This is a genomic window from Achromobacter sp. E1 (genome assembly GCF_037039475.1).
GTDB classification, from domain to species: domain Bacteria; phylum Pseudomonadota; class Gammaproteobacteria; order Burkholderiales; family Burkholderiaceae_B; genus Achromobacter; species Achromobacter mucicolens.
In genome coordinates, this window is the sequence record NZ_CP146253.1 from 1,199,934 (window position 1) to 1,256,094 (window position 56,161).

53 protein-coding genes and 2 tRNA genes (2 of these 55 only partly in view) are annotated in these 56,161 nt (G+C 66.7%); 30 read left to right on the forward strand and 25 right to left on the reverse strand.

What is annotated here, in order from left to right:
• From V6V88_RS05475 to V6V88_RS05490, 4 genes are all read left to right on the forward strand, one after another.
• Window positions 1-158: the 3' end of a LysR family transcriptional regulator gene (locus V6V88_RS05475; protein ID WP_062840442.1), read on the forward strand. It extends 757 nt beyond the left edge of the window; only the last 158 of its 915 coding nucleotides appear in the window; the start codon falls outside the window, past its left edge; the stop codon is at window positions 156-158.
• A 173-nt stretch (window positions 159-331) separates the two neighbouring features.
• Complete coding sequence (locus V6V88_RS05480) at window positions 332-1,540, forward strand: CaiB/BaiF CoA-transferase family protein (RefSeq protein WP_338618246.1); 1,209 nt, start codon at window positions 332-334, stop codon at window positions 1,538-1,540.
• 75 nt (window positions 1,541-1,615) lie between these two features.
• Window positions 1,616-2,575, forward strand: a complete 960-nt coding sequence (locus V6V88_RS05485) for a tripartite tricarboxylate transporter substrate binding protein (RefSeq protein ID WP_338618248.1) — start codon at window positions 1,616-1,618, stop codon at window positions 2,573-2,575.
• Window positions 2,576-2,591: 16 nt separating this feature from the next.
• Complete coding sequence (locus V6V88_RS05490) at window positions 2,592-3,509, forward strand: hydroxymethylglutaryl-CoA lyase (protein WP_338618250.1); 918 nt, start codon at window positions 2,592-2,594, stop codon at window positions 3,507-3,509.
• Window position 3,510: 1 nt separating this feature from the next.
• On the opposite strand, the gene V6V88_RS05495 is transcribed toward V6V88_RS05490, so the two are convergent.
• A complete protein-coding gene (locus tag V6V88_RS05495) occupies window positions 3,511-3,948 on the reverse strand; it encodes a universal stress protein (RefSeq protein WP_062840446.1) in 438 nt (145 codons plus the stop codon).
• 63 nt (window positions 3,949-4,011) lie between these two features.
• Window positions 4,012-4,099: transfer RNA gene (locus tag V6V88_RS05500), tRNA-Ser, on the reverse strand.
• Window positions 4,100-4,222: 123 nt separating this feature from the next.
• Here V6V88_RS05500 and V6V88_RS05505 point away from each other — a divergent pair.
• The 14 genes from V6V88_RS05505 to V6V88_RS05570 all read left to right on the forward strand — a co-directional run bounded on the left by V6V88_RS05505 (window position 4,223) and on the right by V6V88_RS05570 (window position 18,361).
• Window positions 4,223-5,200, forward strand: a complete 978-nt coding sequence (locus tag V6V88_RS05505) for an NAD(P)H-quinone oxidoreductase (RefSeq protein WP_338618251.1) — start codon at window positions 4,223-4,225, stop codon at window positions 5,198-5,200.
• Window positions 5,201-5,352: 152 nt separating this feature from the next.
• Window positions 5,353-6,099, forward strand: a complete 747-nt coding sequence (tpiA, locus tag V6V88_RS05510) for a triose-phosphate isomerase (RefSeq protein WP_338618252.1) — start codon at window positions 5,353-5,355, stop codon at window positions 6,097-6,099.
• A gap of 21 nt (window positions 6,100-6,120) precedes the next feature.
• Entirely contained in the window at window positions 6,121-6,603 is a 483-nt protein-coding gene (gene secG / locus V6V88_RS05515) for a preprotein translocase subunit SecG (protein WP_062840449.1), read from the forward strand.
• Window positions 6,604-6,680: 77 nt separating this feature from the next.
• Window positions 6,681-7,622, forward strand: a complete 942-nt coding sequence (locus V6V88_RS05520) for a LysR substrate-binding domain-containing protein (RefSeq protein ID WP_338618254.1) — start codon at window positions 6,681-6,683, stop codon at window positions 7,620-7,622.
• 82 nt (window positions 7,623-7,704) lie between these two features.
• Window positions 7,705-9,090, forward strand: coding sequence for a VOC family protein (locus tag V6V88_RS05525; protein ID WP_338618256.1), 1,386 nt, complete (start codon window positions 7,705-7,707; stop codon window positions 9,088-9,090).
• On the forward strand, window positions 9,087-10,280 hold the full coding sequence (locus V6V88_RS05530; RefSeq protein ID WP_338618257.1) for an alpha-hydroxy acid oxidase: 1,194 nt from the start codon (window positions 9,087-9,089) through the stop codon (window positions 10,278-10,280). Before V6V88_RS05525 ends, V6V88_RS05530 begins: the two co-directional genes overlap by 4 nt.
• Window positions 10,281-10,364: 84 nt before the next feature.
• Window positions 10,365-11,354, forward strand: coding sequence for a tripartite tricarboxylate transporter substrate binding protein (locus tag V6V88_RS05535; protein ID WP_063954148.1), 990 nt, complete (start codon window positions 10,365-10,367; stop codon window positions 11,352-11,354).
• Window positions 11,355-11,494: 140 nt separating this feature from the next.
• Window positions 11,495-11,579 (forward strand) — tRNA-Leu (locus tag V6V88_RS05540).
• Window positions 11,580-12,056: 477 nt separating this feature from the next.
• The gene (locus V6V88_RS05545) at window positions 12,057-13,466 is read left to right on the forward strand and encodes a hypothetical protein (RefSeq protein ID WP_223574469.1); all 1,410 of its coding nucleotides are present in this window, start codon (window positions 12,057-12,059) and stop codon (window positions 13,464-13,466) included.
• A 1-nt stretch (window position 13,467) separates the two neighbouring features.
• The gene (locus V6V88_RS05550) at window positions 13,468-13,911 is read left to right on the forward strand and encodes a hypothetical protein (RefSeq protein ID WP_155721872.1); all 444 of its coding nucleotides are present in this window, start codon (window positions 13,468-13,470) and stop codon (window positions 13,909-13,911) included.
• Window positions 13,912-13,924: 13 nt separating this feature from the next.
• Complete coding sequence (locus V6V88_RS05555) at window positions 13,925-14,545, forward strand: hypothetical protein (protein ID WP_056321546.1); 621 nt, start codon at window positions 13,925-13,927, stop codon at window positions 14,543-14,545.
• An 11-nt stretch (window positions 14,546-14,556) separates the two neighbouring features.
• Window positions 14,557-16,032 (forward strand): DUF6844 domain-containing protein, encoded by a 1,476-nt coding sequence (locus tag V6V88_RS05560; protein WP_223574471.1) that lies wholly within the window; start codon window positions 14,557-14,559, stop codon window positions 16,030-16,032.
• A gap of 31 nt (window positions 16,033-16,063) precedes the next feature.
• The gene (locus V6V88_RS05565) at window positions 16,064-17,323 is read left to right on the forward strand and encodes a hypothetical protein (protein WP_223574473.1); all 1,260 of its coding nucleotides are present in this window, start codon (window positions 16,064-16,066) and stop codon (window positions 17,321-17,323) included.
• A 294-nt stretch (window positions 17,324-17,617) separates the two neighbouring features.
• Entirely contained in the window at window positions 17,618-18,361 is a 744-nt protein-coding gene (locus V6V88_RS05570; RefSeq protein WP_223574475.1) for a YrbL family protein, read from the forward strand.
• A gap of 36 nt (window positions 18,362-18,397) precedes the next feature.
• Here the strand turns inward: V6V88_RS05570 and V6V88_RS05575 are convergent, their stop codons facing one another.
• From V6V88_RS05575 to V6V88_RS05630, 12 genes are all read right to left on the reverse strand, one after another.
• Window positions 18,398-19,027, reverse strand: coding sequence for an XRE family transcriptional regulator (locus V6V88_RS05575; protein WP_056321556.1), 630 nt, complete (start codon window positions 19,025-19,027; stop codon window positions 18,398-18,400).
• Window positions 19,028-19,113: 86 nt separating this feature from the next.
• Window positions 19,114-20,040, reverse strand: coding sequence for an N-carbamoyl-D-amino-acid hydrolase (locus V6V88_RS05580; protein WP_056321559.1), 927 nt, complete (start codon window positions 20,038-20,040; stop codon window positions 19,114-19,116).
• The gene (locus tag V6V88_RS05585) at window positions 20,037-21,509 is read right to left on the reverse strand and encodes a D-aminoacylase (RefSeq protein ID WP_223574479.1); all 1,473 of its coding nucleotides are present in this window, start codon (window positions 21,507-21,509) and stop codon (window positions 20,037-20,039) included. Before V6V88_RS05585 ends, V6V88_RS05580 begins: the two co-directional genes overlap by 4 nt.
• 36 nt (window positions 21,510-21,545) lie before the next feature.
• Window positions 21,546-22,544: a dipeptide ABC transporter ATP-binding protein gene (locus tag V6V88_RS05590; protein WP_338618271.1), complete on the reverse strand. Its 999-nt coding sequence runs from the start codon at window positions 22,542-22,544 to the stop codon at window positions 21,546-21,548.
• 17 nt (window positions 22,545-22,561) lie between these two features.
• A complete protein-coding gene (locus tag V6V88_RS05595; RefSeq protein WP_338618274.1) occupies window positions 22,562-23,569 on the reverse strand; it encodes an ABC transporter ATP-binding protein in 1,008 nt (335 codons plus the stop codon).
• Between the two features lie 8 nt (window positions 23,570-23,577).
• Window positions 23,578-24,453: an ABC transporter permease gene (locus tag V6V88_RS05600; protein ID WP_175235196.1), complete on the reverse strand. Its 876-nt coding sequence runs from the start codon at window positions 24,451-24,453 to the stop codon at window positions 23,578-23,580.
• A 13-nt stretch (window positions 24,454-24,466) separates the two neighbouring features.
• Window positions 24,467-25,402 carry an ABC transporter permease gene (locus tag V6V88_RS05605; RefSeq protein ID WP_056321574.1) on the reverse strand — a complete coding sequence of 312 codons (936 nt, stop codon included), beginning with the start codon at window positions 25,400-25,402 and terminating at the stop codon, window positions 24,467-24,469.
• Window positions 25,403-25,454: 52 nt separating this feature from the next.
• The gene (locus tag V6V88_RS05610; protein ID WP_223574484.1) at window positions 25,455-27,026 is read right to left on the reverse strand and encodes an ABC transporter substrate-binding protein; all 1,572 of its coding nucleotides are present in this window, start codon (window positions 27,024-27,026) and stop codon (window positions 25,455-25,457) included.
• A 70-nt stretch (window positions 27,027-27,096) separates the two neighbouring features.
• Window positions 27,097-28,542 carry a M81 family metallopeptidase gene (locus V6V88_RS05615; protein WP_223574486.1) on the reverse strand — a complete coding sequence of 482 codons (1,446 nt, stop codon included), beginning with the start codon at window positions 28,540-28,542 and terminating at the stop codon, window positions 27,097-27,099.
• A gap of 118 nt (window positions 28,543-28,660) precedes the next feature.
• Complete coding sequence (locus tag V6V88_RS05620; protein WP_062840462.1) at window positions 28,661-29,056, reverse strand: RidA family protein; 396 nt, start codon at window positions 29,054-29,056, stop codon at window positions 28,661-28,663.
• A gap of 32 nt (window positions 29,057-29,088) precedes the next feature.
• Window positions 29,089-30,225: an FAD-dependent oxidoreductase gene (locus V6V88_RS05625; RefSeq protein ID WP_338618278.1), complete on the reverse strand. Its 1,137-nt coding sequence runs from the start codon at window positions 30,223-30,225 to the stop codon at window positions 29,089-29,091.
• 148 nt (window positions 30,226-30,373) lie between these two features.
• Window positions 30,374-30,865, reverse strand: a complete 492-nt coding sequence (locus V6V88_RS05630) for a MarR family transcriptional regulator (protein ID WP_056321583.1) — start codon at window positions 30,863-30,865, stop codon at window positions 30,374-30,376.
• Window positions 30,866-30,998: 133 nt separating this feature from the next.
• On the opposite strand from V6V88_RS05630, the gene V6V88_RS05635 reads away from it, so the two are divergent.
• The 9 genes from V6V88_RS05635 to V6V88_RS05675 all read left to right on the forward strand — a co-directional run bounded on the left by V6V88_RS05635 (window position 30,999) and on the right by V6V88_RS05675 (window position 40,193).
• A complete protein-coding gene (locus V6V88_RS05635; RefSeq protein ID WP_223574488.1) occupies window positions 30,999-32,264 on the forward strand; it encodes a flavin-dependent oxidoreductase in 1,266 nt (421 codons plus the stop codon).
• Window positions 32,261-32,746: a DUF3237 domain-containing protein gene (locus V6V88_RS05640; RefSeq protein ID WP_223574491.1), complete on the forward strand. Its 486-nt coding sequence runs from the start codon at window positions 32,261-32,263 to the stop codon at window positions 32,744-32,746. The genes V6V88_RS05635 and V6V88_RS05640 overlap by 4 nt, the downstream gene beginning before the upstream one ends.
• Before the next feature lie 43 nt (window positions 32,747-32,789).
• A complete protein-coding gene (locus tag V6V88_RS05645; protein ID WP_152383633.1) occupies window positions 32,790-33,755 on the forward strand; it encodes a tripartite tricarboxylate transporter substrate binding protein in 966 nt (321 codons plus the stop codon).
• Between the two features lie 155 nt (window positions 33,756-33,910).
• Window positions 33,911-34,510, forward strand: coding sequence for a nitroreductase family protein (locus V6V88_RS05650; RefSeq protein ID WP_056322712.1), 600 nt, complete (start codon window positions 33,911-33,913; stop codon window positions 34,508-34,510).
• 143 nt (window positions 34,511-34,653) lie between these two features.
• Window positions 34,654-35,082 (forward strand): VOC family protein, encoded by a 429-nt coding sequence (locus V6V88_RS05655; RefSeq protein WP_056321595.1) that lies wholly within the window; start codon window positions 34,654-34,656, stop codon window positions 35,080-35,082.
• Between the two features lie 13 nt (window positions 35,083-35,095).
• On the forward strand, window positions 35,096-36,022 hold the full coding sequence (locus tag V6V88_RS05660; RefSeq protein WP_223574494.1) for a LysR substrate-binding domain-containing protein: 927 nt from the start codon (window positions 35,096-35,098) through the stop codon (window positions 36,020-36,022).
• A gap of 136 nt (window positions 36,023-36,158) precedes the next feature.
• The gene (locus V6V88_RS05665) at window positions 36,159-38,240 is read left to right on the forward strand and encodes a DUF4387 family protein (protein ID WP_223574496.1); all 2,082 of its coding nucleotides are present in this window, start codon (window positions 36,159-36,161) and stop codon (window positions 38,238-38,240) included.
• 127 nt (window positions 38,241-38,367) lie between these two features.
• Window positions 38,368-39,195 carry a lysozyme inhibitor LprI family protein gene (locus V6V88_RS05670; protein ID WP_223574498.1) on the forward strand — a complete coding sequence of 276 codons (828 nt, stop codon included), beginning with the start codon at window positions 38,368-38,370 and terminating at the stop codon, window positions 39,193-39,195.
• 263 nt (window positions 39,196-39,458) lie between these two features.
• A complete protein-coding gene (locus V6V88_RS05675; RefSeq protein ID WP_223574500.1) occupies window positions 39,459-40,193 on the forward strand; it encodes an META and DUF4377 domain-containing protein in 735 nt (244 codons plus the stop codon).
• A 14-nt stretch (window positions 40,194-40,207) separates the two neighbouring features.
• On the opposite strand, the gene V6V88_RS05680 is transcribed toward V6V88_RS05675, so the two are convergent.
• From V6V88_RS05680 to V6V88_RS05705, 6 genes are all read right to left on the reverse strand, one after another.
• Window positions 40,208-40,651 (reverse strand): hypothetical protein, encoded by a 444-nt coding sequence (locus V6V88_RS05680; protein WP_338618289.1) that lies wholly within the window; start codon window positions 40,649-40,651, stop codon window positions 40,208-40,210.
• A 192-nt stretch (window positions 40,652-40,843) separates the two neighbouring features.
• Window positions 40,844-43,306: a penicillin acylase family protein gene (locus tag V6V88_RS05685; protein WP_223574502.1), complete on the reverse strand. Its 2,463-nt coding sequence runs from the start codon at window positions 43,304-43,306 to the stop codon at window positions 40,844-40,846.
• Window positions 43,307-43,592: 286 nt separating this feature from the next.
• Window positions 43,593-43,922 (reverse strand): DUF4148 domain-containing protein, encoded by a 330-nt coding sequence (locus V6V88_RS05690; protein ID WP_062840473.1) that lies wholly within the window; start codon window positions 43,920-43,922, stop codon window positions 43,593-43,595.
• Between the two features lie 204 nt (window positions 43,923-44,126).
• Complete coding sequence (locus V6V88_RS05695; RefSeq protein ID WP_180098989.1) at window positions 44,127-45,212, reverse strand: LuxR C-terminal-related transcriptional regulator; 1,086 nt, start codon at window positions 45,210-45,212, stop codon at window positions 44,127-44,129.
• 285 nt (window positions 45,213-45,497) lie between these two features.
• Window positions 45,498-47,186, reverse strand: coding sequence for a DUF6138 family protein (locus tag V6V88_RS05700; RefSeq protein ID WP_338618296.1), 1,689 nt, complete (start codon window positions 47,184-47,186; stop codon window positions 45,498-45,500).
• A 62-nt stretch (window positions 47,187-47,248) separates the two neighbouring features.
• Window positions 47,249-48,208 (reverse strand): AraC family transcriptional regulator, encoded by a 960-nt coding sequence (locus V6V88_RS05705; protein ID WP_338618298.1) that lies wholly within the window; start codon window positions 48,206-48,208, stop codon window positions 47,249-47,251.
• A 176-nt stretch (window positions 48,209-48,384) separates the two neighbouring features.
• On the opposite strand from V6V88_RS05705, the gene V6V88_RS05710 reads away from it, so the two are divergent.
• Window positions 48,385-49,119: an SDR family oxidoreductase gene (locus tag V6V88_RS05710; RefSeq protein ID WP_338619551.1), complete on the forward strand. Its 735-nt coding sequence runs from the start codon at window positions 48,385-48,387 to the stop codon at window positions 49,117-49,119.
• A 33-nt stretch (window positions 49,120-49,152) separates the two neighbouring features.
• On the opposite strand, the gene V6V88_RS05715 is transcribed toward V6V88_RS05710, so the two are convergent.
• From V6V88_RS05715 to V6V88_RS05725, 3 genes are read right to left on the reverse strand one after another with little or no spacing between them, the layout of a single operon-like run.
• Window positions 49,153-50,223: an ABC transporter substrate-binding protein gene (locus tag V6V88_RS05715; RefSeq protein ID WP_338618300.1), complete on the reverse strand. Its 1,071-nt coding sequence runs from the start codon at window positions 50,221-50,223 to the stop codon at window positions 49,153-49,155.
• Window positions 50,216-51,637: a sensor histidine kinase N-terminal domain-containing protein gene (locus V6V88_RS05720; protein WP_338618305.1), complete on the reverse strand. Its 1,422-nt coding sequence runs from the start codon at window positions 51,635-51,637 to the stop codon at window positions 50,216-50,218. Before V6V88_RS05720 ends, V6V88_RS05715 begins: the two co-directional genes overlap by 8 nt.
• 15 nt (window positions 51,638-51,652) lie before the next feature.
• Window positions 51,653-52,357 carry a response regulator transcription factor gene (locus V6V88_RS05725; protein ID WP_056321624.1) on the reverse strand — a complete coding sequence of 235 codons (705 nt, stop codon included), beginning with the start codon at window positions 52,355-52,357 and terminating at the stop codon, window positions 51,653-51,655.
• Between the two features lie 119 nt (window positions 52,358-52,476).
• On the opposite strand from V6V88_RS05725, the gene V6V88_RS05730 reads away from it, so the two are divergent.
• Entirely contained in the window at window positions 52,477-53,817 is a 1,341-nt protein-coding gene (locus tag V6V88_RS05730) for a CitMHS family transporter (protein ID WP_223574512.1), read from the forward strand.
• Window positions 53,818-53,857: 40 nt separating this feature from the next.
• Window positions 53,858-54,598 carry an SDR family oxidoreductase gene (locus V6V88_RS05735; protein ID WP_056321629.1) on the forward strand — a complete coding sequence of 247 codons (741 nt, stop codon included), beginning with the start codon at window positions 53,858-53,860 and terminating at the stop codon, window positions 54,596-54,598.
• A gap of 27 nt (window positions 54,599-54,625) precedes the next feature.
• On the opposite strand, the gene V6V88_RS05740 is transcribed toward V6V88_RS05735, so the two are convergent.
• Window positions 54,626-55,594 carry a tripartite tricarboxylate transporter substrate binding protein gene (locus V6V88_RS05740; protein WP_062840481.1) on the reverse strand — a complete coding sequence of 323 codons (969 nt, stop codon included), beginning with the start codon at window positions 55,592-55,594 and terminating at the stop codon, window positions 54,626-54,628.
• Window positions 55,595-55,635: 41 nt separating this feature from the next.
• A protein-coding gene (locus tag V6V88_RS05745) for an arylsulfatase (protein ID WP_223574514.1) crosses the window boundary here: on the reverse strand, window positions 55,636-56,161 show its end. The gene runs 806 nt beyond the window's last position; the window shows 526 of its 1,332 coding nt (coding positions 807-1,332); its start codon lies beyond the right edge, outside the window; it ends in the stop codon at window positions 55,636-55,638.

Sequence of the window (56,161 nt, forward strand, 5' to 3'; positions counted from 1 at the left end):
ATTACCTGAAGGCGCGGCTGGCGCACCTGGACATCCGATTTATTCCGCTGGAGGGGCCCTGGTCCAGCACGCCGCTGTGCGTCGCGGTGCGGGATCCGGACGCCTTGTCGCCGGCCGCACGCGCGCTGCTGGCGCATCTGGGCGTGCTGGGCAGCTGATGGGCGTCTCAGGGGTAACCCGGACGTTCCCAAACGAGAATGCCCCCGTGCTGAAAGACCGCTACCCGCCCTGGCCGCCAGCCCGCGATCATGCAGGCAGGCGGGCGGCGGCGGGCGAGTGTCCCTGGCCGCCGCCGCGCTTCCATCGAACAGGCTGGCAAGAGGAACCCGAGATGACAGCAGCACCGGCTTCACCCTTCATGGACAGCACCGAACTGCCCCTGCGCGGCATCAAGGTCCTGGAACTGTCCCACATGATCATGGGGCCGGCCGCCGGCCTGTCGCTGGCGGACCTGGGCGCCGACGTCATCAAGGTGGAACCTATCGATGGCGACCGCACGCGCCGCCTGAAGGGATCCGGCAGCGGCTACTTTCCCGTCTTCAACCGCAACAAGCAGAGCCTGGCGATCGACTTGAAGTCGCCGGAGGGGCAGGAGGTCGTGCGCAAGCTGGCGTTTCAGACCGACATGATCGTGGAGAACTTCCGCGACGGCAGCCTGGCGCAGTACGGCCTGGATTATGAATCGCTGTCGGCCGAGAACCCGGGGCTGATCTACGTGTCGCTCAAGGGCTTTCTGTCCGGTCCCTACAAGCACCGCACGGCGCTGGACGAGGTGGTGCAGATGATGGGCGGGCTGGCTTACATCAACGGCGGCGCGGACACGCCGCAGCGGGTGGCGGCGTCGGTCAACGACATCCTGGGCGGCACGTTCGGGGTGGTGGGCGCGCTGGCGGCGCTGCACGACCGCCACGCGACGGGCCGCGGACGCCATGTCCGGTCCGGGCTCTTTGAAAACAATCTTCTGCTCGTTGCGCAGTTCATCGCGCAGTTCCAGCTGACGGGCACGGCGCCCAAACCCATGGGCGCGGAGCGCAAGCCGCCATGGGGCGTGTACGACGTCTTCGAGACGGCGGATGGCCGCGTGTTCGTGGCGGTGGTGGGCGATGCGCAATGGCGCAACTTCGCGCAGAAATTCCTGCCGCCCGAGTGGGCCGCGGACCCGCGCCTGGCCACCGCCGTCGATCGCGAAGCCGCGCGGTCGTGGCTGGTGCCTGGCGTGGGCGAGATCCTGAAGACGTGGAAGACCGACGAGCTGTGCGCCGCGCTGGAAGAGGCCAACCTGTCGTATGGCCCGATCCGCCAGCCGCACGATTTGCTCGACGATGCGCACTTGAACGCTGGCGGCGCGCTCTTGAAAACGCGGCTGCCGGACGGCGGCGAAATCTCGGCCGCCGCGCTGCCCATCGAGTTCGACGGCCGCAAGGCGGGCAAGCGGTTCGATCCGCCCGCGCAGGGCGCGCAGACTCATGCGATTCTGCAGGGCCTGGGGCTGGACGCCGCGCGCATCGACGCGTTGCGCGCTTCGGGAGTGATTGCATGAACGATGGGCAGTAGCGCCCGATCCCTGTCGAGGCGGCGCCAGACCGCCAAGACATCCATCAAAGAGGAGACAACCATGATCCGCAAACTCGTTGCGCTAGCCGCATTGGCCGTGGCATTTGCTGCAAACGCGCAGGACTATCCCAGCAAGCCCATCCGCATCATCATCCCGTCCACGCCAGGCGGCGGCACCGACTACATCGGCCGCCTGATGAGCACCAAGCTGCACGAGCTGAACGGCTGGGCGGTGGTGCCCGAGAACAAGCCTGGCGCAGGCACGGCGCTGGGCCTTGCGGAGGCCGCGCGGTCGCCAGCGCAGGGCTATGACCTGGTGATCGGCCAGTCCGACAACGTCACGCTGATTCCGCTGCTGATGAAAGTGGCCTACGACCCCGTCAAGGACCTGACGCCCGTGGCGCTGGTGGCCACCACGCCGATGGTGCTGCTGGTGGCCGAGGGATCGCCCTACAAGACGCTGCCCGAGGTGATCGAGGCGGCCAGGAAGGAACCGAACAAGATCTCGTATGGCACGTCGGGCACGGGCGGCGGCGTGCACATCGCCATGGAGATGCTGCAGCACGCAGCCGGCTTCAAGATGCAGCACGTGCCCTACAAAGGGTCCGCCCCGGCGTTGGCCGACCTGATGGGCGGCCATTTACAGTTCGCGGGTTCGTCGATTTCCTCGGCGGCCACGCTGATCAAGTCCGGCAAGGTGCGCGCGCTGGCGGTGACTTCGCCCAAGCGCAATCCCGCCTTGCCCGACGTGCCGACCGTGGCCGAGCTGGGCTACAAGGACTTCAGCGTGGTGACCTACTACGGCGTGCTTGCCCCGGCCAAGACGCCCGACGCCATCGTGGCTCGCTTGAACACCGACTTCAACAAGCTGCTTGCCCGGCAGGACGTGAAGGACGCGCTGGCGGCACAGGGACTGGAGACCGATCCGGTGTCCAGCGCGCAGTTTGCGGCGCTGATCCAGTCGGACATCGGCAAGGCGCGGCAAACCATCAAGAGCGCCGGCATCGTCATTCAGCAATAGGATCACGGGAACGCATATGAACCAGGAAGTCAGGCTTTGCGAGGTCGGGCCGCGCGACGGGTTGCAGATGGCCAATGGCATGATGGCGGGCGCCGACAAGCTGCGCTGGATCCAGCAACTGGCAGATGCCGGCCTGCGAGAGATCGAGGTGGGCAGCTTCGTGTCGCCGCGCCTCGTGCCGCAGATGGCGGACACCGGCGACATCCTGCCCGAGGCCCTGAAGATCGACGGACTGACCGTGTGCGCGCTGGCCTGCAATCTGAAGGGCGCGATCGCGGCATATGAGGCGGGCGCGCATGTGCTGGCGTTTCCGGTGTCGGTCAGCGACACGCATAGCCGCGCCAACGTCGGCAAGGGCACCGACGCGCAGGTCGACATGCTGGCCGCCATCGTCGACTGGGTTCGCGCACAGGCGCGGCCCATGCGCATCGACGCGGCCGTTGCCACGGCGTTCGGTTGTTCGATGGAAGGAGAGGTGCCCGTGCGGCGCGTGGCGGACGTGGCGCAAGCCGTGGCGCGGGCCGGCGCCGACGAAATCGCCCTGGCCGATACCGTGGGCTATGCCCACCCGGGACGGGTGCGCGAGGCGGTGCGGGCCACGCAGGACGCGGTGGGGGCGCGGCTGACCAAGCTGCATCTGCACGACACGATGGGGTTGGGCCTGGCCAACGCGCTGGCGGGGTTGGACGAGGGCATCCGCGCCTTCGATTCCTGCCTGGGCGGCCTGGGCGGATGCCCGTTCGCGCCGGGGGCGTCGGGCAACATCGTCACGGAAGATCTGGTGTTCATGCTGGAAAGCATGGGCTTTCGGACCGGTGTCGACCTGTCCCGCCTGCTGGCGGCGCGCCCGCTCTTGGCCGATTCACTGCCGCAGGAAAGACTGCGCAGCGGCTTGGCCGCCGCCGGCATTCCCAAGACCTACGCGGCCGTGTAGCTCAGCGATACACCAGAACCGGAAGCGTGCTGTGCGCCAGCACCTTCTGCGTCTGGCTGCCCAGCAGCAGAGCAGCCATGCCGCCGCGGCCATGCGAGGACATGGCGATCAGGTCGCAATTGCGCGTCATGGCCACGTCCACGATCACCTGGTACGGCGACTCGCTTTCGCGCATTTCCGTGACGCAGGCCACCCCCGCGGTGCTGGCCTTGCCGGCGGCTTCGGACAAGTAGGAACTGGCCAGTTCGCGCGCCTGGTTTTCGTAGACGCCCCGCATGCCTTCGAGCTGCACGGTTTCCATGGAAGGCATCTGGAAAGGGCTGTACACGGTCAGGACCGTGACGCTGGCGCCCAACTCGCGGGCAAGCGCAAGCGCCTGCTCCAGGCCGGAATTGGCCAGGCTGGATCCGTCGATGGGGATGAGTATGTGCTTGTACATGGCAACCTCCAGGGGGAATCTCCCGTCCATGGTACGCCCGAAGGGGACAGTTGCCGTTGATTCTGGCGGAAGCGGTGAGATTCGAACTCACGAACGGTTGCCCGTTGCCGGTTTTCAAGACCGGTGCAATCGACCACTCTGCCACGCTTCCGGGGGGCTTGCCTGGGTGGTCACCCAGATATCGCGGCCGCCAGGCAAACATTCTGCCCGATCGAAGCCACGATATGCCGCAAAGGGCGCAATAATAATCCATTTGCTGCAAAGGAGGCACGCGATGCACGCTGTTGAAATCACCCGCCCCGGCGGCCCCGAGGTCCTCGTCCCCGTGGAACGTCCCACGCCCGAGGCCGGCGCCGGCGAAGTTCTGATCAAAGTGACCGCTGCGGGCATCAACCGCCCCGACGTGTTCCAGCGCAAGGGCAACTATGCCCCGCCGCGTGGCGCGTCCGATCTGCCGGGTCTGGAAGTGGCCGGCGAGATCGTTGGCGGCGACGTGGCTGGCAGCGGTTTTGCCGTGGGCGACAAGGTCTGCGCCCTGGTGGCCGGCGGCGGCTATGCCGAATACTGCGTTGCGCCCGTGGCGCAGTGCCTGCCGATTCCCAAGGGCTTGTCCGACATCGAGGCTGCGGGCCTGCCCGAGACGTATTTCACGGTGTGGAGCAACGTGTTCGATCGCGGCCGCCTGTCCGAGGGCGAGGCGCTGCTGGTTCACGGTGGCGCCAGCGGCATCGGCACCACGGCCATCCAGCTGGCGCGTGCGATGGGGCATAAGGTGTATGCGACCGTCGGCAGCGATGATCGCGCACGCGCCGTCGAGGCGTTGGGCGCCGACAAGGGCATCAACTACAAGACGCAGGATTTCGTGAAGGAAGTGCTGGACGCCACCGGCGGACGCGGCGTGGACGTGGTCCTGGACATGGTGGCCGGCGACTATATCGCCCGCGACATGCAGTGCCTGGCCGATGACGGCCGCATCGTCATCATTGCGCAGCTGGGAGGCTCGCACGCCAATGTGGATACCGCCCAGGTCATGCGCCGCCGCCTGACCATCACCGGCTCGACCTTGCGTCCCCGTCCGGTGGCCTTCAAGGGTGCCATCGCGCGTGCCCTGCGCGAGCACGCCTGGCCGTTGCTGGAAAAAGGGGCCATCAAGCCCATCGTCCATGCCACCTTCCCGCTGGCCGAAGCCTCCAAGGCGCACGCCATGATGGAAGGCGGGGAAAACATCGGCAAAATCATCCTGACCATGTAAGAAACGCGCGGCGTTCGGCGTATCGCCGCGCAACAGGATACAATCTCGGGTTTCGCCTGGAATTTTTTCCAGGCAGGCCCGTGGGCGGTTGCTGCACAAAGCCCCTGTAACAGGTCCTCCCACCTCAGACCCAATCGTCAGACAAATTCGCCATGACTTCAGTCGAAAATCGCGCCCGCCTCGTGCTGGGCAACTGGAAGATGCACGGCAATCTCGCCGAGAACGCCGCGTTGCTGACCGAGCTTCGTGCCGCGGATGCGGCGGGCCACTGCGAAATCGGCATCTGCGTTCCGTTTCCCTACCTGGCGCAGGCCGCGTCGGCCCTGACCGGCAGCAGCGTGTCCTGGGGCGCGCAAGACGTCAGCGCGCACGACAAGGGTGCGTACACGGGTGAAGTCTCCGGTTCGATGCTGAAAGAGTTCGGCTGCCGCTGGGCGCTGGCCGGCCATTCTGAGCGCCGCGTCCTGCACGGCGAAACCGACGAGATCGTGGCCGCCAAGGCGCAGGCCGCGCTGGCCGCCGGCCTGACGCCTGTAGTCTGCGTGGGCGAATCCCTGGCTGACCGCGAAGCCGGCAACACGCTGGCCGTGATCGAACGTCAACTCAAGCCCGTGCTGGCGCTGGGCGCCGACGCCGTCTCGAGCATGGTTCTCGCTTACGAACCCGTCTGGGCTATCGGCACCGGCCGCACGGCCTCGCCGGAGCAGGCCCAGGAAGTCCATGGCGCCATCCGCGCCGCCCTGCGCGCGCTCGGCGCTGCTCAGGTTCAGGTGTTGTACGGCGGCAGCGTCAAGGCCGCCAACGCCTCCAGTTTGTTCGCCATGACTGATATCGACGGAGCCCTGGTCGGCGGCGCGTCGCTCGTGGCCGAAGAGTTTTTGCGAATTGCCGCCATCTAAGTTTCCGTTCCGGAGTCTGTAATGCCCCTGATGCTCAAAATTCTGCTGGCCGTCCAAGTGATCTCGGCGCTGGCTATCATCGTCCTGGTCCTGCTTCAGCAGGGCAAAGGCGCCGACATGGGCTCCGCTTTCGGTAGCGGCTCGTCGGGCAGCCTGTTCGGCGCCACTGGCGCGGCGAACTTCCTGTCGCGCGCCACCAAGTGGTCCGCAGTCGTGTTCTTTGCCTCCACCGCTGGCCTGGCTTACTTCAGCCACAAAGGCACCAGCGGTCCCGCCGTGGATTCCGGCGTGATGCAGAGCTTCCCAGCCGACCGTTCGGTTCCGCAGGCCCCGGGCGCCTCGGTGCCCGCCACGCCGGGCGCATCGTCCGTGCCGGGCGCGTCGTCGGTGCCTGCCACCCCGGCTCCCGCCACGCCCGACGCCTCCGTGCCCGCGGCCCCGGCCACGCCGGCTGCGCCTGCCGCTGAAAAGCCGGCGCAAGCGCCCGCCGCTCCGGCAAAGTAAGGGACTGCAGCAGAAAGGCCGGCGCAAGCCGGCTTTTTTTGTGCTTGCGATATTGAAGCGATCCGCGTGGGGAAACCATGGAAAAGCGATTGATGCCGTCGATGATGGCGCTCCAGTGTTTCGAGGCGGTGGCGCGGCACATGAGCGTCACGCGTGCCGCCGAAGAGCTGCACATGACGCAAAGCGCGATCAGCAAGCAGATTGCGCAGCTTGAGGCGCTGCTGCGCAATCCGCTCTTCCTGCGCGTGCGCCGCCGGCTGCAACTGACGCCGGCCGGCGCGCTGTACCAATCCGAGGTCAGGACGATCCTGAACCAGGTGGACATGTCCTCGCGGTACATCCTGACCTACGGCAGTGAAACGCAGGTGCTGACAATCGGCACCCAGCCCACCTTCGGCTCGCGCTGGCTCATCCCGCGGCTGCAGCGTTTCATGGCCGCGCATCCGGACATCCAGGTCAAGGTGCGCAGCGAAACCCGCCCGTTCGACCTGATGCAGGCCAAGATCGACATCTCGTTCTTCTTTGGCCATGGCACGTTGCCCGGCGCGCAGTGCCTGGAATTATTCGAGGCGGATGTCGTGCCGGTGTGCGCGCCCGGTTTCCTGCGCGGCGGCCGGATCGCCAGCCTGGACGAACTGAGCCAACAGACGTTGATCCAGTGCGCGTCGCGTCCCGAAGCGTGGCACGACTACTTCTCGCATCAGCAGTTTCAGTCCGACAGCAGCTATCACGGTCCGCGGTTCGACACCTTCTACATGTGCGTGCGGGCGGCCGAGGGCGGCTGCGGCATCGCGCTCACGCCGCGTCTGCTGGCCGAGGAAGAGCTGCAAGCCGGCAAGCTGGTCATTCCTTGGGGTTACGTGCAGCCCAGTGACGGCGCGTACTTCGTGGCGTACTCCGAACACTCCGCCGAGGTGCCCAAGATCAAGCAGTTCGTCGCGTGGGTGCGCGACGAGGCGCGCCAGCAGGAGGCGCGGGGCGGCACGCGCGGGCAATCCATGAAAAAACGGACTGATTAAGCCGATTTTTTTCATTTGATCGAGCCCCGGCGGGCGTGATCTCATGCGGGCCATCCTTGTTTACCGATGTGCCGAGCCCGCCATGAGTCAGAACTTCGTCAATCCCGATCAGATCCGCGCCTGGTTTTCGCGCGCCATGTCCGACATGTACAAGCAGGAAGTCCCGCTGTACGACACCCTGCTGGACCTTGTGGCGCAGGTCAATGCGCGGACGATGTCCGAGCAGCCGGTACTGGCCGCGCAACTGGCGCGCACCGGCGAGATCGAACGCCTGGACATCGAACGCCACGGCGCGATCCGCGTCGGTACGCCCGAGGAACTGGCGAACATGCGCCGCGTGTTTGCCGTGATGGGCATGCAGCCGGTCGGCTACTACGATCTGTCGCCTGCGGGCGTGCCCGTGCATTCGACGGCCTTTCGCGCCACGCACGAGGCGGCGCTGCAGGCCAGCCCGTTCCGCGTTTTCACGTCGCTGCTGCGCCTGGAACTGATCGATGACGTGGCGCTGCGCGAGAAGGCCGCCCGCATCCTGGCGGCGCGCCAGATCTTCACGGACCGCGCGCTGGTGCTGACCGCCCGCTTCGAGGCGGAAGGCGGCCTGACCGAGGCCGACGCGCGCGAGTTTGTCGCCGAGGCGCTGCATACGTTCCGCTGGCACAGCGAGTCCACGGTCAGCCTGGACGACTACCGCGAGCTGCACGGCCAGCATCGCCTGATCGCCGACGTGGTGGCGTTCAAGGGTCCGCACATCAACCACCTGACGCCGCGCACGCTGGACATCGACGAAGCGCAGGCCGAGATGCCGCGGCGCGGCGTGTCGGCCAAGGCCGTCATCGAAGGCCCGCCGCCGCGCAAGTGCCCGATCCTGCTGCGTCAGACCAGCTTCAAGGCGCTGGAAGAGCCCGTGCGTTTTGCGGGCGCCGACGGCACCAGTGCGGTGGGCAGCCACACGGCCCGCTTTGGCGAGATCGAGCAGCGTGGCGTGGCGCTGACCCGCAAGGGCCGCGCGCTGTACGACCAGCTGCTGGATCTGGCCCGCAGCCGCATCAGCGGCGCGCCCAACGAAGGCAACGCGGCCGCCTACATGCAGAACCTGCAGGATTGCTTTGCGGCATTTCCCGACAACTACGCGGCGTTGCATGACCAGGGGCTGGCGTACTTCCGCTACTTCCTGACGGGCAAGGCCGGCACGCCGGAGACGTCTGAACTGTCCGCCTTGATCGACGCGGGGTTCATCCAATACGAACCGCTGGTGTATGAAGACTTCCTGCCGGTCAGCGCGGCCGGCATCTTCCAGTCGAACCTGGGCGACAAGGCGCAGGCCGAGTACGCGCAGAATGCCAGCCAGACGGCATTTGAAGCCGCGCTGGGCGCCCGCGTGCTGGACGAGCTGGCCCTTTACGACGACACGCAGGCGCGCTCGCTCGAGGCCTGCCTGCAGGCGCTCGCCGCGCCCGTGGACGCATGAGCCGGCTGGATCGCTGCCTGTCGGTGGGTGACTTCGAACGCGAGGCGCGGCGCATCATGCCGCGCTGCGTCGAAGGCTACATCTGCGGCGGCACGGAAGACGGCGCGTCGCTGGCCGAGAGCGTGCGCGCCCCGCGCGACATCGGCTTTCGGCCGCGCGGGCTGCGCGTGGTGGACCAGCGCAGCAGCCAGGTCAGCCTGTTCGGCCAGGACTACGCCATGCCGGTGGGGTTCGCGCCGACCGGCTTCTCGGCCATCGTCATGCACGAATGCGATCTGGCGCTGGCGCGCGTGGCCCAGGAGGCTCGGATTCCGTTCATCATCAGCGGCGCCTCCAGCGTGCCGCTCGAACGCCTGCAGGAGGCGACCGGCAACCGCTGCTGGTACCAGGCCTATCTGCCGGGCAACATCGATCGCATCGGCAAGCTGCTGGCGCGGCTGCGCGCGGCCAGCATTCCAGTGCTGGTGGTGACCATCGACACCTGCGTGGGCGCCAACCGCGAGAACCTGCAACGGCTGGCCTTCACCGTCCCGTTCAAGATGAGCGGCCGCGTCGTGCTGGACGGCATGCTGCATCCGGGCTGGACGCTGAACGTCTTCATGCGTACGTTGCTGGGCAGCGGGGTGCCCCGGTTTTCGAACCTGTATGAAGAGATCGGCCCGCCCATCACGCAGGACCCGCCCAACGGCTTTCGCGGCGAGCGCGACAAGCTGTCGTGGGAACACATCCGCTGGATCCGCGAGAACTGGCCGGGCAAGCTGGTGCTCAAGGGGGTCATGCACCCCGACGATGCGCGGATGGCGCATGCGGCGGGCGCGGACGGCGTGATCGTTTCGAACCACGGCGGCCGACAGCTCGACGGCTGCATTTCGCCGCTGCAGGCATTGCACGATGTCGTGGCCGCGGTGCCCGAAGGCTATCCCGTGATGGTCGACGGGGGCTTCCGGCGCGGCGCCGACGTGCTCAAGGCCGTGGCCCTGGGCGCGCGAATGGTGTTCACCGGCCGCCCGCAGCTCTTTGGCGCGGCGGTGGCGGGCGCCGCCGGCATCCGCAAGGTCGCGCGGATCTTTCACAGCGAGATTTCCACGAACATGGCGCTGCTGGGCTGCTCCACGCTGGCCGACGTCACGCCGGACCTGATCGCGCCGGTGCAAGCGGCCGGACCCTGGAGCTCCCGGCCGGCCGTCTGATTCCCACCGGGCCGCACGGCCCGGACAACAACAAGAAATGGCGCGGCTTAACGTCGCGCCCCACCGCTTTCAACAGGAGGAAACATGAAAAAAATCTATTCCAAGCTGGCAGGCGTTGCCGCGGCGCTCGCGTGTGTCGTGGCCGGTCCCGTCCAGGCCCAGGCAAACGGCTATCCCACCAAGCCCGTGAGGCTGGTCGTGGGCTACGCGCCGGGTGGCACGACCGACATCAGCGCCCGCATGATCGCGGACGTGCTGGGCAAGGAATTCGGCCAGACCTTCGTGGTCGAGAACAAGCCGGGCGCCAACAGCAACATCGGCGCCGAGACCGTCGCCCGCGCGCAGCCTGACGGCTACACGTTCTTCGTGGGATCTATCTCCACGGCGATCAACCAGTCGCTGTATTCCAAGATGTCCTATGACGCGCTCAAGGACCTGGACGCGGTCGCGCTGCTGAACGTGGTACCCAACATTCTCGCGGTTAATGCGAACGTGCCGGTCAAGACCGTGCAGGAATACATCGAGTACGCCAAGAAGAATCCCGGCAAGCTGACCTGCGCCTCGCCCGGCAACGGTTCGTCCGCCCACCTGGGCTGCGAGCTCTTCAAGATGAAGACCGGCATCGACATCCTGCACGTTCCGTACCGCGGCAGCGGTCCGGCCGTGGCCGACCTGCTGGGCGGCCAGGTGGACTCCATCTTCGACAACCTGCCGCCGCTCCTGCCGCACGTGCGCGCCGGCAAACTGACGGGCCTGGCCGTCACCACCGGCAGCCGCGTGCCGTTCGCGCCCGAAATCCCGACTATCGCCGAGTCCGGCGTGCCGGGCTTTGACGTGGCGGCCTGGTTTGGCCTGTTCGCGCCCGCCGGCACGCCGCCGGAGATCGTGCAGAAGGTCAACGCTGCCATCAACAAGGCCCTGACCTCCGATTCGGCGCTGGCCGCCAGCTACCAGACCAACGGCTTTTTGCTTCCCCCGCCGCCCAACACCCCGCAGGCGTTCAAGGCGTTCATGGAAAGCGAAACCCGCAAATGGGGCGACGTGGTCAAGGCGACGAATCTGCAGATCAACTGATCGGCGGGGCAGGGCGCGAGGGCAGCGATGACCCTCGCGTCAGCCGCTTCACGGATAAAGCGGGACGGCTTTCCCGCTTTCAAAATTACGTGATAGAATGCTCGACTTTCCAGCAAGGTTCGCCTTGTTGGAGTGGTCAAGCCGACGTGGTGAAATTGGTAGACACGCTATCTTGAGGGGGTAGTGGCGAAAGCTGTGCGAGTTCGAGTCTCGCCGTCGGCACCAAGAAATTCCTCGCAATGAACCCGCATCTCTCTTTGAGGATGCGGGTTTTTTGTTGTTCAGACGGTATCAAGCTCCGCCGGGCTCGGCACCCCATCGGCCGGCTCCGCCTGGCTCGGTTGCATCCCCGCCGTCGTCCTCGCCCACCGCCCCGGCGACATCCCCCCTCGATCCGCTATCCGCCTGCTCGTCCTGACGGCGCGATCCCCTTGTGACTCCCCGTCCGTTTCCCGATCTCCTCCGCAAACCGCTCACGCCCTGGGCGCGCGCGCTGAAGCCCCCCGACCTGTCACAAGCGGGATACAAATAACGCTTGAAATGTGCTTAAAAATAACCATGTGTTACCATCGCACCCGATCTATGTAACCAAGTATTTGAATTAACTACAAGGAGAGCAGGATGCGCCGCATGGGGTGGGTGGGAAAGGGGGTGCTGGTTGCGGCTGTTGCCGTGCTGTCAGGTTGCGCGGGAACGCGGACCGTGAGCGAGAAAGACGCTTCCATCCATCTCGCCGCGTCGGATTACCAGGCGTATGCCGCGCGCTACCTGGACGCGAAGGGCCAACCGACGTATGACCCGGCCAGCCTGCTGGACGCGCTGGAAGCGGGCAAGGCGTTCAACGACGCCGGCATGTGGGCGCTGAGCCGCGACGCTTTCAACGCCGCGGCAACCCAGTTGAACTGGAAGGAAGACACGGTCGAAACGCCGGCCGAAGTCGCCAACCTGATCGGCACGACCCTGACCAGCAGCGCGTTCGGCGCCTATCAGGGCAAGATCTACCAAGGCTCGCTCGTCGACTACTACCAGGCCATCAACCATCTGATGCTGGGCGACGAGAGCAATGCCCGGGTGGACTTCAACCGCTTGCAGGTCCGGCAGGGCAACGCGCAGACCCAGCTCAAAGCCTATTCCGATACCGTCAACGCGTCGGTGAAGACCGGTCTGGCCGACGAGAAGAGCGAAGGCGCCAAGAAAAGCCTGGGCGAGGTGGGCCCGAAGATCGCCGACGGCGTGAAAGATCTGCCTAGTGGATTGAAGTCGTCGAAGATCCGCCTGTCGGCCGGCGACGCCATGAGCGCCGTCTTCCGTGCGACGTCCTCGTCCACGTCCGACAAACGCTCGAACGTGTCCCGGGACATGTTGAAAAGCGCCAACGCCGCCAGCGCCACGCGCGGCGGCAATGCGGTCCTTGCCTACCTGAGCCGGGAGCTGCAGCAGGGCAAAGGCGTGTTGAAGAACAAGGTCATCGTGCTGTACGAAGACGGCGTCGGACCCGGGTTCAAGGAGTTTCGCATTGACCTGCCCCTGTTCATCGTCAGCGACAAGGTCACCTATAGCGGCATCGCGCTGCCCCAGTTTGTGCGCGGACAGGCCGCCTACGGCAGCCTGAAGGTGGGTTCGGGCAAGACGCAGCAGGAAACCGCAGTCCTGACCGACCTGAACGAAGTGGCCGGGCTGGAGTTCGATGCCGGCTACAAGGGCGTGGTGGCCAAAGCCGTGATTTCAACGGTCTTGAAGACCACCGCCCAGGCCGCTGTGAACAACCAGATCGACAAGCAGAAGGCGGATCCGCTGGTGGCCGGGCTGCTGAAGCTGGGAACCGGCGCCGTGCAGTACGCCTTGACCAAGGCGGACGTTCGCGCGTGGGCCAATCTGCCTGACACGCTGCAAATGGTGGTGGTCGACCGCCCGAAAGACGGTCTGCTGACGCTGGCCGCCGCCCAGGGCGAATCCATTGCACAGATCCCGCTGCAGGAAGACGTCAATACGCTGGTGCTGGTGAAAGCGTCCGGCACGGCGGGCAAGCCGGCTGTGTACGTGCAGCCGCTGCCGGCCCAGGCGCCGGTCACCCAAGCTGCCGCGCCGGTGAAAGTTGCCGGTGGTCTCTGACATGCGGCCGCTTGTTCAAGGATTGGCCATCGTCCTGTTGGCGGGGATTGCTGGCGGGGTGCAGGGGGAAACACGTGTGCCGCTCGCGGCGCCCCGGGTCATCACCTGCGACATGACACTGGCCCCCGAAACGGCCCTTCAGGTCGTGGATGAGGCCAGCCCGCAAGGGGCAGCGGTGGAGGGCGCGGCGTTGATTGACCTGCGCAACGGCATGAAGGCGGTGCAGTTCTCTGTCCGCAACGCGCGCGATCCCCATCCCTTCGGCGTGATTCTGCGCGTCCGATACGCGGTCCAGTGGTTTGACGATTGCGGACGCCGCGTCGTCAACGGCGCCCAGGTCGTCGATGGCCTGGCGTTGGACCCTCGGCGTCAGGAAATCATCCAGTCCACGGCCATGGATCCCCTGGCCACGCGCGCCATCGTGCGCATATATGTTGAAAACTGAGCATCAAACATCCATGAAAAAAGCATCTCTCATCGCCCTCCTGGCGCTGTCGCTGGCGGGCTGCCAGAACATGGCAGTGGTTTCCAGCAACCCGAATGGCGATCTCAGCCGCACCGGCCAGCCGGGCATGGTGTCCTTCGGTCTGCAGAACACGGATTTTGAATACGCGTCGAAGAAGGCCGTGCAGGAGTTCCTGGAATCTCCCTACGCCAAGAAGCCGGGCGGCGGCCGCTGGGTCGTGCAGATGGGCGAAGTGGTCAACGACACGACGTTCCGCATCGACACCGCCAGCATGACCTCGCGCATGAAGATCGCACTGACGAAGACCGGCCAATTCATCTTTACCGGCGCGACGGGCGCCGAACGCACGGACTTCGTGAAGGACTCGCGTCAACTCAGCAAGTCCAAGATGTTCAACCAGAAGACGGTCGCCCGTAACGGCACCGTGGTCGCGTCCGACCTGGAAATGGGGGGCGCGATCCGTCAGCGCACGGTTGTCGACGGCGCGCAGAAGCAGCAGCAGCTGGAGTACGAATTTGATTTCCGCGTGGTTGAGCGTGATACCGGCCTGGAAATTTTCCAATCCCTGATCCCCATCGAGAAGCTGGGGCCGAATCAGAATTTCGCTTGGTAAGAGGCCGCGTCATGTCCAAATTCACCCCGATCGTCCTGGCGTTGTCCCTGCTTGCCGCAGCCGGCACACCGATGCAGACCGCGCTGGCGCAAACCCCGGCACAGCCCGCAGCACAGCCCGCAGCGGGCGCGCTCGCCGTGACCCCCGTTCCCGGCCAGGCGCCGGAGGCGCTGCTTGACAAGGCCACGGGCGCCAATGCCATGGGCGATGAGCCCGTCCAGAGCTACGAAGACTGGGTGGCCGAATTCGAAGAGCAGTTCGGCCAGGCGATGGGCAAGGCCCAGGATGGGCGAGTCTTCTACGCCGGCTTTGCGCCGCTGTCGGTCGACAGTGCGGCCAATCCGCATTACGGCACGCAGTTGGCCCTGGCCTACGAGCGCGCCGTGTTCGACATGCAGGCCGATTACATCCTGTCGACCTATGGCCGCCTGACCACCCAGACGATCCTGACGCGTTTTGAGGACCAGTCCAGCAACAAGGACGTCTTCGATCCGGTAGAGCTTGAAGCCGCGCTGAAAGCCGGTGGCGGACGCTTGGAAGCCTTGATCGACAAGGCGCTGACGCTGCTCGACAAGAAACTCGATAACGCGTTGGTCGAGGAAGGCGTCCCGGCGGAGGACGTCAAGAAGATGACCGTGGAACAGAAGAAAACGCTGTTCAAGGACAATCTGAGCAAGAGCGTCACCAAGTCGGCCTACCAGAACATGCAAGGCCTGGTGCCGGTGCAGACGCGCATCTTCTCGCAGACGGCAAATGGCAAGAAGGCCATGCTGGTGGCGGTGATTGCGGTGCAGTCCGAAAAGACCCGACAATTTGCGCAGGACATCGCGCGCAAGCGGCCGACGCTGGTCAAGGGCGACCCCAAGGTGCTCAAGGACCTGCTGCCCGCCAATGAAAAGGGCTATCTGAACGAGGTTGGCCTGCGATTTACCTACGACGAGGCCGGTCGTCCCATGCTGCTTTCCTATGGCCGCGCTTCGGTGCCGATGGACCCGAGCTGGAGCGCGTCGCGCGCGATTCGCGCCAAGCAGACGGCCCAAGGCATTGCGCAGGCGATGGCCGAGGCGAACATCGTTGCTTTCATGAACAACAACATCCAGATCTCCGAGAACACGGAGACGGGCGACGTCAACGAAGACCTGGCCCGCCAGGTTACCGAGATCGAGAACGGCAAGGTTGGCCAGAGCCAGCAGATCAAGGAACAGATCGCCGAAACGATCCAGAAGCGGTCGCGCACCGGCACGGCCTCGGCAAGCGGCGAATTGCGCGGCACCAGCGTCGTCAAGCGCTGGTCCACCCAGGACGGCAACGGCGTTGAACACGTGGGAACCGTGGTGGGGTGGACGTACGGGCAATTGGAGAACGCCAACGCCATCGACGCGCAGATGCGCGGGCGCGGCAACGGCGCGCAGCCGAACGGCGCGGCCGCCACGGCTACCGACCAGAACCGCTCGTCGAAGTCCATCAACAGCAAGCATGACTTTTAACGGCGGTTGACCGCCCCTACAGGATCACTGCATGAAAGCCGTTCTTTCGACCCTGCTGGTTTCGTTGGCAATTTGTCTTGGCCTGATGCCGAGCGCCCAGGCGCAAGTCACGGAGGCTACCGTGACGGCCGATGGCCAGGGCATGAGCCGCGAAAAAGCCATTCAGGCCGCGCTGGTCAGCGCGGCCGGGCAGGCGTTTGGCGTGCGCCTGTCGGCGCAGTTCGTGACGCAGAACGTGTCTGTCGATGCGTCCGTGGACAATCAGGATCATTCCACGGTCGTCAGCGCCATGAACAAGAACATTCGCCAGACGCTCAATACGCCGCAGAATGCGCCGATTCTCGGTTACGACGTCAACAACGTGGCTGAGTTTCCGGGCCGCGGCTGGGAAGCCACCGTCACGCTGCGCTACGCCAAATACGAACGCCTGGGCGCGGACAGCAACCGCCGTAGCGTGGTCGTGGTCAGCAACAGCAGGCAGTTCCGTCCTCAGTTGATCCAGACCGTCGGCGAATCGCTGGTGGGCACGCGGCGCTTCGATGTGCTGAATCGGGAAAACGACAGGCTCTTCCAGGATGAGAAGGAGTTCATCCTGGGCGACGCGGCGGCCAATCCCGAGGTCGCCCGCCTGTCGCAGGCCAGTGGCGCCGATTATCTGGTGGTGGCCCAGTTGCAGAGTCTTGGCGTCAGCAACAACCAGCGCGAAACCATTGCCATGACGGGCGAAGTCCTGGTCAACAGCAGCGCCAGCGGCACGCTGCAATTGCAAGTGATCGAGTTCTCTTCCCGCAAGATCAAATGGTCGGGGTCGCAGAAGTTCGGCGGCAACTATGCGGGCGCCACGAGTGTGGGCGCCGATACCCTGAACAAGCTGGTCGGCGGCGCCGCCGACAAGCTGGTTGCCCGCATGGTGGATGCGATCTATCCGATGCAGGTCATCAAGGTGATGGGCGATACGGCCATCATTAATCGCGGAGAAGGCGGCATCGCAGCGGGCGACACCTACGCGGTCTTCCTGGTGGGCGAAGAGCTGCGCGATCCGCAGAGCGGAGAATCCCTGGGTGCGATGGAATCCGAAGTGGGGCTGGGGCGCGTCACGGAGGTCAAGCCCAAGTTCTCTTTCCTGAAGATGGCATCGGGCACCCTGAACGAAGGCGGCAGTTACATCGTGCGCAAGACCGACAGGAAGGTCCAGGCGCCGGCGGCCGCCAGGCCGGCTCCGAAGCGCGCATCGGCCGCTGCCGAGAAATCCCAGGCCCCGGATCGCGCGAACGTGTTTCTCAATAATTGAGGCGTATCGGCCAGCCAATCCGGAAAATGTTTCCGGATTGGCCTGGAAAACAGATTTCCATGTCGGGAAACAATCGGCCGCCGCCCGGGATCGTCTAGGTAACCGGGCCCATTCCGGCGAAATCCGCGGGTCGGCCGTGCCAAACGCGCGCTTGTGCGCGGGCAGATGCCCGCATACCATATGGCCACCACGCGCCTGCGCCATCCTGCATCCGTTCGTTTGGATAGAACGGTTCGCCGCGCTACCCCGCAAGTTTTCAACGACACAGTGCAGCAGTCGTCTCCAGAGATTGCCATGCCAAATGCGTCCGTCCGGCGCGATATTGCCGAACTGACCCCGCTACCGAATGATCTGAGCGTCCTGCCGCGGATGACGTTTCATGCCGCGTGGGCGGCCAGTCCCTTCGACGTCCTGGACTTGAGACCGCTCTCGATCGCCGCGGCGGGCAGCGAACGGGACGTGTATCTGCACCCGGCCGACAGCTCGCTGCTCATCAAGATCATCAATGGCGCGCGCCGCAGCCAGCCGGACCGCAAGCGGGCCTGGTACAAGCGCTTTCAGCGGGATGACGCGCACCGGGTGTTCATCATGGAGACCGTCGAGTACATCGCAACGTCCGCGCGGCAAGGGGCGCATGTGGGCAATGTGCTCATGGCGCGCATCTTTGGCCTGATGTTGACCTCGAAGGGGTTGGGGCTGGTGGTCGAGCGCATCGTCGACGCCCACGGGAACCTGGCGCCCACGCTGAAAGAGGTAGTGGCGCGGCACGGGTTTTCCCCAGAACTGCGGCATCGCGTGCATGACTTCATCATGGCGCTGATCGATGCGCACGTCATTTTCAACGACGTCAGCGCCAGCAATATCGTCGTGGGCTTCAATGCCGAAGGGCGGGAAGGCCTTTATCTGGTGGACGGCTACGGCTCCAAGCAGCTGATTCCCGTGTATTCGTGGAGCAAGGCGCTCAATGGCCGGCGTATCCTGCGACGCTACGACACGATGACGAAAAAGCTGCTGGCCGCGAGCGCACGGCGCCTTTAGGCTTTTAGGCGTTTAGGCGTTTAGGCGCTTAAGCGCTCAGCCCTTCAGTCTGTCCGGCACGTCGTCCATGTCGCTGCACACCGCCAGCACCTCGGCCGGCTTTCTGCTCAGCGACAGATACACATGCCCGATGCTGCTGTCGAAGTACGCCGATTCCAGGCGGTTCAGCACGACGCTGTCGCCATTTTCAAACTGGATGCGGACCTTGCCCGACAGGACCACGACGAATTCCTGGCCGGGATGGCGAATGTAGTCCTCGAATTCCACCACCTTGCGCGAGTCGATCATGGCGACCATCGGCAGCATCTTCTTGCCGGGGTATTCGCCCATCAGCAGGCGGTAGTGATAGTTCTCGGTGATGTAGTCGCGGGCGTCGCTGAGCCGGTTCTTGACGAAGGTGGGGGCAACCGCGGCCTGCGCGGCGTCGCGCAGCATGAACATGCGGGTCATGTCGATGTCGAGCGCGCGGGCCAGGGCGGCGAATTTCTCGTAGCTGAGGGCGATCTGGCCGAGTTCGGCCTTCGATAGGGTCGATACCGCGATGCCGCTGGCCTTGGACAGCGCCTGCAAGGTCATTTTCCTGGCCTTGCGCTCGGCGCGCAGGCGGGCGCCCATTTCTTCCTTGCCCACGATCTCGGGCGGGGATGTGTTGCCGGTTGGGGCCATGTAGCGGTCTGGCTGATAGGGTTGAAGGCAGGGGCAGGGCCCGCAAGCCCCGCCGCGTGTAGCCGGATTGTAAGGGGTGGGCCGGATCAGGCGGGCGGTTGGGCGCCGGTGCGTTCGACGATCATCCGGTAATGCTCGGGCCGGCGGTGGGCGGCGAAATTGAAGATGTTGGCGCGGTAGTGATCCGACACCGACAGGTCGCAGACGAAATTGATGACCTCGTCGTCCTCGGAAAAGGTGCGCACCATGATTTCGCCGGTGGGCGCGACGATGCAGGATCCGCCGATCATCGGGTTGCCTTCCTCGACGCCGGCCTTGGCCGCCGCCGCCACCCAGCAGGCGTTCTGGTAGGCGCCGGCCTGCAGCGACAGCAGGTGATGGTGCATGCGCAGGTGGATCGGCTCGTTCCATTGCACGTAGCCGGACGGCGTGTTGTAGCCGGCCATGACGACCTCCACGCCCTGCAGGCCCATGACGCGAAACGTCTCGGGCCAGCGGCGGTCATTGCAGATGCACATGCCGATGGCGGCGTCCGGGGTCTGCCACACGGGAAATCCCAGGTCGCCGACGGCGAAGTACTTTTTTTCCAGGTGCTGCAAGGGCGCGCCGTCGACAGTCTGCGCGTCGCCGGGGATGTGGATCTTGCGGTACTTGCCCACGATCTGCCCGTCGCGGCCCACCAGGATGCTGGTGTTGTACTGCGCGCCGTCCGCGAGCTCGGCGTAGCCCAGGTAAAAGCCGATGCCCCTGTCGCGCGCCGCGTCGAACAGGGGGCGGGTCAGCGGGCCCGGCATCTCGGTCTCGAAAAATTCCTGCACTTCGCGGGGATCGTCCAGGGACCAGCGCGGAAAGAACGTGGTCAGGGCCAGTTCCGGAAACGTCACCCAGGCGGCGCCGCGGCTATGCGCGTCTTCCAGCAGGTCGATCAGGCGGCGCACGACCTGGACACGGGTGTCGCTGCGCTGCACAGGGCCCAGCTGCGCGACGGCTAGGTGGAGCTTGCGGGCGCTCATGCGCCGCTCCCGGCGGCGGTCCGGGCCAGGACGCGGCCGGCGTGCTGGCCGGTGAAGGCCTGCTCCTCCCAGACGGGCGCGCCGTTGACGTAGACCGAGTGGATGCCGGCCGCGCGTTCGGTGGGGCGTTCGAAGGTGGCGGCGTCCGCCACGGTGGCCGGGTCGAAGACCACGAGGTCGGCAAAGTAGCCGGGCTGCACCTGCCCGCGCTCGGCCAGGCCGAACTTGGCGGCGGTCAGGCCCGTCATCTTCCAGACGGCGGTTTCCAGCGGGAACAGGCCCAGGTCTCGCGAATAATGGCCCAGCACGCGCGGGAAGGTGCCCCACAGCCGGGGATGCGGGCGCTCGTCGTGGGGCAGGCCGTCCGAGCCGATCATGGTCGGGCCGAACTTGAGGATGCGCTGCACGTCGGGCTCGTCCATCATGAAGTAGATGGCGCCGGCCGGTTGCAGGTCCGGGACCACGTCGTACTTGGACTTGCCGCGCTCGGCGGCCACTTCGTCCAGGTCGCGGCCGCTCAGCTCCGGGTACGGCTTGCACCACGTGATGATGGTGCGGCCGGCCAGCAGGACGCGGTCCTGCTTGAGCATCGTGGATCCGGCCACGTAGGGGTAGGCGTCCAGCGAGACATCCTGCTTGGCCATCGCGGCTTCGATCAGCGGCAGGGTTTCGGCGGACCGCCCGAAGTTGGGCTGGCCCATGACCTTGTGATGCGAGATCACGACGGGCACGTCCAGTTCGCGGCCGATGCGGAAGGTCTCTTCCAGCGCTTGCACGATGTGTTCGCCTTCGTCGCGCATGTGCGTGGCGTAGATGCCGCCGTGCGTGTTCAGCGGACGGCACACCTCGATGATTTCCTCGGTGGTGGCCTGGGCCGCCGGCGGATAGAACGTGCCGGTGGAGATGCCGATGGCGCCGCTGGCCAGCGCATCGTCGGCCAGCGATTGCATGGCCTGCACTTCGTCGGGCGTGGCGGCGCGCTGCAGGTCGGACATGACGGCCGCGCGCAGCGTCGAATGGCCGACCATGCAGGCGGCATTGACGGCGGCGGGCGTGGCGCGCAGCGCGTCCAGGTAGTCGGAGAAGCGTTCGAAGCGGTAGGAGCCGCCTTCGTCCAGCAGGTCCAGCGGCGCGGGCGGGCTGGCGTGGGCGTGGGCCAGCGGCGCCAGGCTGATGCCGCAGTTGCCGGTGACGACGGTGGTGACACCCTGCGAGATCTTGGGCGTCATGTCGCGGCGCTTGAGCAGGTAGTTGTCGTCGTGCGTGTGCGAGTCGATGAACCCGGGGGCCACCACCTTGCCCGATACGTCGATGCGGCGGCGCGCGGCGCTGCCACTGAGGTCGCCCACGGCGGCGATGCGGTCGCCGCGCACGCCCACGTCGGCGCGCTGGCCCGGGGCGTTGGTGCCGTCGATGACGGTGCCGCCGGCGAGGATGTAGTCAAACGGGGTGGCGTCGGGCTGGGACATGCGGTTCTCCGGCAAGGTGGGATCGGGCAATGGGGATCAGGCAAAGTGGCAGGCGACCTGCTGTTCGGCGGCGATCTGGCGGGGCTGGGGCGTTTCTTCGGCGCAGCGCGGCTGCGCCATGGGGCAGCGGGTACGGAACGCGCATCCGGACGGGGGCGACAGCGGGCTGGGGATTTCGCCCTTCAGCACCTCGACGGGGGTGCGCTCCCCGTGGCGCGCGGACGGCACGGCCGCCAGCAGCGCCCGGGTGTAAGGGTGGGCCGGACGGTCGAAGATCGCATCGCGCGTGCCGATCTCCACGATCTTGCCCAAATACATCACGGCCACGCGGTGGCTGATGTGGCGCACGACGCTCAGGTCGTGCGAGATGAACACGTAGGTCAGTCCCAGGTCGCGCTGCAGGTCCATCAACAGATTGATGACCTGCGCCTGCACCGATACGTCAAGCGCCGACACGGGCTCGTCACAGACGATGAGCCCCGGGTCCAGCGCCAGGGCGCGCGCGATCACGATGCGCTGGCGTTGGCCGCCCGAGAACTCATGCGGATACTTGTCGGCGGCGTCGGGCCGCAGGCTGACGCGCGCCAGCAGCTGCGACACGCGTTCGCGGATGGCCTCGCGGTCGTGGCCGAAGTTGCGCAGCGGCTCGCCGATGATGTCGCGCACGCGCATGCGCGGATTCATCGACGAAAACGGGTCCTGGAAGATGAACTGCATGCGGCGGCGCATGGCGCGCAGCTGGCTGCTGTTCATCTTGGCGGGGTCTTCGCCCTCCAGCAGGATGCGGCCTTCGGTGGGATCGGTCAGGCGGATCAGGCACTTGCCGGTGGTGGACTTGCCGCAGCCGGACTCGCCGACCAGGCTGAGCGTCTGGCCGCGCGGCACCGACAGCGAGATGCCGTCGACCGCGCGCAGCACCTTGGCGCCGCGCCCGCTATCCACGGGAAAGTGCTTCTTCAGGCCGATGACTTCCAGCATGGGCACCGCGGCGGCGGCGGGCACGGAAGACGCGAGGGGAATGTCGTGCAGGTTCATGGCGGGTCTCATGCGTCTCAGGCGGTCAGGGCGGCGGGTGCCGGTGCGTCCTGGCGGGCCCAGCACCAGACGCGGTGGCGGGCGCCCGCGTCGGTGGCGCCGGGCGCTTCCTCGGTGCAGCGCGGCTGGGCCTCGGGGCAGCGCGCCGCAAAGGCGCAGCCGCGCGAGGCAGGTGTGCGCACCGGAACGATGCCGGGCAGCTCGGCCAGCCGCGCGGTGTGGTCCTGCCCGTCGACGAAGTCGGGCAGCGAGCGGATCAGCGCCTGCGTGTACGGGTGCTGCGGACGGTCCAGCACGTCGTCCACGCTGCCTTCCTCGACCTTGCGGCCGGCGTACATGACGATCACGCGCTGGCACATCTGCGCGACCACGCCCAGGTCGTGCGTGATCAGCACGATGGCCGTGCCCAGGCGCGCCTGGATATCGCGCAACAGGTGCAGGATCTGCGCCTGGATGGTGACGTCCAGCGCCGTGGTGGGCTCGTCGGCGATCAGCACCTTGGGCTGACAGGCCAGCGCCATGGCGATCATGGCGCGTTGCCGCATGCCGCCCGAGAGCTGATAGGGGTACTCGCGCACGCGGCGCGCCGGGTCGGAGATCTGCACCAGGTCCAGCAGCGCCTCGGCCTGCGTCAGCGCCTCGCGCCGCGACAGGCCCTGGTGCAGCATGAGCGACTCGCTGATCTGCTTGCCCACCGTGATCACGGGGTTCAAGGAGGTCATGGGCTCCTGGAAGATCATCGAGATCTTGTTGCCGCGAATGGCGCGCATCGATTTCTCGGGCAGCGCCAGGAGATCGCTGCCGTCGAATTCGATGCTGCCGCTGGCGACGCGGCCGGGGGCGCGCAGCAGCCGCATGATGGACAGCGACGTGACGCTCTTGCCGCAGCCCGATTCGCCCACCAGACCCAGGGTTTCTCCGGGCAGAAGGTCGAACGAGAGCTTGTCGACGGCCAGCACGGTCGTGTCGTCGCCGTCGAAACAGGTGGTGAGGTCTTGCACGCGCAGGACGGGATGGGGTTGCATGTGCGCTCCTACAGCTTCTTGGCCAGGCGGGGATCGAGCATGTCGCGCAGCCCGTCGCCGACCAGATTGACGGCCAGGACGGCCACGCCCAGAAAGAGGCCCGGATACAGGATGATGTGGAACGCCACGGCCACGAAGTTGCGGCCTTCGGCCATGATGTTGCCCCAGCTCGGGATGTGCGGCGGGATGCCCACGCCCAGGAAGCTCAGCACGGCTTCGGTCAGGATGGCGGAGGCCGCGATGAACGTGGCCTGCACCATCAGCGGCGCAAACAGGTTGGGCAGGATGTGGCGCATCAGGATCGACGGCACCCGCGTGCCCACCGAGACGGCGGCCTCGATGTAGGGCTGCTCGCGGATGGTCAGGACCAGCGCGCGCACCAGGCGCACGACGCGCGGCACCTCGGGAATGACGATGGCGATGATGACGGTGCCCAGCCCGCCCTTCAGCGTGGCCATCAGCGCAATCGCCAGCAGCACGCCGGGGATGGCCATCAGGCCGTCCATGATGCGCATGATGACGGCGTCGATGCGGCGGAAGTAGCCGGCCATCATGCCCAGCACCACGCCGGCGGCGGTGGAGACGACGGCGACCACGATGCCGACCAGCAGCGAGATGCGGGCGCCCCAGACAGTGCGCGAATAGACGTCGCGGCCCAGCGCGTCGGTGCCGAACAGGTGTTCGGCCGAGGGCGGCTTCATGCGCGCCATCGGATTGATTTCCTGCGGGTCGACGGTGGCCAGCCACGGCGCGGCCAGCGCGATGGCCGCGAGGATGATGAGAATCGCGCCGCCGGCGTACAGCATGGGATGGCGGCGCACCGACCGGAACGCGCGCCGCAGGCGGGGCCGCGTGGCGGGAAGGGGCAGGGTGGTCGTGTTCATGCGTGGCCTCTTCTCAATAGCGGATGCGGGGATCGAAGAGCCGGTAGCTCAGGTCGACCAGCAGGTTGATCAGCACGTAGATGCCCGAGGCCACCAGCAGCACGCCCTGGATGACCGGATAGTCGTGGCGCAGCACGGCGTCGATGGTCAGGCGGCCCAGGCCGGGGATCGCAAACACCGTCTCGGTCACGACGACGCCGCCGATCAGCAGCGCCACGCCGACGCCGATGGTCGTGACAATGGGATTGGCGGCGTTCTTGAGCGCATGCCAGACGATGGGGCCGGACGACAGGCCCTTGGCGCGCGCGGTGCGGATGTAGTCTTCGGACAGGGCCTCCAGCATGGTGGCGCGCGTCATGCGGGTCAGCAGCGCCATGTACACCAGGCCCAGCGACAGACAGGGCAGCACCAGGTGGCGCAAGTAAGGCACGAGGCCATCGGCCAGGGGTTTGTAGCCCTGCACCGGCAGCCAGCCCAGCTTGATGGAAAAGCCGTACACCAGGCTGTAGCCGATCAGGAACACCGGCACCGAGAACGCGCACACCGCGCCCACCATCACCAGCCTGTCCAGCCACTTGCCGGCGTTCCACGCGGCCAGCACGCCCAGGGGAATTGCCGCCAGCACGGCGAACAGCATCGTGAAGAGCGCGATAGAGATCGTCGGGCCCATGCGCTGGGCGATGAGCTGCGAGACGGGCATCTGCGTGGACATCGACGTGCCCAGGTCGCCCGTGGCGATATGGCTGACCCAGATGACGAACTGCTGCAGCAGCGGCTTGTCCAGGCCCAGGTTCTGGCGGATTTTCTCGACGTCGTCGGCGGTGGCGTTGTCGCCCGCGATCACCGCCGCGGGATCGCCCGGCGACAGGTGTATCAGCAGGAACACCACAACCGCCACGACGGCCATGACGGGTATGACGGCCGCGATGCGGCGCAGGATGAATTTCACGCTGGATTCCCCCCGGCTTGCGGCCGGGCGCGCACGGCGCCCGGCGTCGGCCTTACGGTTTTTCGATGTTCCACATCACCGGGATGCCGGACTTGACCAGCTCGGTGTGCTTGAGGCCGCGCACGGCAAAGACGGGCTTGAACTCGCCCCACATCACGTAAGGCACCGTCTGGTAGGCGCGCGCCTGGATCTGCGCGGCGATGTCCTTGCGCTTGGCGGCGTCCGTTTCGCGGATCCAGCTGGTGCGCAGGGTGTCCATTTCCTTGTCGCAGGGCCAGCCCGGCAGGCTGTTGCCGCAGGCGGCGGACAGCCACGGGTTGGTCACCGGCGTGCTGGCGTCGAAGTAACCGCCCCAGGTCAGGAAGATGTTCCAGCCGCCTTGCGCGGGCGGATCCTTCTTCAGGCGGCGTCCGGCCAGCGAGGCCCAGTCCATGGACTGCAGGTCCACGTTCACGCCGGCCTTCTTCATGTTCTGCGCCAGCACCATCACGGCGGGAGCGCTCAGGTGATCGGTGGGGTACAGCAGCACGACCTTCTCGCCCTTGTAGCCCGATTCCTGCAGCAGTTGCTTGGCGCGGGCCACGTCCGGCTTGGCGTAGGGCGCGGCGCCCGCGTCGGTGGCCAGGGGCGAACCGCAGATGTACATGGTGGGGCAGTAGTCGACGCGGTACTTGTCCGGGTAGCCCATCGCGGTCAGCATTTCCTTCTGGCTGACCAGGTGATACAGCGCCTGGCGCGCCAGCGGGTTGTTGAACGGCGGATGCAGGGCGTTGAGAATCACCATGCCTTGCGAGGCAACCGACGTGCTCAGCGTGATGTCGGGATTGGTTTCGAGCACCGGCAGGAAGTCGGGCGTGACCTGTTCGATCATGTCGACCTCGCCGTTCATCAGCGCGGCCGTCGACGTGTTGCCGTCGGGGATGTAGACCCACTCCACGCGGTCCACCTTCACGTTCTTGCCGCCCGCCAGGCCGTCCGGCGCTTCGGACCGCGGCACGTAGGCCGGGTTCTTCACGTAGACCACCTTGTTGCCGGGCACCCATTCATCCCGCTTGAAAAGGAACGGACCCGACCCGACCATCTCGGTCACCTGGGTGTTCGGATCGGTGGCCGCCAGCCGCTTGGGCATGATGAAGGGCGGCATGCCGGAGGGTTTGGACAGCGCATCCAGCACCAGGCCGAAGGGCTCTTTCAGGGTCAGTGTGAACGTGTTCTCGTTGGTGGCCGCCAGTTCCGCGCCCGCCGCCATCATGGCCTGGCCCAGCGTGTCCTTCTTCGCCCAGCGCTGGATCGAGGCAATGCAGTCCTCGGCCGTCACCGGCGTGCCGTCGTTGAACTTCAGGCCGGGGCGCAGCGTGAACGTCCAGGTCTTGCCGTCCTCGGACTTGGTCCAGGTGTCCACCATCTGCGGCTTGACCTGGCCTTGGCTGTCCTGGGCGAACAGGGTGTCGAACACCATGTAGCCGTGGTTGCGCGTGATGTAGGCGGTGTTAAAGAGCGGGTCCAGCGTCTTTAAGTCCGCATGCGGCACGAGGCGCAGGGTTTTGGTCTGGGCGAGCGCGCCGGTCGCGGCGCTCATGGCCAGGAGCGCGGCGGCTCCCAGCAGGCTGAAACGTCTGATCATGGAGTTCCCCTTGTTGATTCTGGTCTGCCCATCACGGGCGGCTTGGGTGGTTGGTCCTGGGCCTCGGTTCTTACTGCTTGAACGGCCACTTGGGCAGCTGGCGCTTCACGAACGGCAGCGTGTTGAGGTCATTCGTGATGGCGCCGGGCGTCTCGACGTAGATGACGTGGCGGCCCACCTTGGAGTACGAGGCGTAGAAATGCTGCGAGGACTTCACGATGATGAGTTTCATCGCGGCCAGGTCCACGCCGAATTGGGTAAAGAGGTCGGTGCCCATCGCCTGGGTGCGCGAGGTGGTCATCACAAGCGTCACGCCGCGGGTGCGCACGACGGCAACGTCGCCCAGCAGCGCGGGCGTGCCGGCCAGACCGGTCATGACGGCGTCGCGCTTGAGCGCCAGGATCTCGCAGTCCAGGTCCAGCGGCTGGCCAGACACCGGCGCCACCTTGCCGCCCACGCGCAGCTTGATCTGCGCGCCTTCACCGGCCTCAAAGCACAGCTGCACGGCAACCGGATCCCAGAACGGGCCCGTGGCGACATCGGTGATGCCGCGCGCCAGCACGCGTTCCAGGATGAACGTGGCATCGCTGGGCGCGCCGCCGCCCGCGTTGTCGGCCGAATCGGCCAGCACCACGGGAAATTCGGTGTGCGCCAGCGCCAGGTCCAGCGCTTCGTCGGCGCCGGGGTAGGGCGGCGCAAGCTGGTCGCGAAACCCGATGATCTCTTCGCCCAGCGTGCGCGCCAGCGCCTCGGCCTGCGCGGGGTTGCCGTCGGTATAGACCAGCACCTTCGAGCCCATGTCCGGCGTGTCGCCCCACGGAAAGCCGTGGGCGATGGACACGGACAGCACGCCTTCCTTGCCCTCCATGGCGAGCAGGCGGTCCACGAAGCTGCGCATCGGCTCGCGGCTGGTGTGCATGATGGAAATCATCTCGCAGTCGAAGACCGCACGCGTGGGCTTGATGCGGCCCTCGGCGCGCGCCACGCACAGGTCGACCAGGTCGAAGGCGCGCTCCAGGATGTCGGTGTGGGGGTATTCCTTGAAACAGACCAGGAAGTCGGCGCTCTGGACCATCGCGTCCGTCAGGTGGCAGTGCGGGTCGAGCTCTGCGCCGATCACGGTATCGGGGCCCACGATCTCGCGCGCGCGGCGCAGCAGGTCGCCTTCGCAGTCGTCGTAGCCGTCGGCGACCATCGCGCCGTGCAGGCCAAAGAGGGCGATATCGACCTTGCCCGCGCGGCGCAGATCGTCCAGCAGCTCGTCGCGCAGCGTCTCGTAGGCGTGGCGGGTCGTGATGCCGGCCGGCGTCGCGCCTGCGGTCAGCCCTTCGATGAGGGTCCAGTCCTTGCCCGCGGCGCGCTGGCGCGCCGCCCACAGCGGACCCGAGAACATCTGCATGCGGTCCGGATGCTGGCCGGCCGGAAAGTAGCCGCGCGCCCGGTAGGAGGCCAGGCCGGTCGGAATGGGAGAAAAGGTGTTCGTCTCGGTCGCCAGGGACCCGGAAAAGATCTTCATGAATGACGCTCCGCGCAAAAAGTGGGGCTTTAGGGCGCGGGCATCGGGGCGCGCGCTTGGGGTGTCGCCCCGCCAGGCGCTGCGCCTGGCGGTGTCATGCAATCGAACGGGACAGCGTTCAGGCGGCAGGCGTCTTGGACTGAGCATCGCCCAGCCACGCCTGCACTTCGATCTCGACGTCCACGTCCATGGCCAGCTTGGCCTCGACGGTGGAGCGCGAGGGGAAATCGGAAGAGAAATGGCTGCGGTAGGCCTCGTTGAACTGGGCGAAATGCGCCAGGTCGGTCAGCCACACGGTCACGCGCACCACGTCTTTCAGGCTTGCGCCGGCCAGGGCCAGGGTTTCCTTGATGCGCTCGATGGCGGCATGCGTCTGGGTGGCGACGTCGCCGCGCACCACCTGGCCGGCGGCATCCATCGGGATCTGGCCGGACAGGAACAGGAATCCGCCCGCCTGGGTGGCGCGCGAGAAAGGCAGGGGCAGGGTGCTGGGGTAGCGGGTAATGGTGGTCATTTGGGAAATCTCGGTCGTCGTGGGCAGCAGGGTCAGCGCAGGCGTTCGGGCCGCACGGCGTCGGCATTGACGCCATGCGCCTGCAGGTGGTCGGGAATGGGCTGGTGCGTGAGCAATGCGGCCGCCAGCTCGGACGTGGCCGCGGCGGTCTGGATGCCGTAGCCGCCTTGCGCCGCCAGCCAGAAGAACGCCGGCGTGGCCGCGTCCCAGCCCACCACGAAGTCACCGTCGCGCACGAACGAGCGCAGGCCGGCCCAGGTGTGCTTCGGGCGGCGGATGGTCAGCGACGTGGCGGTTTCGATGCGGTAGATGCCGGTGGCGACATCCAGTTCCTCGGGCACCACGTCGTGCGCATCGACCGGGTCGGCATTGGCGGGCGAGCCCAGCAGTTGCCCCGCGTCGGGCTTGAAGTAGTAGCTTTCGTCCACGCCCACCACGGCGGGCCAGTGCGAGAAATCCATGTCCTCCGGACCGCTGAAGGTGAACGCGGTGCGGCGGCACGGCTGCAGGCCGACGGGGGCGGCGCCGCACAAGCCGGCGGTGTGGTCGGCCCAGGCGCCCGCGGCGTTGACGACGGCCCGCGCGCGGATCTGCCGGCCATCGGCCAGGGTCAGCGTCCAGACATCGTTCTCGAAAGCGGCGCCCACCAGTTCGGCGTTGTTGTGCAGCACGGCGCCCTGGCGGCTCATGCCGCGCAGAAAACCCTGGTGCAGCGCATGCACGTCGATATCGCGGGCATCGGGTTCCTCGATTGCGCCGCACAGCTGGTCTTCGCGCAGACAGGGCACGCGCTTGACGGCCTGGCTGGCGTCGATAAGGGTGACGTTTGGCGACTGGCGGTGGAAGTCTTCGAAGGCGTCCTGCAGCAGATCCTTCTGATCCGGCGTTCCGATGTACAGCACGCCGCGGGGGCTGAGCAGCGGATGCTCGCAGAAGCCTTGCGGCGGATGCTCGTAGAACGCGCGGCTGGCGCGCGTAAGCGCCTTGATCTGCGTGGTGCCGTAGGTCTCCATGAACATGGCCGCCGAACGGCCGGTGGAGTGATAACCGGGTTGGGACTCTCGTTCCAGCACCGCCACGGACGCCGAGGCGCTCAGGCGGTAGGCCACGGAGGCGCCGGCGATGCCCGCGCCGATCACGGCAAAATCGTATAGGGTTTCAGCAATCATTTTGTCGGAAGCGAGAATTCTCTTATTTGATAATTCTCGAATACGATAGTTTTTTGGCGCGGCGGGGGTAATAGGGGAATGCCCGCATCGGGGCATGCGGAGCCGCGGACGCGCGAATCGGGGACACCGCGCGATGCGGGCGGTTGCTTCAGCCCAGCTTGCCCAGCAAGCCAATCAGCTTGCGCCGCTCTGCCGCGCCCAGCTTGGCGCTGATGCGGGCATCGTGCGCCTGCACGGCTTCGGTGATGGCGGCCAGCGCATCGTGGCCGGTCTGCGTCATGGCCAGCGCGTACGCGCGCCGGTCGTGCTCGGCCTCCTGGCGTTCCACGTACCCCAGGTCCTGCAGCTGGTTCACGATCTGCACCGCGCCCGACCGCGCAATGCCCAGGATGCGGGCCAGGTCGGTGAGCTTGAGGTTTTCGTTCGCGGCGATCAGCGTCAGCGCCGAGTACCGCTGCGGCGTGATGTCCCACGGCGCCAGCGCGGCAAGGAAGTCCTCGTAGATCAGGATCTGCGCGCGCCGGATCGCGTAGCCGACCAGGTCGTCCAGTGCGCCGTACTGAACGCCCGGCACGTGCGGATCGAAGTGTTCGCCACGGGCCGCGGGACGGCGAGGGCGTTGGACGGATGCTCTGGACATGGGGGCGGATCGCGGACGGGGCCTCAACACTAATGCAGGCATTGTCGCCGCGCCACCGGATTGCGGGAAATCCCTCGTGCGGAACGCGGGGCGATTTTGTTATGTTGCATAACAAATAAGACCAGGAGTAGACATGCAAATCGTCATTGCCGGCGCGGGTATCGGCGGGCTGACTCTCGCGCTGATGCTGCACCGCCGCGGCATCGGCTGCCGCATTTATGAAAGCGCGCAGGAATTGCGCCCGCTCGGCGTCGGCATCAACCTGCTGCCCCACGCCGTTAGCGAGATCGAACAGCTGGGCCTGATGCCCGCGCTGGCCGAACGCGCCATCGAGACCTCGCAGCTGCACTACTACAACAAGCTGGGCCAGCCGATCTGGCGCGAGCCGCGCGGCCGCGAGGCCGGCTATCCGCTGCCGCAGTTCTCGGTGCATCGCGGCGAGTTCCAGATGCTGCTTGCGCAGGCCGTGCGCGAGCGCCTGGGTCCGGATGCCATCGTCCCCGGCATGGTGCTGGAGTCCGCCACCCAGGACGCGGACGGCGTGCAGGCCCAGTTCCGCAGCCGCACGGACAACACGCTTCACACCGTGCAGGGCGACATCCTGGTGGGCGCCGACGGCATTCATTCCGCGCTGCGGCGCCAGCTCCATTCCGTGGGGGACGAACCCCGGTTCTCCGGCCGCATGCTGTGGCGCGCGGTGACCGAGGCGCCGCCGTATCTGGACGGACGCAGCATGTTCATGGCGGGGCACCAGGATCAGAAGTTCGTCTGCTACCCGATTTCGGAACCGCTGCGCCGGCAAGGCCGCTCGCTCATCAACTGGATCGCCGAGCTGTCCATTCCGGGCGCGGAACTGCCCGCCACCGACTGGAACCGCAAGGTCGACAAGTCCGTCTTCGCGGACCGCTTCGCCGACTGGCGCTGGGACTGGATCGATATCCCGGCCATCATCGACGGCGCCGAGGCGATCTACGAATTTCCGCTTGTGGATCGCGACCCCTTGCCGCGCTGGACGCGCGGACGCTTCACGCTGCTGGGAGACGCGGCGCACCCGATGTACCCCATCGGCTCCAATGGATCGGCGCAGGCCATCCTGGACGCGCGCTGCCTGGCTGACTGGCTGGATCAGGCCGTGCGCGGCAAGGCGCGCTCGGCGGAGATCGCGCTGCTGGAGTACGAAGCCGAACGCCTGCCGCGTACCGCGGGCATCGTGCTGCGCAACCGCCTGAACGGCCCCGAGCAGGTGATGCAGATGGCCGAAGAACGCGCGCCCGCGGGGTTCGCGAACATCAACGACGTGATTTCGGGCGAGGAGCTGGCGGCGGTGTCGCTGCGCTACAAGCAGCTTGCGGGCTTTGACCCGGCGGCGCTGCGCCTTGCCCGCGGAGAGAAACCATGAGCGGCGCCGATGCCATGAACGACGCGCAGGCCCCCCGGCTTGAACACGTGGCCACCGTCGTGGTCGACGTGGGCGCGCCGCAGGAAGTGGGCGATACGCCGCAGGGGCGCCGCCGCGTGATCCCCATCACCGGCGGCACGGTCCAGGGACCGCGCCTGTCGGGCAAGGTGCTGCCCGGCGGCGCGGACTTCCAGATCATCCGGTCGGCCACCTTCACGGATATCCACGCACGCTACGTCATCGAGACGCCCTCGGGCGAACGCGTGTATGTCGAGAACACCGGCATCCGCACGGGCAGCGCCGAGGACATTGCGCGGCTGGCGCGCGGCGAAGCCGTCGATCCGGCGCGCATCTACTTTCGCAGCTATCCCCGTTTCGAGACGTCCTCGCCCACGCTGGGCTGGATGAACGAAAGCCTTTTCATCGGCACCGGCGCGCGCTATCCCGATCGCGTCGAGCTGCGCTTCTATCGCATTTGCTGACCCCGCGGCGCCGCCGCGGCATTAAAAAAACCAGGAGACAACCATGCAAACGATGCTGCGCCGCCTGCTGGGCGGCTTACTGCTGTGCGTGCCGCTTGCGGCGGCCGCGCAATTTCCCAATGGGCCGGTGCGCCTGAACGTGGGCTTTCCGCCCGGCACCGGGCCCGATATCGTGGCGCGCACCCTGTCCCAGCACATGGGGCCGCTGCTGGGCGAAAGCGTGGTGGTGGAAAACAAGGTGGGCGCGGGCGGGCAGATCGCCGCGCAGACCGTCGCGCGCAGTCCGGCCGACGGCCAGACGCTGCTGCTGGGCGAGGTCGGGTCGATCAGCATTTCGCCCGCCACGTACCGCAACCTGAATTACGATCCGCCGCGCGATTTCGCCCCGATTTCCGAGGTGGTGCGCGCCGACTTCGTGCTGGTCGTGCCGGCCACGTCGCCCTACAAGGATCTGGCGGCATTCATCGACGCCGCGAAAAAGGCGCCGGACCGCCTGAACTTCGCCACCTTCGGTGCGGGCACGCCGGGCCATTTTGGCGCCGAGCTCTTTGCGCGCGAGGCCGGCCTGAAGATCGAAGCCATCCACTACCGTTCGACCGGCGATGCCGTCTCCGGGCTGGTGTCCGGCGGCGTGCAGGCGGCGTTCGTGACGACCGCGCTGGCCGCGCCCCAGGTGCAGGGCGGCAAGCTGCGCGCGCTGGCCACCACGGGCGCGCAACGCACCCAGGCCCTGGCCGATGTGCCCACCTTTGCCGAGCGCGGCTTGCCGGCGGTCAACTTCGGCGCCTGGTTTGCGCTATTCGCCCCGGCCGGCACGCCCGACGCCGTGCTGACCCGCCTGCAGGCCGACAGTGCGGCCGCGCTGCGCCAGCCCGCCGCCGTGAAGACGCTGGGCGAGGCCGGCTTCGTCGTCGTTGGTTCGGACCGCCAGGCCCTGCAGGCGCTGCTGACCGCCGAATCCAAGCGCTGGACCGAGGTGGTGAAGGCGACGGGGTTCCGCGCCGACTGAATTAGCCGCCCCAATGCACCGATTTCACCCGTTTGATCTCACCGGTGGAACAGTTTGTTCCAGTCGAAGTGCGGTTGAACGGGTATTCGCGTCATGGTCCAGCCGGTAGAATGCCTCCCATCGTCATCTCTATCTACTGGTCGAAAGGTCAAAACATGAGCAACGCATATCTCGAAGCGCTCAAGCAGCGCCGCACGCAGTATTCGCTGGGCCGCAACCTGTCCGCCTCCAAGGAAGAACTGACCACGCTGATCCAGGAAGCGATCAAGCACAGCCCGTCGTCCTTCAACTCGCAAAGCTCGCGCGCCGTGATCCTGTTTGGCGCCGAAAGCGAAAAGCTCTGGAACCTGACCACGGAAGAAGTGCGCAAGGTTGCGCCGGCCGAAGGTTTCGACAAGACCGAAGCCAAGCTCAAGAGCTTTGCCGCCGGCGTGGGCACGATCCTGTTCTTCGAAGACCAGGACGTGGTGCGCAGCCTACAGGAAAAGTTTGCGCTGTACGCCGACAACTTCCCCGTGTGGTCCGAGCAGTCGGGCGGCATGGCCCAGCTTTCCGTCTGGACCGCGCTGGCCAACGCCGGCGTCGGCGCCAGCCTGCAGCACTACAACCCGCTGATCGACGCCGCCGTGGCGCGTGAGTGGAACGTCCCCGCCTACTGGAAGCTGCGCGCGCAGATGCCGTTTGGCTCGAACGAAGCCGGTTTCGGCGACAAGCCGTTCATGGACGACGCCGAACGCTTCCGCGTGTTTGGCTGATCGCCTCGGGCGCGCCGCGCGCGCCCGGCATGACCGCGGTCTTCAGGCCCGCATGGCTCGACAGCGCCATGCGGGCTTTGTCATTTTCGGGCGGCGGATGGCGCTATAGTCGACTGAGCCCTGTCAACCCGAAAGGAGACGTCATGCAGACCAATGAGATCCATCGCGGCCGCCTGATCGATCACATCCAGCTTGTCGTGCGGGACCTGCCCGCCAGCCAGCGCTTTTACCAGGCAGTGTTCGACGCCCTGGAGGTGCCCATGGGCGGCACGGCGGACGACTACTTCTGGGCCGACGAATTGTTTGTGTCGACGGCCGACAGCCAGGCCGCGCTGGGCCAGTTGACGGGTCGCCACCATCTTGCGTTCCAGGCGCGCGATCAGGCGATGGTCGACGCGTTCTACAAGGCGGCGCTGGCCCACGGCGGCCAGGACAACGGCGCGCCGGGATTTCGCGATTACCACCCCGGCTACTACGGCGCATTCGTGCTGGATCCGGACGGCAACAACATCGAAGCCGTGTTCCACGGCGAAGCCCGGCGCAGCGCGCCGTCCGTCACGGTGACGTTCTGAACGGAGCGCGTCCGTGCAACTGCGCCATCTCCGGTATTTCGTGAAGATCGTCGAGGCGGGCAGTTTCTCCCGCGCGGCGGCGCTCATTCCGGTGGCGCAGCCGGCGCTCAGCCAGCAGATCGCGGCGCTCGAAGAAGAGCTGGGCGTGACGCTATTGCATCGTAGTGCGCGGGGCGCGCGTCCCACGGCCGCCGGCGCCGCGCTGTACACGGAAGCCACGTCCATCCTGAGCCGCATGGAGCGCATCCCGCAGATCGTGCGCTCGCTGGGCGGCGACATCCAGGGCGTGGTGCGGATCGGCATGTCGTCCACGCTGGCGTCGTTCCTGGCGGGCGAACTGATGGAAAAGTGCCGGGCATCGCTGCCCAAGATCAGCCTGCGCTTCAGCAGCGACGCAAGCGGCCAGCTGGGCGCCCGGATCCGCGACAGTTCGCTCGACCTGGCGCTGGTGTTCGAGGACGAGCCCACGACCGGGTTCGCGCGCCAGCCGCTGTTCCGGCAGCGGCTGTTCGTGGTCAGCCCGCGCAAGCCGGGGCGCCGGCCTTGCGCCATGCGCTTCGAGCAGCTGGCCGGCATGCCGCTCATCCTGCCCGCCCACCCCAACATGACGCGCAACCTGCTGGACCGGCTGTTTTCCGAAGCCGGCATCGTGCCGCAGGTGGTCGCAGAAACCGAGGTCTTTTCGGGGATGCTGTCGGCAGTGCAGGCGGGCATCGGCCACACCATCCTGCCGCTGGGCGACTTCTCCGGCGCACCTGGGCACGCCATGGTGTCGGCCGCCCTGATCGAGCCGCCGGTCTATCTGACGGCGGCGGTCATCGCCTCCAGCGACGTGCCGCTGGCGCCGCCGGCCGAGGCGGTGCGCACGCTCCTCAGCGAATTCGTGATGCAGCACGTAGAGGAAAGGGGGCTGGCCGGCGCGGAACCGCTGGCCTCCTGACGGCCCGCTAAAAGGCCATATCGGCAGCCGATACCCGCATATCGACATACTATTTTTTTTGCCGCGCCCTCAGGCGCAAAGTGCACTCCCATGCAGCAAACGCAATGTCTGCGGCCTGCAAAACAGGAGAGTGACGATGGCAAAGCTGGTTTATCGCGTGGTGTCCGCGTGCGGCGCGTTGGGATATGGATTTCCCCGCGAATCGCTGCAAAAGGCGCTGGAAGGGCGTATCGATGCCGTGATCTCGGATGCGGGGTCGATGGACGCCGGCCCGTATTACCTGGGCACGGGTACCGAATACTTCGAACGCGAGGCCGTGAAGGCGGACTTTCGCCACATGGTCGAGGCGGGCGAGCGCATCGACGGACCGGTCATCCTGGGCAGCTGCGGCATGGCCGGCGGCAACCGCAACCTGGACTGGATGATCGACGTCGCCAAGGAAGTCTTTGACGAGCTGGGCGTGAACGACCGCACCGTGGCCGTCATCCGGTCCGAGCTGGACCCGGCCAGCGTGATCCGGGAATTCCGGGCGGGCGCGCTGCGGCCCACGGGCGCGGGCCCCGAGCTGGACGCCGCGGCGCTGGAAGAGAGCACCATCGTGGGACAGATGGGCGTGCATCCCCTCATCACGGCATTGGACAGCGGCGCGAAGTATGTGCTGGCCGGCCGGTCTTGCGACATTGCGCTGTTCGCGTCCGACATGATCCGCCGCGGCATCGACCCGGGGCTGGCCTATCACGTCGGCCACGTGCTGGAATGCGGCGCGCTGGCCTGCGACCCGGGCTCGCCGTCGGATTGCCTCGTCGCGGAAATCTACGACGACGGCACCGCGCTTTTCGTGGCGCCGGATCCGGGACGGCGCTGCACGCCGTATTCGATTGCCGCGCATTCGCTCTACGAGGAAAGCCATCCCCAGCTCCAGTTCTATCCCGAGGGGATCCTGGCGATGGAGCACACCGAATTCTTCGCGCGCGATGCGCGCACCGCCGGCATCCGCAACAGCCAGTTCGTGCGGGCAGGCAAACCCTGGCCGTGGAGCATCAAGCTGGAAGGCGCGCGGTGGCTGGGCAAGCGCAAGGTGTCGCTGGTCCACCTGGACCCCGCGGACCTGCCGCGCGTGCCCGCCGATGTGCTGGTCTATGGCCGCAACGGCGTGCAGACCGTGCCGCTGCGCGAGGGCGAAGCGGAGCTGGGCCTGATCGTGGAAACCTGCGCGGCGACGCCGCAGGCGGCCGAAACGCTTGCCAGCCTGCTGACCCACTACCTGATCCACTATGGCTACGCCGGCCGCAAGGCCACCGCGGGCAACATCGCCTATCCGCTTTCGCCCAACCTGGTGAGCTTTCAGCGCGAGGACGGGCAGTATGGCGCGGTGGTCCCCAGCGGCACGCGCGATCCGGTGTTCCAGGCCAACTACCCGATGATCAAGGACGCCGTGCTCAAGCTGGTGCAGGCGGAGTTTCCGGACGCATTGCGCGCCGCAACGTGGAAGATCCACGAAGCCGACGCCAGCCGGCCGGTGGCGCTGGTTCGCACTATCGACCGCGATGCCGCGCAGCTTGCCGAGCGGCATCAGGCCGACCTGAAACGCCTGTTGTCGCTGGCCCCCGCCCGTGACGGCTCGCGCCTGAACATGGACGCGGGCGACGCCTACGAATGGACGCTCTATCACCTGTTGCAGAACGAGGACATCATCAAGAACCGCATGTTCCCGATCACATACTTCCGCATCAACGGCGCGGCTTGGACGGAAAGCGGATCCGGCCGGCCGCGGTACGCGGACATCGGCATCACGGGCTACGAGGGCAACCTGGACGATCGCACGCTGTCCTTGATCGCCGACGTGCCGCCTGCAGGAACGCCGCAGCGCGAACAGCCGCTGCTGGACATGGCCGTGGTGGTGCGCAGCAAGGACGCCGGCATCAACCGGCTGACGTTCGACATCGTGTTCAATTCCGCCGCCGACTACGAGGCCGCGCTGCGCTCGAACGTGTTCTGCGCGGCCAACGTGGCGCGTGTGCTGGGCGTGGCGCCCGAGCGCGTGGTGGGCACATTCTTCGTGGACAGTTGCAATGCCATCAAGCTGACGATCGACCGCCCGAACATTTCGGCCTCGCCCGACGAGCGCGACGTGTTCGGGGCGCAGCAGCAGGCCGTCATCGAGCGCCTGTCGATACCGCATTACGCGGAGCGCCTGGCGATGGCCTCGGCGTTGTAGCGGGCATCGCCGGCCCGCCGCTCGCCCAAGACCAGGGCGGACGGCGGGCTTGCCGTTTTCAAGGCGTCCCCGGTTTCATGCCAGAATGGCACGCTGTTCAACCGCCAGCGAACCCGAGAAGAATCCGATGAGACCTGGAATTCCCGCACTACGGTTGCTGTCCCTGGCTGGCTTGTTCGCGTTGTCCGCGCCTGCGCTGGCCATCGATTGCAAGAAGGCCGCCACCGGCGTCGAGAAGCTGATCTGCGCCGACCGCGGCGCGGTATCCGCCGACGCGGAATTGAACCGCAGCTACAGCGCACTGTTGAAATCCGCGCCCGATGCCGAGATCCGCACGATGCTGGTCGAGGGCCAGAAGCGTTGGCTGGCGGCGCGCGACAACGCACTGGAAAGATTGATCGAGTCGCCCGACCTGCTGCCCGACGGCAAGACCCCCGCACAGGCGGCGCGCAGCCTGATTCTTGCGCGTAGCGCCCAGTTCAAGGAAAAGGCCAAGGGGTCCGACACCCCGGTCCTGATCGCGCGGGCGCTGGAACAGCGCAAATTCCGGGCGCAGTTCACCGGCGGCCCGTTTGCCGGCTTCGCGTCGTCGTGCGACGTGCTGCCGCCCGACTACAACAACTACGCCTGCTTTGCCACCCGCCATTACCAGAACAAGGACCGCGTCTGCACGATCGACGAGTACTGGGCGTCCGGCGGCGTCTACACGAAGCGCTACGTGGCCAACGTCGAGAACGGCAAGCCCAAGGTCATCGCGTCGTGCTCGTTCAGCAGCGCCGACGAGGCGTGCAGCGACGGCAATGGCAAGACCCATTGGAACCGGTCGCCGGCAAAGCCCGATTTCGCGTATGCCGACAAGCCGCTGCCAAAGATCGACGGCGAGATCTTCGATACCGACGACTACGAATGGGCGCAGGCCTGCCTGGCCAGTCCCGCATATCCCGGCGGAAAGTAGCGCGCGCAGACGCCCGCGGCGGCGCGGACGGCAGACTAAAGTGTCAGACTGTAATTCGCGCGCCGCGCTCGCAAGATTTGGAAACGGTATGGCCGGCGCGCTGGCCATTTCGTCCGCACCACGGACGTAGAATGCCGCTTTTCTTTCCGGCCCGCGGCTGACAGGAACCAATCATGAAAAAAACCCTCCTTCTTGCATCCGTTTGCGCCGCGCTGCTGTCTGCCTGCGCGCCCGCGACCTCTCCCCGTGAAGGATCGTCCGCCATGCCTGATTCCGCCGCCACGTCAGCCGCCACCCAAGCCGGCCTCACCGCCTACCACTGGCGCCTGACCGCCGCCACCGATCCCGCGGGCAAGGCCATCGCCGCGCTGCAAAAGGGGGTCGAACATCAGGTGCGGCTGACCTTCAAGGAGGACGGGGTCAATGTCCGCGGCGGCTGCAACGCGCAGTTCGGCGGGTACACGTACAAGAATGGCGTGCTGACCATCGCGAACCTGGCCTCCACGATGAAGGCGTGCGAACAAAGCCTGATGCAGCTCGATGCGGAAATCGCCCAGCGCCTCAAAGGGCAATTGCGCGTGACGCTGTCGGGCGACAAGGCCGAGCCCGCCTTGGAACTGGCCGCGCAGGACGGCAGCGTCCTGACGTTCATCGGCGAACCGACGCCCGAAACCCTGTATGGCAGCACGGGCCAGATCATGTTTCTGGAAGTGGCGGCCAAGCGTGCCGAGTGCAGCCATCCGATGATTCCGCACTACCAGTGCCTGATGGTGCGCGAGCGTAAATTCAACGACGCGGGCATCGCCTTGCCCGCGCCGGACAAATGGCAGCCGCTGTATCAGTCGATCGAGGGATTCGAGCACCAGGACGGCGTGCGCACCGTGCTGCGCGTCAAGCGCTATGACTGGAAGAATCCGCCCGCCGATGCGCCGTCCAAGGTCTACGTGCTGGACATGGTGGTCGAGCAGGACGCGTCGGGCAAGGCGGCGAAGCGATAACCGTCAACGCGTGGTCACCAGGTGATGTAGAACATCGCCTTGGCCAGCACGACAATGGCGACCATGTGACAGAACACGCTGGTGTGCAGCCTGCTTTGCAGCGCGCCGGTGAGCTTGCGCCGGCGCGCCAGCACCAACGCCGTCACGACGTGAACCAGCACGCTGACGGCCAGCAGGATCTTCACGGTCAGCAACAGCCCAAACGATGAGGCCAGCGGCGCGGCAAGCGCGCCGCGATGCTGCCAGGCCAGCCCCAACCCCGCCAGGTACAGCACCAGGACCGACCAGGGCACCACCGAACGCACCCGGGGCCCAAGCTGGCTGCCCAGCGCCTTGCGCACGTCCGGCGGCAGGCGCCGGTGCACCGGTTCCAGGAAGAGCACCTCGAAAGCGACGGTGCCGACGAACAGGAAGGCGGCAAGCACGTGCAGGATGAGCAGCACGGGATAGAGGGTCATGGCGGTATTCTCCGCCGCCGGATGGCGGCGGGAAATGACAAACATCAAGGGTACAGGCGCCGTTTGAGTCCGGCGGATCGTGGCCAAGGTGTCTGACACCCATTGAGACGCCGCCGCAAGCTGACGACCATCTCAGACGGGTGTCAGACACCGTACCAAGCAAGCAGCCCGATCAAAAGCCGGGATGTCAGCTCACTGGCCCGAAGGCTGCAGCGTCAACGTATCCGAGCGCTGGCTGTCCACCTTGGCGCGGCTGAACGCCATGGGGAAATACTCGCCCGTCGCCCAGCCCTTGAGCAGATCCTGGTAGTGCGGGCTGCGCGGATCCGCCGATTGGCCCGGCACGTTCTGCACGCGCGAGTTGTCCCAGTCGGCCACGTCGATCACCTGGCGGTACGACGCGCCGCTGGTCTGGCGGAAGTCGCTCTTGCGGAACGTCGCGCGGTGCACGGTGTCGTTGTCGCCGCCCACCGGATAGCGCGGCGTGGCCCAAGCCTTGGCCGTGTCGGGCGGCAGGAGGCTGGCCAGGCTGTGATCGAACTGGATGTGGTGCAGCTTGCCCCACTGCCACTGTGTCGAATCCGGCCCCATCTTGGCGGTGAGCTTCGTCAGGCCGTCGGCCAGCGCCTGCAACAGCAGGGCGTCGCGGCCCTGTTCAGGCCGGGGGCCGAAAGCGGTGTCGGGCGTGGCCAGCTTTTCCAGTGTCCGGCGGGTGGAGAGGTCGCCGAATGCCGCGCGTCCGTTAGCCGGCACGTACAGGTCGGTCACGCGCTTGACGACTTCGGGCAGCCAGAACGCGTACACGGTCGCCGCCCGCGAGTCGGTCTCCATGCGGTAATCCCAGTCCTTCAAGAGGCTCAGCGCCGCGCCGACGTTTGGGTCCGCCGAGTTCAACGACTTGGCGTAACCGCCCAGCGTGCGGGCCGGGATCGACAGGTTGTCGAACTGCAAGTCCTGGGATTGCTGCACGGTCAGGCCCCGGCCGTCGGCCACCACTTCGCGGATGCGCTGCACGCGGAAGGGTTCGGCCCACGTGCGCGCCGACATGTCCTTATACGGGTAGTTGGCGGGCAGGTTGTACTCATTGGCCGTGGCGACATAGCCTTCGGGCGGATTGAAGACGCGCGGCAGGGAACTGCCGGGCAGCACGCCCCGCCATTCGAAGTCGCCATTGCCGGGCACGGGCAGCATGCCGGACCAGTCATTGCGCGGACGGATCGGCGCGATGCTGCCGCCGAACCAGCCGATGTTGCCGTCCACGTCGGCGTACACCATGTTCTCGCTGGGCGTGTAGTGCTTTTCCATGCCCGCCACGAACTCGTTCCAGTTCTGCGCCTGATTCAGGCGAAGGCTGGCCAGGTAGGCCGCCGTCCCCGGAAATTCCAGATAGGCGGCGCGCAGGGCGTAGGCCTTGCGCCGCACCGGGTCTTCATGGATGACCGGCCCGTGGCGCGTGAATTTCAGGCTGCGCGTTGCAGGCGAGGCGCCGCGCACGGCAATGGTCTCGTCGATCTGGCGCATCTTTTCCCAGCCGCCCTGGTAGCGGTATTCGCTGGGGTTGGCGGGGTTGGTGTCGTAGACGTAGAGGTCTTCCTCGTCGCCGAAGGCGAAGATGGTCAGGCCGAACGCGATGCGGTCGTTGTGTCCCATCGAGACGCCGGGCAACGCCGGTTCGCCCGCGCCGATCACGTTCCAGCCCGGCGCATTCAGGTGAACCATGTAGCGCAGCGACGGCATGGTGATGGACCGGTGCGGGTCGCCCGCCAGAATGGGCTTGCCGGTCGCGGTGCGCTCGCCGCTCAGCGTCCAGTTGTTGCTTTCATAGCGCGGCGCCAGCGGGTCGAAGGCCGGGTCCAGCGAGGCAAGCCTGCCCTCGGACAAGGCGCTGGCCAGCTTGGCCCGTTCGTCGGCGGCGAGCGGGCTGCGCGGGAAGTCGCCCGCCTCGAACTTCTGCCCGTCGCGCGCCAGCCGGTAGGTGGCGAGCACGGACTTGTTGATCTGGCGCACGTCCAGGCCGGCGGGCACCTGCAACGCCAGGGGCGGCTCGAAGGTGGTCAGCCCCTGCACGGCATTCAGCCCCAGTGCGGCGATCCGCTCGGACATCCGCACTTCCTCGCTGACGTTGCGCGTCAGCCCGTAGATGCGGATCAGCGAGGTCTCCGGGCTCCAGTAGCCGGGCTCGGTGCCGGTCAGCTTGAACTCCGGCGGCATCTGTTCGGGATTGGCCTTGACCCAGTTCACGTAGGCGTTGATGCCATTGGCGAACGCCGTGAGGATGGCCTGGCCGTCGGGGTGGTAGCTGGCGAATTCCGCCTGCATGTCGCCCCGGTAGCGGAAAAGCCGCGCCGCGCGGTCCTGCTCGATGAAGCGCGGGCCGAACTGTTCGGCCATCTTGCCTTCGCCCTGGCGGCGCCACAGGTCCAACTGCCACAGGCGGTCGCGCGCCGCGGAAAAGCCCTGGGCAAAAAACAGGTCGGCCTGATTCTTGGCGTAGATGTGGGACACGCCGTGCTTGTCCCTGACGATTTCCACGGGCTGCGACAGCCCCGCCATGGCGATCGTTTCCTTCTTGCCGCCTGGCGAGGCGCAGCCCGCCAGCACTGCGATCAGGCCGCTTGCCAGCAATGCGGCGGCCCTGCGCTTGAACGTACGCATAGACTTCTCCTCCGGGTTATTGATCTTTTCTATGCCGGCGGTACGCAAGACGCAGGCAGCCGCGCCAAACGCAACACCATGCAACGGCTAGAACTAAAGCAGAAGCGCGGGGAGAAGTGTTTTATTTGATTAATTCTGGCAGGACTTGTAACGCCTTGGCGCAAGCCGTTCGCCGGGGACGCGCTGCCGGCCGGCCGCCCCGCCTGGACGTGCGCGGTGTGATGACATTTTTCGTCACGACATCGGGGTGGCCCAACCCGCAGAGTCGGGCCACGCGCCGCGGCAATCACCAACGGCGCTGCGATCCCGTCTGGCTGGCGGGTTGTTGGGCCATGTCGCCGCCGCGCACCGAACTGACGTACTTCTGGTAGTCGGCGATATAGGTCGGGCTGTTGATGTTAGGGGTTTCTTCGCCGGCCCATTGGGCTTCGACGCCTGATTCCTTCCACTCCGCAAGATCGCGTTCGACCTCAGCGCGGGTAGGGGTGTAGTTGGACGGCGGCGCGGCCGTGGCGGGGGCGGAGGCCGCGGGTTGCGCACCGGCAGGGCCGGACAGCAGGGCAAAAGCCGCCAGCGCGGCCGGAACGAGGGCGCGTAAGGGAAGTAGGGGCTTCATGTGGGAACTCCTGGTGACGAACAGGGGCGCCGGATCTGGGCTCGGGCTCTCTCGCGCAAAGGCTTTTGGATGAGGCCGGCGCAGGCCGGGGGAAGGCATCCGGCGGACACGTGCCCGCCCGGTGCTCATGCCTTCGTGCTCATCGTAGGACCGCATGGGTGCAGACCACATACTCAAGATTGAGTACGCCGCGTCGTCCTTGCGCTACAGCAGCGAGGCCAGCCGGACCAGTTCCGATTGCCGGCTGCACTCCATCTTGGTCAGCAGCGACGCCACCTGTTTGCGCACCGTCAGGACGGAGGCATGACGCAGGGTGGCAACCTCCTCGACGCTATGGCCCGCCGCCAGTCCCGCCAGCACCGCGGCCTCGGCATGCGTGATGGAGAACACCGATTGCAGCTTGGTGACGTCCGGCATTGCAAAGGCGCTCTTCTTGCGCATGCGCATCAGCAGCATCCGGCCGCCGATGAGGCTGAGCGCGGGCGGCGCCGCGCTGATGTCGACCCAGAAGAGTTCCCCCCACCCCGACGCGGTGGCCATCGACCGCATCTGGCCGTCGCGCGCCACCGCGGCGCAGTGCGCGTCGAACAGCCGCTGCACCTTGGCATCTGCGTGGCGCAGCCTGCGGCCATGCAGGGTCCAGCCATTGACGTCGTCCAGGAACCCCACCGCCAACGGCGACAGCTTGTCGACGATGCAATCCACGCTGATGAGCAGCACCGCTTCGTGGACTTCTGAAAATGCGCTTTCCAGCGACTTCCAGCCGATGGCGCGATTGCGCTCGCGCTGCGACAGCTGATGACGCAGCACGCGAAAGTACCGGCCAAAGTCGCCGGATTGCAGCCGGTCGCCGGCCTTTGCATCCACGGACGAACGTTGAAAGCCGATCGCCGCGTGCAGGACGGTGTTCGATTCGATGATGAGCGACAGCAGTTGCGCCATGCGATGCCGGACCATGAAGTCCGCGTAGAACTCGGTGCGGTGCAACTGGGCGGCGTCGTACATCCGCGCGGTGTCCAGCCACGTGCCGGCCGGGGCATGGCGCCCGTCCTGCTCAAGGATGTCGCAGCTGTAGAAATGCGCTTGGTAGTCCGACGCGCACGCGTCGGAGAAACCGATGGCGGACAGCGTCAACAGCTTGTTCCTGGCGTCGAACACGATGAGCGTTCCGCTGTCGGCTCCGACCAGATCGCGGGCCGTGCCCAGGATGTCGCGCCACGGCGGCTCGGGATCGGTCAGATGGTCCACGGCCTCGACGGCGCGGCGCAAGGCGATTCGATGATCGGGCATGGCGTGCCTCCAACTCTGGTTCAGACGTAAACGCTGCTACGTGTCACAGATGGTTGTAGGTGGCGCCGGCCGGCAAGGGGGCGGCGCACCGCTGCTGCGGATCAAAGCGGCGGGCGCGCCGCGCATATCAGGTTGGCAATGGCGGTGGGCCCAGCGCCGATTATCGTCGCAAACTTGCGCGCAAGGCGCATTTTGCCGCGCATTTTCACGCGGCAAATGCCGCGTTGATGCGGCGATACCGGGCTAATTCAACCGCCTTGCGCAGACGCGCCCATGCCGTGCCGTCTAGCCTTCCAGCAGCCGCAGCAGCCGCGCCTTGTGCGGGCCGTCGGCCTTGCGCGCCAACGCGGCAAGTTTCTTGTCCGACCCGAAGAGCCGTTCGCGCACCGGGGCCCTGTCGTGCTCGGGCAGCTCGGCAAGCGCGGCGGCCAGCAGGTCCAGCGTCTCTGCGTCTTCGAGCGCAAATTTCGCGGGCAGCTTGAAGGCATCGGTGCAAACGCGCAGGCAGGCGATGGCGGTGGCCAGGGTGTCCGGCGTCAGGCCGTGCTGCTCGAGAAACACGGTGGTGTAGCGGTCCTGCACGGACTGGTGCTCGTCATCCACCAGGTCCATGTAGTGACGCAGCAGCGCAAAATGGCGGCGGCCGGCCAGCCCCAGGGCAAAGGCTGCATACGTGCCGGACAGACACGCCTTTTCGGCCTCCGCGTCGGCGTACCACTCGTAGGGTTGGATGGCGGCGTGCGCATAGGCCGCCAGTGCGTCGTGCGTCGCGGGGTGCTGCGCGGCGTTGGCAAAGAAGCGATGCGTGTCGGACTTGGCCAGGCCCTTGACGGGCAGATAGTGACGCGCCTGACTCTTTAACGCGACACGGTAGCCGGGCGGGAAACCCGCGCGCAGCAGGGCCGACAGGAAGTCCAGCGCCTGCACATAGGCTGCCGGCGATTCCTGCCGGATGGCGATGGTCACCGTGGCCAGCACGTCGTTGGCGGCGCAGTCCGCAAGGTCGGTCGACAGGCGCGTGAGCTCGGGCGCCAATGCGCCGCTGCCGCTGGCCAGCATCGCGCCGGCGCGCGCGCTGCCCAGGTCGCGGGCAAGCTCCAGAAACGTCAGGCCGGTAGGGCGCGCATAGCCGGGTTCGTGACGCAGGATCAGCGTGGCGGCGTAAAGCAGCAGGTCGATGCCGCGGTCGTCGGGATCCAGCGCGGCGCCAGGCTTGGGCGAGTAGGTGTTCTGGCGGAAGACGTCTTGCGAAACGTCGAAGTAGCGCGGTAGATATTGCGCCTCGGCCCAGCTGCGAAGCGCGTGAATGATCGAGCCGCGTTGTTCGGCCAGCGATTCCTGCCCTGCGTTCAGTGCCAGCAAGCGCGTGAAGACGGCGATCAGCCAGGAATGGTCCGGGTGCGGGAAAAGGCGCTCATCCAGCAGGTGGCGGCACAGCAGGCTGACGTGCAGGCGGTCGGTGGGATGGCTGCCGTTCAGCACCGCCTGGTCCACATATTGCGTCACGCGATCGCGCAGCGTCTGTTGCTTGACCGCGTCGGTGTGATCCACCAGCGTCAGGCGCAGCCGGCCCTCGGTGGTCGGGAACTGCGCGCGAAAACGGAAGTGGTGGTCAAGATGGGGCGTGCCGGCCAGCCGGGCGATGCGTTCGCGCACGGCCTCGCGCAGCACGGGCGCCAGCGACGTGTGCACCGCGTCGGGGCTGAGCGGCCCGTTGCGCCCTTCGGCATGCAGGCCGTCCTGGTCGTCGGGCTCCCAACTGGGCATGACGTCGAACACGATGCGCGAGGGCTCGTATTCCAGCAAGATCTCGCTGTGGATGCCGACCTGCAGCGGCGTGCGGGCCACGATGGCATCGATGTCGTCGCGCGCTTGCAGCGCGTCGAACCAGCGGTGGATGGCGGCCAGCGTTTCGTCCTGGATCGCTTGGGCGGTCTTGTGATGCAGGCCAATGGGGCGGGATACGTCGGACATCCTGAGGCGTGAAGATTGCGGCAATTGCGCCGAATGCTACACGATGCGGCGCAGCGCCCGTCTCAATGCCGGGACGCGAAATCTCCGATGGCGGCCGCGGGCGACAGCGCGAACGAGGCCTTCATGTCGCGCACTTCCTCGATGGGCGTGCGGCCGAAAAAGCGCTTGAACTCGCGGCTGAACTGCGAGGCACTCTCGTAACCCACGCGCGCCGAGGCCGACGCCGCCGTCAGGCCGTCGCGGATCATCATGAGCCGCGCGTGATGCAGGCGCGTGGACTTGATGTACTGGATCGGCGAGGTCTGCGTGACCGCCTTGAAATTGACATGGAAGGCCGGCACGCTCATGCCGGCTTCCTGCGCCAGGTGCGTCACGTCCAGCGGCTGGGAAAAGTCCGTATGGATGCGCCGCAGCGCCCGGGCGACGCGGCCGAAGCGGCCCGGGTGCGCCAGCGCGGCGCGCAGGGCGCCGCCTTGTGCGCCGGTGAGGACGCGAAAGCAGATCTCGCGCACGAGCGCCGGGCCCAGGATCTCGGCATCGAGCGGATTGCACAACGCACGCAGCAGTCGCACGGTGGCGTTGGCCAGTTCCATCGACAACGGGGTGGAAGCAATGCCCAGTGGCGCGTCGCCGGACTGGGCATCGCCCGAGCGCCCACCGGCAAGCGCGTCGATCGCCACCACCAGGTCCGCCACGGTCGTCAGGTCCATCCGGATGGACACGGCCAGCAAGGGCTCTTCGCGGCTGGCCTGCGTTTCGGTGGAAAAGGGCAGGGGAACGGACAGCACCAGATAGTGCTGCGCGTCGTACACGTAGACCTCATCGCCCAGGAAGCCGAGCTTGCGGCCCTGGCAGACGATGACGATGCCGGGCTCGTACAGGACCGGCGTGCGGCCGAGCGGGCGGTCCGAGCGCATGAAGCGCACCCCGTCCAGCGCGGACAGGCTGTAGCCCTCGTTGGGCGCCAGGCGTTCGATGAGGGCAATCATTTCGCGCGACTGCGGACTGGACGGCAGCGTCATGGGGGCATCCCGTGTTTCGGTTCCGGTGCGGCACATTCTACCGGCGTCGTCCCGGCGGGAACATGGCGGGCGATAGAAATAGGCAAGGGTGCGATAGACGCGGGTATTCGCGCTGGGCGGCCGGGTCCGTAGCATTTCAGTCACGGAAAACAACCTGGAGAACGACCATGACTTCGATGCAAGAACGGCAATCCAAAGTAGTGCTGATCACCGGCGCCAGCAGCGGGATCGGCGAGGCGGCGGCGCGGTTGCTGGCCGCCCAAGGCCACCGCGTGTATGTGGGCGCGCGGCGCACGGATCGGCTGGAAACGCTGGTGCAAGAGATTCGGGCAAGGGGCGGCACGGCGGCGTTTCGCGCGCTGGACGTCACATCCGCCGAAGACATGCAAGCCTTCGTGCGCGGTGCAGAGGCAGCTTTCGGGCAAGTGGACGTGATTGTCAACAACGCGGGCGTCATGCCGCTGTCGCCCTTGTCCTCGCTGAAGGTGGACGAGTGGGACCGCATGATCGACGTGAACATCCGCGGCGTGCTGCACGGCATCGCCGCGGTGCTGCCGGGCATGGAACGCCAGGGGCACGGCCAGGTGATCAACGTGTCTTCCATCGGCGGCCTGAGCGTGTCGCCGACGGCCGCTGTGTACTGCGCGACCAAATTCGCGGTGCGCGCGATTTCGGATGGCCTGCGCCAGGAGACCAGTAAGATCCGCGTGACGGTGGTCTGCCCCGGCGTCGTCGAATCCGAACTGGCCGACACCATCACCGACGACACCGCGCGCGTGGCGATGCAGTCGTTCCGCCGCGTCGCCCTGCACCCGGACGCCATCGCCCGCGCCATTGCCTACGCCATCGAACAACCGGACGACGTGGACGTCAGCGAAGTGGTGGTGCGCCCGACGGCCAGCCCGCATTGAACCTGCGGCCGCCGCACGCCATCGAGCGCGGCATCAGCGCGGCGGGAAGATCGCCGCGCGCCACAGGTCCAGGAAGTGGCGTTTCTTGAGCGGGTCCAGGTACACCAGCAGTCCCACGCCCAACGCCACCGGCCGGACGCCGGCCGCTGGCACGACCGACGCGCTGACCGGGCGCATGCCGGATTCCCGGGCCAGCGCGTCCTGGCCGCGCGCCGACAACAGGTAGTCCAGGAACAGCGCGCCCAGGTCGCCGCGCGGCGCCTGACGCGGAATGATGGCTGAACGCGACAGCATCAGCGTGTAGTCCTGCGGGTAGATGATCGCAAGCGGCGCGCCGTTGTCGATGCGGTGCCGCGTATAGGATTCCAGCAGGTTGTAGGCCAGCGTGACCTCGCCGCTTTCCAGCTTGTCCAGCGCATGTTCGGTGGACTCGTGGATGGACACGCCATTGCGGCCAAAGGCGGCAAGCAGGGCGCCGGCCATGCTGTCGAGCCGCGTGTCCTGCGTGGCCGCCAGATAGCCGATGCCGCTGCCCTGCACGTCGTACGTGGAGATGCGGCCGGCCAGCGGCTGGTCGGGCGCCTGCAGCAGCGACAGCAGTTCGCGGCGGGTGTGCGGCACGCGCGCGGCGTCAAGCTTCTGCGTGTTGTAGACCATGACGATGGGGTCGGTGCCGATGCTGAAGACCTCGTCGCGCCAGTTGGCCCAGCCGGGCAGGGCGCGCGTCTGCGGCGATAGGTGCATGCGCGCGTAGCCGTCGTTGACCAGCTTGGTCTGCAGGTCCATGGCGCTGCTTATGACGATGTCGGGCCCGGACGGAACGCCGGGCGACCTCGCTGCGCGGTCCACGGTCTCGCGGTAGAGATCCTGCGTGGATAGCTCGGTGTACTCCAGCCGCACGGAGGGGTTGAGCCGGCTGAAGTCTTCCAGCACGCCGCGAAACACCCGCACGCTGTTCGACGCATGCACGACCAGCACGTTGCTGCTGTCGGCGGGACCCAGGGTCAGGCCATTGCCGCTGACTTCGGCGGCGTGGCCGATCGCGGCCAGCGTCAGCGCGGCGCTTGCGGCCAGGCCGCGCAGGAAGGTCAGGGCGTCACGCATGACCGGGGCCTCCAGGCAACGTGATGACGGCGTCCAGCCCGCCGCCCACGCGGTTGCTCAGGCTGAGCGTGCCGCCGTGGATGTCTACGACGCGCTTGATGATCGACAGGCCCAGGCCAGCGCCGGGCGCGCGCGGATTGGGACCGCGCGCAAAGCGTTCGAAGGCGGTGTTGGCCAGCGCCGGCGGGATGCCCGGCCCCTCGTCGGCCACCGTGATGCGCCAGCCGCCGTCATGCCGTTCCAGGCGAACGTCGATGTGGCCGTCCTCGTTGGCGCCGTGGCGCAAGGCGTTGTCGATCAGATTCTTGAACGCTTCGCGCAGCATCAGGCTGTCGCCCTGCACGCGGGGCGTTTCGTCGCCAGGGGACGGCAGGTGCAGCCGGACGTCGGGCTGGGGATCGGCCTGCGGAACCGTGTCGTAGACGGCCTGGCTCAGCAGCTCGGCCACGTCGACGGGCTGGAACTGCCTGACGTTGCTGCGATGGATGACGCTGGCGTCGCTGAGCAGCTGGTTGACCAGCCGCGACAGCTTTTCGGCATTGCGCAGCACGGCCAACAAGCTGCGCCGCTGCTCGGCCGGATCGTCCTCGTCCAGCGCGACCTCCATCTGCGCATGCAGCGCGGCCAGCGGCGTGCGCAGCTGGTGCGCGGCTTCGGCAATGAACAGGCGCAGCGTGTCCAGGTTTTCCGACAGCCGGCCCATGAAGCCGTCCAGCGACTGGACCAGCATGTCCAGCTCTTCGGGCACCGGCGCGGCGATGGGATGCAGGTCCGACGCCGAGCGGGCGGCCAGCTCGCGCTCGACCCGCTGGATCGGCGAGAGCGACCGCTGCAATCCCCAATAGGCCAGCGCCAGCGCGGCGGCGGTAAAGCCGATCAGCGCCAGCGTGCCTTGCCACAGGATGCGTTCGGCCAGCGCATTGCGCGCTTCGCGGGTCTGGGCGACCTGGATGATCGCGGTTTCGGTCTCTTGCGGGCCCGCCACCTTGCGTTCCATCCACGCGACGCGCACCGGTTCGCCTTGGTATTCGGCCGCGTAAAGCTGCGGTTTGCTGGCGTCGGCGTTGCCGCGCGCGGACGGCGCGGGCAGGTCGCCGTAACCGGAAATCAGCGCGCCGCGCGCCGAGGCCACCCGGTAGAACACGCGATCGCGCGGCGCCTGCTCCAGCAGGGCAAGCGCCGCGTAGGGCATGTCCATCTGCCACTCGCCCTGCACGAGCTGCAGGCTGTCGGACATGGACAGCACGGACGCGCGCAGCAATTGATCGTAGGTGGTGTCGGCGGTCTGGTGCGCGTAGCCGCGCAGCAGCAGGTAGATCGCAGCCAGCCCGGCCGCGAACAGCATCCCCAGCACGGTCAGCAGCCGGCGGCGGACGGAAATGCGGCGGGGCTGCTCGGGGCGCGGCCGGATCATGGTGGCGCGGGACCGCTACGGTGACGGCGGGGTAGGGGGCTCGTCCTGCGCGCCGCCGGCGGCCGTCAGCAGGTAGCCGGTGCCGCGCTGCGTTTCGATGCGCAGCGGCGAGCCTTCCAGCTTGCGGCGCAGCCGCGCGATGTAGACCTCGATGGCGTTGGGCGCGGCGTCGTCATCGAAGGCGAACAGCTTGTTCGCGATTTCCGATTTGCTGACGGCGCGGTTCATGCCGGCCAGCAGGATTTCCAGCAGGCTGAATTCGCGCTTGGGCAGCTCGATGCGCCGGCCCGCCAGCGTCACCTGCCGCGCGGCGCTGTCGATGACCAGGTCGCCGAATCGCAGGACGCCCGTGGCCTGCGGACTGGGACGGCGCAGCAGCGCGCGGCAGCGGGCTTCCAGTTCGCGGAAATCGAAAGGCTTGGCAAGGTAGTCGTCCGCGCCGGTATCCAGCGCATGAACGCGGTCCTCGATGTCGATGCGCGCGGTCAGCGCAAGCACGGGCGTCTTGCTGCCGCGGTCGCGCAGCCGGTGCAGGATGTCAAAGCCCGACATGCGAGGCAGGCCGATGTCCAGGATGACCAGATCGAAGGTCTCGTATTGCAGGACGCCATCGGCGCTCAGGCCGTCATTCTGGCTGTCGACCGCGTGGCCAAGACGGCGCAGCCGGCGCACGAGTGCGTCGGAAAGATCCTCGTCGTCTTCGATTACCAGAATGCGCATGGCGCGATTGTCGCATAGCAAAAAACGACAGGTTCCAGACAGCTTTTCTTCCTAGTCTTGCGATCCTGCTTCCCCCGCCGGAGGCAGCACATAACAACGACTAGCTGGAGATAACCCTCATGCTTCTGACCCTGCTTGGCTTCGGCATGGTGATCACGTTCATGACGCTGATCATGACCAAGCGCCTTTCGCCGCTGGTCGCCCTCATCCTTGTCCCCATTATCTTTGCGCTGCTGGGCGGCTTTGGCGGCGGCATCGACAAGATGATGCTGGACGGCATCCGCAAAATCGCGCCGACCGGCGTGATGCTGATGTTCGCCATCCTGTATTTCGGCGTGATGATCGACGCGGGCCTGTTCGACCCCATCGTCGGCCGCATCCTGCGCGCGGTGAAGGGCGATCCGCTCAAGATCGTGGTGGGCACGACCGTGCTGGCGCTGGTGATCTCGCTCGACGGGGACGGGTCGACCACCTACATGATCGTGGTGGCATCGATGCTGCCGCTGTACCGGCGCCTGAAGATGAACGCGCTGTCCATGACCTGCCTGGCGATGCTGGCCAGCGGCGTCATGAACCTGACGCCGTGGGGCGGTCCGACGGCGCGGGCGGCCAGCGCCCTGCATGTGGACGCGGGCGACATCTTCGTGCCGCTGGTGCCGGTGATGGGCGTGGCGATCGTGGCCATCCTGATCCTGGCGTTCTTGCTGGGCCTGCGCGAGCGCCGCCGCCTTGGCGTGCTGTCGCTGCCCGCTGGCGCGTCCCTGCACGCCGGTTACGACGAGGACGGCCCCAAGAACCTGCCCGAGATCGAAGTGGATCACGACCTGCGCCGTCCGAAGCTGCTGTGGGTGAACGCGGGCCTGACGCTGGCGCTGATGGTGAGCCTGGTGCTGGGCGTGTTGCCGCTGCCCGTGCTGTTCATGATTGCGTTCGCGGTTGCGCTCATCATCAACTACCCGAACCTGGCCGAGCAGCGCCGCCGCGTGGCGCAGCATGCCGGCAACGTGCTGTCGGTGGTGTCGCTGATCTTCGCGGCGGGCATCTTCACCGGCATCCTGTCGGGCACCGGCATGGTCGAAGCCATGTCGCGGAGCCTGCTCGCCGTGATTCCCGACGCGCTGGGACCGTACCTGGCGGGCATCACCGCGCTGGTCAGCCTGCCGTTCACGTTCTTCATGTCCAACGACGCCTTCTACTTCGGCGTGCTGCCCATCCTGAGCGAAGCGGCGCAGGGCTACGGCATCTCGCCCGTGGAAATGGCGCGCGCCTCGCTGATCGGCCAGCCCGTCCACCTGCTCAGCCCGCTCGTGCCGTCGACCTACCTGCTCGTCGGCCTGGCCGGGGTGGAATTCGGCGATCACCAGCGCTATTCGCTCAAGTGGGCCACGATGGTCTGCCTGGTGATGCTGGCGGCCGCCCTCGCGTTCGGCCTGTTCCCGCTGGTCGGCGCCGCCGCCTGATTCCCGCGGCGCCTGCCGCACGACATTCAAAGGAAGCACCATGGCTTTGCGCATTGCGTACGTCACCAGCGGCATGGGCCATACCGGCACCGCGATCTGCCAGGCGCTGCACCGCGCCGGCCATCGCGTGGTGGCCGGCTGCGGTCCGCGCTCATCCCGCAAGGACCACTGGCTGAAGGAACAGAAGTCGCTGGGTTACGACTTCATCGCCTCGGAAGGCGACGCCACCGACTGGGCCTCGACCGAGGCCGCGTTCGCCAAGGTCCGCCGCGAGGTCGGCGAGATCGACGTGCTGGTCAACAACGCCGGCTCCATGCTGGACATGCGCTTTCGGCAGATGGGCCACGCCGACTGGTCGGCCGTTCTGCGCAGCAATCTGGACACGCTCTTTAACAGCACCAAGCAGGTCGTCGACAGCATGGCGGACCGAGGCTGGGGGCGGATCATCAACATCGGCTCGGTGGCGGCCGAAAAAGGCCAGATCGGCCAGATCAACTACGCGACCGCCAAGGGCGCGGTCATCGGCTTCACCCGTTCGCTCGCGCAGGAAGTCGCGGCGCGCGGCGTGACGGTGAACCTGGTGTCGCCGGGTTTCATCGCCGACGACACCGTCCGCGCCTTCCCGCCCGCGCTGCTGGACCGCATCGTCGAAAGCGTGCCGGTCGGCAGGTTGGGCACCGCGCAGGATCTGGCCGGGCTGTGCGCGTGGCTGGCCTCGGACGAGGCGGCGTTCGTCACCGGCGCCAACTACGCCATCAATGGCGGCGTGTACATGAGCTGATGCCCAGCCCGGCAGTTCGCCAGCCCCTTAGTTCGCCAGTTTCACCGCGCCGCTGTCGAGCAGGGCCTTCCACTTGGCGTTGTCCGCCTGGATGAACTTCAGCAGGTCTTCCCGCGAGCCGCCGCCGGCCAGCATGCCGGCGTTGTCGACCGCCGCCTTGAACGCGGGCGTGGCGACCGCGGCGCGCAGTGCTGCGTTGATGGGTTCAAGCTGGTCGCTCGTGATGGCATTGCTGGCCGCCACCGAAAACCATTGCGTCGCGGCGTAGCCCTTGAAGCCCGATTCCTCCACCGTGGGCACGTCGGGCAGGCTGTCCAGGCGATAGGGCGTCGTCACGGCGTAAGCCTTCAGTGCGCCGGACTTGATCTGCGGCATGACCGGCGCGGATCCCAGGATGGCCAGCGGGATCTGTCCGCCGGCAACGTCCGCCACCGCCTGGCCGCCGCCCTTGTACGGCACATGCACGATGCGGGTGCCGGCGTATTGATTCAGCAACTCGCCCGCCAGGTTCTGCGAGGTGCCGTTGCCCGAGCTGCCATAGCTCCAGGCTTCGGGCTGACGGCGGGCATCGGCCAGCACGTCCTGCAGGCTTTTCTTGGCGTTGCGGGCGGGGCCGACGATGACCATTGGGCCTTGCGCCATCAGCATCACGGGGGCCAGCTCGCGGCCGATGTCGGGTTGCGGCGTCGGGTAGATGAGCGGGCCCGGCACGGTGATCAGATAGCCGTCGGCGGCCTTGCTGCGCGCAACCAGCTGAAGCGCGATCGCCCCCGACGCGCCGGGACGGTTTTCCACGATGACATTCAGGCCGGTCTGGCGCGCCAGTTCCTGCGCCGCGATCCGGGTCAGCACGTCCGCCGTGCCGCCGGGCACGAAGCCCACCACCCACGTGATCTGCTTGGCAGGCCATTGAGAATTGCTGTCGGCCGCCGTGGCGGCCGCGGCGGGCAGGGCGATGCTCAGGAGCATCGCGCAGCATTGGATAGCGAATTTCATGTTTTCCCCTTGATTTCTGCTATCGGTGATTCGTCTTGCACTCAGCCGGGATCCCGCTTGCCGGGCGGCGTGTTCGGATGTTCGGCGCACGACTGGTTGAACGCCTGCACCATTTTCAGGATGGGGCCGAGCACCCACGTATTGAAGATGAGAATGTCGCTTTCCTCCTTGGGGTCCTGAATCAGATTGAACAGATACGGGGATTCCAGTTTGCCCTTGCCCTCGTTGACCTCGGGCTCCCAGTAGAAGTGCAGCTTCCAGTCGCGCCATTTCACGGCGCGCAGGTCGCCCTTGATGTAGAACAGGAATCCCTCGCGCAGCGATTTCGGGCTGGCGCCGGTAAAGAAGTCGGTCTGGTCGATGCCGTCGATGGGCCGGTCCTGCGGAATGCTGGCGCCGCCGATGCGGGACAGCGTGGTGTACAGATCCGTCACGTGGACCATCTCGTTGGACACCTGTCCCGGCTGCACGCGGCCGGGCCAGCGGATGATGAAGGGCACGCGCAGGCTGCCTTCCATGGCGGTATGGTAGGTGCCGCTCCAGGGGCCCGCCGTGCCGCGGTACGGC

Excerpts from the sequence above, each read along its gene's own strand:
- V6V88_RS05530 (WP_338618257.1), top strand. The coding sequence starts at position 9,087 with ATGAGCCGGCTGGATCGCTGCCTGTCGGTGGGTGACTTCGAACGCGAG.
- V6V88_RS05685 (WP_223574502.1), bottom strand. The coding sequence starts at position 43,306 with ATGCGTACGTTCAAGCGCAGGGCCGCCGCATTGCTGGCAAGCGGCCTG.
- V6V88_RS05480 (WP_338618246.1), top strand. The coding sequence starts at position 332 with ATGACAGCAGCACCGGCTTCACCCTTCATGGACAGCACCGAACTGCCC.
- V6V88_RS05490 (WP_338618250.1), top strand. The coding sequence starts at position 2,592 with ATGAACCAGGAAGTCAGGCTTTGCGAGGTCGGGCCGCGCGACGGGTTG.
- V6V88_RS05625 (WP_338618278.1), bottom strand. The coding sequence starts at position 30,225 with ATGATTGCTGAAACCCTATACGATTTTGCCGTGATCGGCGCGGGCATC.
- V6V88_RS05570 (WP_223574475.1), top strand. The coding sequence starts at position 17,618 with ATGCCAAATGCGTCCGTCCGGCGCGATATTGCCGAACTGACCCCGCTA.
- V6V88_RS05640 (WP_223574491.1), top strand. The coding sequence starts at position 32,261 with ATGAGCGGCGCCGATGCCATGAACGACGCGCAGGCCCCCCGGCTTGAA.
- V6V88_RS05525 (WP_338618256.1), top strand. The coding sequence starts at position 7,705 with ATGAGTCAGAACTTCGTCAATCCCGATCAGATCCGCGCCTGGTTTTCG.
- V6V88_RS05645 (WP_152383633.1), top strand. The coding sequence starts at position 32,790 with ATGCAAACGATGCTGCGCCGCCTGCTGGGCGGCTTACTGCTGTGCGTG.
- V6V88_RS05580 (WP_056321559.1), bottom strand. The coding sequence starts at position 20,040 with ATGAGCGCCCGCAAGCTCCACCTAGCCGTCGCGCAGCTGGGCCCTGTG.
- V6V88_RS05670 (WP_223574498.1), top strand. The coding sequence starts at position 38,368 with ATGAGACCTGGAATTCCCGCACTACGGTTGCTGTCCCTGGCTGGCTTG.
- V6V88_RS05505 (WP_338618251.1), top strand. The coding sequence starts at position 4,223 with ATGCACGCTGTTGAAATCACCCGCCCCGGCGGCCCCGAGGTCCTCGTC.
- V6V88_RS05615 (WP_223574486.1), bottom strand. The coding sequence starts at position 28,542 with ATGAAGATCTTTTCCGGGTCCCTGGCGACCGAGACGAACACCTTTTCT.
- V6V88_RS05740 (WP_062840481.1), bottom strand. The coding sequence starts at position 55,594 with ATGAAATTCGCTATCCAATGCTGCGCGATGCTCCTGAGCATCGCCCTG.
- V6V88_RS05735 (WP_056321629.1), top strand. The coding sequence starts at position 53,858 with ATGGCTTTGCGCATTGCGTACGTCACCAGCGGCATGGGCCATACCGGC.
- V6V88_RS05675 (WP_223574500.1), top strand. The coding sequence starts at position 39,459 with ATGCCTGATTCCGCCGCCACGTCAGCCGCCACCCAAGCCGGCCTCACC.
- V6V88_RS05610 (WP_223574484.1), bottom strand. The coding sequence starts at position 27,026 with ATGATCAGACGTTTCAGCCTGCTGGGAGCCGCCGCGCTCCTGGCCATG.
- V6V88_RS05655 (WP_056321595.1), top strand. The coding sequence starts at position 34,654 with ATGCAGACCAATGAGATCCATCGCGGCCGCCTGATCGATCACATCCAG.
- V6V88_RS05695 (WP_180098989.1), bottom strand. The coding sequence starts at position 45,212 with ATGCCCGATCATCGAATCGCCTTGCGCCGCGCCGTCGAGGCCGTGGAC.
- V6V88_RS05725 (WP_056321624.1), bottom strand. The coding sequence starts at position 52,357 with ATGCGCATTCTGGTAATCGAAGACGACGAGGATCTTTCCGACGCACTC.
- V6V88_RS05555 (WP_056321546.1), top strand. The coding sequence starts at position 13,925 with ATGAAAAAAGCATCTCTCATCGCCCTCCTGGCGCTGTCGCTGGCGGGC.
- secG (WP_062840449.1), top strand. The coding sequence starts at position 6,121 with ATGCCCCTGATGCTCAAAATTCTGCTGGCCGTCCAAGTGATCTCGGCG.
- V6V88_RS05485 (WP_338618248.1), top strand. The coding sequence starts at position 1,616 with ATGATCCGCAAACTCGTTGCGCTAGCCGCATTGGCCGTGGCATTTGCT.
- V6V88_RS05715 (WP_338618300.1), bottom strand. The coding sequence starts at position 50,223 with ATGCGTGACGCCCTGACCTTCCTGCGCGGCCTGGCCGCAAGCGCCGCG.
- V6V88_RS05705 (WP_338618298.1), bottom strand. The coding sequence starts at position 48,208 with ATGACGCTGCCGTCCAGTCCGCAGTCGCGCGAAATGATTGCCCTCATC.
- V6V88_RS05730 (WP_223574512.1), top strand. The coding sequence starts at position 52,477 with ATGCTTCTGACCCTGCTTGGCTTCGGCATGGTGATCACGTTCATGACG.
- V6V88_RS05700 (WP_338618296.1), bottom strand. The coding sequence starts at position 47,186 with ATGTCCGACGTATCCCGCCCCATTGGCCTGCATCACAAGACCGCCCAA.
- V6V88_RS05585 (WP_223574479.1), bottom strand. The coding sequence starts at position 21,509 with ATGTCCCAGCCCGACGCCACCCCGTTTGACTACATCCTCGCCGGCGGC.
- V6V88_RS05575 (WP_056321556.1), bottom strand. The coding sequence starts at position 19,027 with ATGGCCCCAACCGGCAACACATCCCCGCCCGAGATCGTGGGCAAGGAA.
- V6V88_RS05590 (WP_338618271.1), bottom strand. The coding sequence starts at position 22,544 with ATGAACCTGCACGACATTCCCCTCGCGTCTTCCGTGCCCGCCGCCGCC.
- V6V88_RS05550 (WP_155721872.1), top strand. The coding sequence starts at position 13,468 with ATGCGGCCGCTTGTTCAAGGATTGGCCATCGTCCTGTTGGCGGGGATT.
- V6V88_RS05535 (WP_063954148.1), top strand. The coding sequence starts at position 10,365 with ATGAAAAAAATCTATTCCAAGCTGGCAGGCGTTGCCGCGGCGCTCGCG.
- V6V88_RS05680 (WP_338618289.1), bottom strand. The coding sequence starts at position 40,651 with ATGACCCTCTATCCCGTGCTGCTCATCCTGCACGTGCTTGCCGCCTTC.
- V6V88_RS05720 (WP_338618305.1), bottom strand. The coding sequence starts at position 51,637 with ATGATCCGGCCGCGCCCCGAGCAGCCCCGCCGCATTTCCGTCCGCCGC.
- V6V88_RS05710 (WP_338619551.1), top strand. The coding sequence starts at position 48,385 with ATGCAAGAACGGCAATCCAAAGTAGTGCTGATCACCGGCGCCAGCAGC.
- V6V88_RS05635 (WP_223574488.1), top strand. The coding sequence starts at position 30,999 with ATGCAAATCGTCATTGCCGGCGCGGGTATCGGCGGGCTGACTCTCGCG.
- V6V88_RS05520 (WP_338618254.1), top strand. The coding sequence starts at position 6,681 with ATGGAAAAGCGATTGATGCCGTCGATGATGGCGCTCCAGTGTTTCGAG.
- V6V88_RS05620 (WP_062840462.1), bottom strand. The coding sequence starts at position 29,056 with ATGACCACCATTACCCGCTACCCCAGCACCCTGCCCCTGCCTTTCTCG.
- V6V88_RS05665 (WP_223574496.1), top strand. The coding sequence starts at position 36,159 with ATGGCAAAGCTGGTTTATCGCGTGGTGTCCGCGTGCGGCGCGTTGGGA.
- V6V88_RS05650 (WP_056322712.1), top strand. The coding sequence starts at position 33,911 with ATGAGCAACGCATATCTCGAAGCGCTCAAGCAGCGCCGCACGCAGTAT.
- V6V88_RS05495 (WP_062840446.1), bottom strand. The coding sequence starts at position 3,948 with ATGTACAAGCACATACTCATCCCCATCGACGGATCCAGCCTGGCCAAT.
- V6V88_RS05595 (WP_338618274.1), bottom strand. The coding sequence starts at position 23,569 with ATGCAACCCCATCCCGTCCTGCGCGTGCAAGACCTCACCACCTGTTTC.
- V6V88_RS05600 (WP_175235196.1), bottom strand. The coding sequence starts at position 24,453 with ATGAACACGACCACCCTGCCCCTTCCCGCCACGCGGCCCCGCCTGCGG.
- V6V88_RS05630 (WP_056321583.1), bottom strand. The coding sequence starts at position 30,865 with ATGTCCAGAGCATCCGTCCAACGCCCTCGCCGTCCCGCGGCCCGTGGC.
- V6V88_RS05565 (WP_223574473.1), top strand. The coding sequence starts at position 16,064 with ATGAAAGCCGTTCTTTCGACCCTGCTGGTTTCGTTGGCAATTTGTCTT.
- V6V88_RS05690 (WP_062840473.1), bottom strand. The coding sequence starts at position 43,922 with ATGAAGCCCCTACTTCCCTTACGCGCCCTCGTTCCGGCCGCGCTGGCG.
- tpiA (WP_338618252.1), top strand. The coding sequence starts at position 5,353 with ATGACTTCAGTCGAAAATCGCGCCCGCCTCGTGCTGGGCAACTGGAAG.
- V6V88_RS05560 (WP_223574471.1), top strand. The coding sequence starts at position 14,557 with ATGTCCAAATTCACCCCGATCGTCCTGGCGTTGTCCCTGCTTGCCGCA.